The 55,866-nt window shown below is 70.4% G+C and carries 54 protein-coding genes (1 of these 54 only partly in view); 30 read left to right on the forward strand and 24 right to left on the reverse strand.

Annotated features, from left to right (window positions below; all coding sequences use genetic code 11):
* Together FIF60_RS00005 and FIF60_RS00010 are read right to left on the reverse strand one after the other, a co-directional pair.
* Positions 1–1,004, reverse strand: a 1,004-nt coding sequence (locus FIF60_RS00005) for a hypothetical protein (protein WP_204251036.1), incomplete at its 3' end; no start/stop codon positions are given.
* Positions 1,005–1,079: 75 nt separating this feature from the next.
* Positions 1,080–1,580, reverse strand: coding sequence for a Fur family transcriptional regulator (locus FIF60_RS00010; protein ID WP_144182525.1), 501 nt, complete (start codon positions 1,578–1,580; stop codon positions 1,080–1,082).
* A gap of 60 nt (positions 1,581–1,640) precedes the next feature.
* Here FIF60_RS00010 and hisI point away from each other — a divergent pair, with 60 nt between their 5' ends.
* Both hisI and FIF60_RS00020 read left to right on the forward strand, forming a co-directional pair.
* Positions 1,641–2,066 carry a phosphoribosyl-AMP cyclohydrolase gene (gene hisI, locus FIF60_RS00015; RefSeq protein ID WP_275426694.1) on the forward strand — a complete coding sequence of 142 codons (426 nt, stop codon included), beginning with the start codon at positions 1,641–1,643 and terminating at the stop codon, positions 2,064–2,066.
* Positions 2,063–3,196, forward strand: coding sequence for a CobW family GTP-binding protein (locus FIF60_RS00020; RefSeq protein WP_144182529.1), 1,134 nt, complete (start codon positions 2,063–2,065; stop codon positions 3,194–3,196). The genes hisI and FIF60_RS00020 overlap by 4 nt, the downstream gene beginning before the upstream one ends.
* Here FIF60_RS00020 and FIF60_RS00025 read toward each other — a convergent pair.
* Positions 3,193–3,450 (reverse strand): SemiSWEET family sugar transporter, encoded by a 258-nt coding sequence (locus FIF60_RS00025; RefSeq protein ID WP_144182531.1) that lies wholly within the window; start codon positions 3,448–3,450, stop codon positions 3,193–3,195. The genes FIF60_RS00020 and FIF60_RS00025 overlap by 4 nt on opposite strands.
* A gap of 51 nt (positions 3,451–3,501) precedes the next feature.
* Between FIF60_RS00025 and FIF60_RS00030 the strand changes: the two genes are divergently transcribed.
* Genes FIF60_RS00030 through lpxB form a run of 4 tightly spaced genes read left to right on the forward strand, consistent with a single transcriptional unit; the run spans position 3,502 to position 7,338 of the window.
* Entirely contained in the window at positions 3,502–4,116 is a 615-nt protein-coding gene (locus FIF60_RS00030; protein WP_144182533.1) for a GNAT family N-acetyltransferase, read from the forward strand.
* Entirely contained in the window at positions 4,113–4,997 is an 885-nt protein-coding gene (locus FIF60_RS00035) for a nitrilase-related carbon-nitrogen hydrolase (RefSeq protein WP_144182535.1), read from the forward strand. Before FIF60_RS00030 ends, FIF60_RS00035 begins: the two co-directional genes overlap by 4 nt.
* The gene (locus FIF60_RS00040; RefSeq protein ID WP_144182537.1) at positions 4,994–6,202 is read left to right on the forward strand and encodes a M20/M25/M40 family metallo-hydrolase; all 1,209 of its coding nucleotides are present in this window, start codon (positions 4,994–4,996) and stop codon (positions 6,200–6,202) included. The genes FIF60_RS00035 and FIF60_RS00040 overlap by 4 nt, the downstream gene beginning before the upstream one ends.
* Complete coding sequence (gene lpxB / locus FIF60_RS00045; RefSeq protein ID WP_144182539.1) at positions 6,199–7,338, forward strand: lipid-A-disaccharide synthase; 1,140 nt, start codon at positions 6,199–6,201, stop codon at positions 7,336–7,338. The genes FIF60_RS00040 and lpxB overlap by 4 nt, the downstream gene beginning before the upstream one ends.
* On the opposite strand, the gene FIF60_RS00050 is transcribed toward lpxB, so the two are convergent.
* From FIF60_RS00050 to FIF60_RS00060, 3 genes are all read right to left on the reverse strand, one after another.
* Positions 7,319–8,263: a hypothetical protein gene (locus FIF60_RS00050; protein WP_144182541.1), complete on the reverse strand. Its 945-nt coding sequence runs from the start codon at positions 8,261–8,263 to the stop codon at positions 7,319–7,321. The genes lpxB and FIF60_RS00050 overlap by 20 nt on opposite strands.
* A 51-nt stretch (positions 8,264–8,314) precedes the next feature.
* A complete protein-coding gene (locus FIF60_RS00055; RefSeq protein ID WP_144182543.1) occupies positions 8,315–9,400 on the reverse strand; it encodes an HlyD family secretion protein in 1,086 nt (361 codons plus the stop codon).
* A gap of 402 nt (positions 9,401–9,802) precedes the next feature.
* Positions 9,803–10,744 (reverse strand): Gfo/Idh/MocA family protein, encoded by a 942-nt coding sequence (locus tag FIF60_RS00060; RefSeq protein WP_144182545.1) that lies wholly within the window; start codon positions 10,742–10,744, stop codon positions 9,803–9,805.
* 170 nt (positions 10,745–10,914) lie between these two features.
* Between FIF60_RS00060 and FIF60_RS00065 the strand changes: the two genes are divergently transcribed.
* The 3 genes from FIF60_RS00065 to secF all read left to right on the forward strand — a co-directional run bounded on the left by FIF60_RS00065 (position 10,915) and on the right by secF (position 15,910).
* Complete coding sequence (locus FIF60_RS00065; protein ID WP_144182547.1) at positions 10,915–13,206, forward strand: fused MFS/spermidine synthase; 2,292 nt, start codon at positions 10,915–10,917, stop codon at positions 13,204–13,206.
* Between the two features lie 151 nt (positions 13,207–13,357).
* Positions 13,358–14,959: a protein translocase subunit SecD gene (secD, locus tag FIF60_RS00070; protein WP_456305136.1), complete on the forward strand. Its 1,602-nt coding sequence runs from the start codon at positions 13,358–13,360 to the stop codon at positions 14,957–14,959.
* 12 nt (positions 14,960–14,971) lie between these two features.
* Positions 14,972–15,910, forward strand: coding sequence for a protein translocase subunit SecF (gene secF / locus FIF60_RS00075; protein WP_144182551.1), 939 nt, complete (start codon positions 14,972–14,974; stop codon positions 15,908–15,910).
* 58 nt (positions 15,911–15,968) lie between these two features.
* Here the strand turns inward: secF and FIF60_RS00080 are convergent, their stop codons facing one another.
* Positions 15,969–17,588 (reverse strand): solute symporter family protein, encoded by a 1,620-nt coding sequence (locus FIF60_RS00080; RefSeq protein WP_144182553.1) that lies wholly within the window; start codon positions 17,586–17,588, stop codon positions 15,969–15,971.
* 3 nt (positions 17,589–17,591) lie between these two features.
* Entirely contained in the window at positions 17,592–17,927 is a 336-nt protein-coding gene (locus tag FIF60_RS00085) for a DUF485 domain-containing protein (protein WP_144182555.1), read from the reverse strand.
* Positions 17,928–18,134: 207 nt separating this feature from the next.
* Here FIF60_RS00085 and FIF60_RS00090 point away from each other — a divergent pair, with 207 nt between their 5' ends.
* Positions 18,135–19,583: a hypothetical protein gene (locus FIF60_RS00090; protein WP_144182557.1), complete on the forward strand. Its 1,449-nt coding sequence runs from the start codon at positions 18,135–18,137 to the stop codon at positions 19,581–19,583.
* Here the strand turns inward: FIF60_RS00090 and FIF60_RS00095 are convergent.
* Complete coding sequence (locus FIF60_RS00095; protein ID WP_144182559.1) at positions 19,580–20,020, reverse strand: PaaI family thioesterase; 441 nt, start codon at positions 20,018–20,020, stop codon at positions 19,580–19,582. The genes FIF60_RS00090 and FIF60_RS00095 overlap by 4 nt on opposite strands.
* Positions 20,017–21,351: an aspartate aminotransferase family protein gene (locus FIF60_RS00100; RefSeq protein ID WP_144182561.1), complete on the reverse strand. Its 1,335-nt coding sequence runs from the start codon at positions 21,349–21,351 to the stop codon at positions 20,017–20,019. The genes FIF60_RS00095 and FIF60_RS00100 overlap by 4 nt, the downstream gene beginning before the upstream one ends.
* Before the next feature lie 119 nt (positions 21,352–21,470).
* On the opposite strand from FIF60_RS00100, the gene FIF60_RS00105 reads away from it, so the two are divergent.
* From FIF60_RS00105 to FIF60_RS00115, 3 genes are all read left to right on the forward strand, one after another.
* Positions 21,471–22,667, forward strand: coding sequence for an EAL domain-containing protein (locus FIF60_RS00105; protein WP_158639003.1), 1,197 nt, complete (start codon positions 21,471–21,473; stop codon positions 22,665–22,667).
* 190 nt (positions 22,668–22,857) lie between these two features.
* Positions 22,858–23,751 carry a polysaccharide deacetylase family protein gene (locus tag FIF60_RS00110; RefSeq protein ID WP_144182565.1) on the forward strand — a complete coding sequence of 298 codons (894 nt, stop codon included), beginning with the start codon at positions 22,858–22,860 and terminating at the stop codon, positions 23,749–23,751.
* A gap of 20 nt (positions 23,752–23,771) precedes the next feature.
* Positions 23,772–25,286 carry a YifB family Mg chelatase-like AAA ATPase gene (locus tag FIF60_RS00115; RefSeq protein WP_144182567.1) on the forward strand — a complete coding sequence of 505 codons (1,515 nt, stop codon included), beginning with the start codon at positions 23,772–23,774 and terminating at the stop codon, positions 25,284–25,286.
* A 17-nt stretch (positions 25,287–25,303) separates the two neighbouring features.
* Here the strand turns inward: FIF60_RS00115 and FIF60_RS00120 are convergent, their stop codons facing one another.
* Positions 25,304–25,687, reverse strand: a complete 384-nt coding sequence (locus FIF60_RS00120; protein WP_144182569.1) for a YraN family protein — start codon at positions 25,685–25,687, stop codon at positions 25,304–25,306.
* A gap of 32 nt (positions 25,688–25,719) precedes the next feature.
* Between FIF60_RS00120 and opgC (FIF60_RS00125) the strand changes: the two genes are divergently transcribed.
* Both opgC (FIF60_RS00125) and opgC (FIF60_RS00130) read left to right on the forward strand, forming a co-directional pair.
* On the forward strand, positions 25,720–26,871 hold the full coding sequence (gene opgC / locus FIF60_RS00125) for an OpgC domain-containing protein (protein WP_144182571.1): 1,152 nt from the start codon (positions 25,720–25,722) through the stop codon (positions 26,869–26,871).
* Positions 26,872–26,965: 94 nt separating this feature from the next.
* Entirely contained in the window at positions 26,966–28,117 is a 1,152-nt protein-coding gene (gene opgC / locus FIF60_RS00130) for an OpgC domain-containing protein (protein ID WP_158639004.1), read from the forward strand.
* Positions 28,118–28,238: 121 nt separating this feature from the next.
* On the opposite strand, the gene chrA is transcribed toward opgC (FIF60_RS00130), so the two are convergent.
* The 3 genes from chrA to FIF60_RS00145 form a co-directional block, all read right to left on the reverse strand.
* Positions 28,239–29,582 carry a chromate efflux transporter gene (chrA, locus tag FIF60_RS00135; protein WP_144182576.1) on the reverse strand — a complete coding sequence of 448 codons (1,344 nt, stop codon included), beginning with the start codon at positions 29,580–29,582 and terminating at the stop codon, positions 28,239–28,241.
* The gene (locus FIF60_RS00140; RefSeq protein WP_144182578.1) at positions 29,579–30,409 is read right to left on the reverse strand and encodes a chromate resistance protein ChrB domain-containing protein; all 831 of its coding nucleotides are present in this window, start codon (positions 30,407–30,409) and stop codon (positions 29,579–29,581) included. Before FIF60_RS00140 ends, chrA begins: the two co-directional genes overlap by 4 nt.
* A gap of 126 nt (positions 30,410–30,535) precedes the next feature.
* Entirely contained in the window at positions 30,536–31,708 is a 1,173-nt protein-coding gene (locus tag FIF60_RS00145; protein ID WP_239451415.1) for an aminotransferase, read from the reverse strand.
* Between the two features lie 128 nt (positions 31,709–31,836).
* Here FIF60_RS00145 and glpD point away from each other — a divergent pair, with 128 nt between their 5' ends.
* The 5 genes from glpD (at position 31,837) to FIF60_RS00170 (ending at position 37,619) form a co-directional block, all read left to right on the forward strand.
* The gene (gene glpD, locus FIF60_RS00150) at positions 31,837–33,105 is read left to right on the forward strand and encodes a glycerol-3-phosphate dehydrogenase (protein ID WP_239451416.1); all 1,269 of its coding nucleotides are present in this window, start codon (positions 31,837–31,839) and stop codon (positions 33,103–33,105) included.
* On the forward strand, positions 33,102–34,595 hold the full coding sequence (gene glpK, locus FIF60_RS00155; protein WP_144182582.1) for a glycerol kinase GlpK: 1,494 nt from the start codon (positions 33,102–33,104) through the stop codon (positions 34,593–34,595). The genes glpD and glpK overlap by 4 nt, the downstream gene beginning before the upstream one ends.
* Positions 34,596–34,767: 172 nt before the next feature.
* Entirely contained in the window at positions 34,768–36,042 is a 1,275-nt protein-coding gene (locus FIF60_RS00160; RefSeq protein WP_239451417.1) for a PQQ-dependent sugar dehydrogenase, read from the forward strand.
* Positions 36,039–36,392 (forward strand): c-type cytochrome, encoded by a 354-nt coding sequence (locus FIF60_RS00165; RefSeq protein ID WP_204251037.1) that lies wholly within the window; start codon positions 36,039–36,041, stop codon positions 36,390–36,392. The genes FIF60_RS00160 and FIF60_RS00165 overlap by 4 nt, the downstream gene beginning before the upstream one ends.
* 27 nt (positions 36,393–36,419) lie before the next feature.
* Complete coding sequence (locus FIF60_RS00170) at positions 36,420–37,619, forward strand: TIGR03862 family flavoprotein (protein ID WP_275426695.1); 1,200 nt, start codon at positions 36,420–36,422, stop codon at positions 37,617–37,619.
* A 49-nt stretch (positions 37,620–37,668) separates the two neighbouring features.
* Here FIF60_RS00170 and FIF60_RS00175 read toward each other — a convergent pair whose 3' ends face one another.
* The 6 genes from FIF60_RS00175 to FIF60_RS00200 are packed head-to-tail and all read right to left on the reverse strand — an operon-like array spanning position 37,669 to position 43,392.
* Positions 37,669–38,373, reverse strand: a complete 705-nt coding sequence (locus tag FIF60_RS00175) for an ABC transporter ATP-binding protein (RefSeq protein WP_144182584.1) — start codon at positions 38,371–38,373, stop codon at positions 37,669–37,671.
* Positions 38,370–39,128 carry an ABC transporter ATP-binding protein gene (locus FIF60_RS00180; RefSeq protein WP_144182586.1) on the reverse strand — a complete coding sequence of 253 codons (759 nt, stop codon included), beginning with the start codon at positions 39,126–39,128 and terminating at the stop codon, positions 38,370–38,372. The genes FIF60_RS00175 and FIF60_RS00180 overlap by 4 nt, the downstream gene beginning before the upstream one ends.
* Entirely contained in the window at positions 39,125–40,015 is an 891-nt protein-coding gene (locus tag FIF60_RS00185) for a branched-chain amino acid ABC transporter permease (RefSeq protein WP_144182588.1), read from the reverse strand. The genes FIF60_RS00180 and FIF60_RS00185 overlap by 4 nt, the downstream gene beginning before the upstream one ends.
* Positions 40,015–40,881: a branched-chain amino acid ABC transporter permease gene (locus FIF60_RS00190; RefSeq protein ID WP_144182590.1), complete on the reverse strand. Its 867-nt coding sequence runs from the start codon at positions 40,879–40,881 to the stop codon at positions 40,015–40,017. The genes FIF60_RS00185 and FIF60_RS00190 overlap by 1 nt, the downstream gene beginning before the upstream one ends.
* Positions 40,882–40,917: 36 nt before the next feature.
* Positions 40,918–42,144, reverse strand: coding sequence for an ABC transporter substrate-binding protein (locus tag FIF60_RS00195; RefSeq protein WP_144182592.1), 1,227 nt, complete (start codon positions 42,142–42,144; stop codon positions 40,918–40,920).
* A 27-nt stretch (positions 42,145–42,171) separates the two neighbouring features.
* Positions 42,172–43,392, reverse strand: coding sequence for a metal-dependent hydrolase family protein (locus FIF60_RS00200; protein WP_144182594.1), 1,221 nt, complete (start codon positions 43,390–43,392; stop codon positions 42,172–42,174).
* A 129-nt stretch (positions 43,393–43,521) separates the two neighbouring features.
* Between FIF60_RS00200 and FIF60_RS00205 the strand changes: the two genes are divergently transcribed.
* Genes FIF60_RS00205 through FIF60_RS00235 form a run of 7 tightly spaced genes read left to right on the forward strand, consistent with a single transcriptional unit; the run spans position 43,522 to position 49,776 of the window.
* Positions 43,522–44,301: an ABC transporter ATP-binding protein gene (locus FIF60_RS00205; RefSeq protein WP_144182596.1), complete on the forward strand. Its 780-nt coding sequence runs from the start codon at positions 43,522–43,524 to the stop codon at positions 44,299–44,301.
* Entirely contained in the window at positions 44,298–45,011 is a 714-nt protein-coding gene (locus FIF60_RS00210) for an ABC transporter ATP-binding protein (protein WP_144182598.1), read from the forward strand. The genes FIF60_RS00205 and FIF60_RS00210 overlap by 4 nt, the downstream gene beginning before the upstream one ends.
* A gap of 42 nt (positions 45,012–45,053) precedes the next feature.
* Positions 45,054–46,250, forward strand: a complete 1,197-nt coding sequence (locus FIF60_RS00215) for an ABC transporter substrate-binding protein (protein WP_144182600.1) — start codon at positions 45,054–45,056, stop codon at positions 46,248–46,250.
* A 7-nt stretch (positions 46,251–46,257) separates the two neighbouring features.
* Positions 46,258–47,160 (forward strand): branched-chain amino acid ABC transporter permease, encoded by a 903-nt coding sequence (locus FIF60_RS00220; RefSeq protein ID WP_144182602.1) that lies wholly within the window; start codon positions 46,258–46,260, stop codon positions 47,158–47,160.
* Position 47,161: 1 nt separating this feature from the next.
* A complete protein-coding gene (locus FIF60_RS00225) occupies positions 47,162–48,079 on the forward strand; it encodes a branched-chain amino acid ABC transporter permease (protein WP_144182604.1) in 918 nt (305 codons plus the stop codon).
* Complete coding sequence (locus FIF60_RS00230) at positions 48,076–48,573, forward strand: GAF domain-containing protein (protein WP_144182606.1); 498 nt, start codon at positions 48,076–48,078, stop codon at positions 48,571–48,573. The genes FIF60_RS00225 and FIF60_RS00230 overlap by 4 nt, the downstream gene beginning before the upstream one ends.
* 15 nt (positions 48,574–48,588) lie before the next feature.
* The gene (locus tag FIF60_RS00235) at positions 48,589–49,776 is read left to right on the forward strand and encodes a M24 family metallopeptidase (protein WP_144182608.1); all 1,188 of its coding nucleotides are present in this window, start codon (positions 48,589–48,591) and stop codon (positions 49,774–49,776) included.
* A gap of 42 nt (positions 49,777–49,818) precedes the next feature.
* Here the strand turns inward: FIF60_RS00235 and FIF60_RS00240 are convergent, their stop codons facing one another.
* Genes FIF60_RS00240 through FIF60_RS00255 form a run of 4 tightly spaced genes read right to left on the reverse strand, consistent with a single transcriptional unit; the run spans position 49,819 to position 53,798 of the window.
* Complete coding sequence (locus FIF60_RS00240; RefSeq protein WP_144182610.1) at positions 49,819–50,298, reverse strand: DUF192 domain-containing protein; 480 nt, start codon at positions 50,296–50,298, stop codon at positions 49,819–49,821.
* A complete protein-coding gene (locus FIF60_RS00245) occupies positions 50,295–51,428 on the reverse strand; it encodes an acetoin utilization protein AcuC (protein WP_239451418.1) in 1,134 nt (377 codons plus the stop codon). Before FIF60_RS00245 ends, FIF60_RS00240 begins: the two co-directional genes overlap by 4 nt.
* A 10-nt stretch (positions 51,429–51,438) precedes the next feature.
* Positions 51,439–52,368, reverse strand: a complete 930-nt coding sequence (gene prpB, locus FIF60_RS00250; RefSeq protein ID WP_144182614.1) for a methylisocitrate lyase — start codon at positions 52,366–52,368, stop codon at positions 51,439–51,441.
* 14 nt (positions 52,369–52,382) lie between these two features.
* A complete protein-coding gene (locus tag FIF60_RS00255; RefSeq protein WP_144182616.1) occupies positions 52,383–53,798 on the reverse strand; it encodes a sodium:proton antiporter in 1,416 nt (471 codons plus the stop codon).
* A 188-nt stretch (positions 53,799–53,986) separates the two neighbouring features.
* On the opposite strand from FIF60_RS00255, the gene FIF60_RS00260 reads away from it, so the two are divergent.
* From FIF60_RS00260 to FIF60_RS00270, 3 genes are all read left to right on the forward strand, one after another.
* Positions 53,987–54,592 carry an SRPBCC family protein gene (locus FIF60_RS00260; protein WP_144182618.1) on the forward strand — a complete coding sequence of 202 codons (606 nt, stop codon included), beginning with the start codon at positions 53,987–53,989 and terminating at the stop codon, positions 54,590–54,592.
* A gap of 123 nt (positions 54,593–54,715) precedes the next feature.
* Complete coding sequence (locus FIF60_RS00265) at positions 54,716–55,624, forward strand: AAA family ATPase (RefSeq protein WP_144182620.1); 909 nt, start codon at positions 54,716–54,718, stop codon at positions 55,622–55,624.
* Positions 55,624–55,866, forward strand: partial view of a vWA domain-containing protein gene (locus FIF60_RS00270; RefSeq protein ID WP_144182623.1) — the beginning only. Its footprint extends 990 nt past the window's final position; only the first 243 of its 1,233 coding nucleotides appear in the window; the start codon lies at positions 55,624–55,626; its stop codon lies beyond the right edge, outside the window. The genes FIF60_RS00265 and FIF60_RS00270 overlap by 1 nt, the downstream gene beginning before the upstream one ends.

The following is a 55,866-nucleotide window of genomic DNA, read 5'->3' on the forward strand; positions in this document are numbered from 1 at the left end:
GTCGCTTCCTCGCGCGCAGCGGCGGCGTCCTGCTCGGCCCTGTGCAGGAGCGCGGCCCGTTCCGCCTCCGCCGCGCGTGCCTCGGCCTCGCGTGCGGCGAGTGCGGCGGCGGCCTCGTCCGTCGCGCGCCTGGCGCGGCGGATCACGAGCCACACCACCGCCGTCGCCGCGAACGCGGCCAAGCCGGAGACGGCGAGGAACTGAAGGAGCGCGCCGTGGCGGATCGCGGCGAGCTCTGCCCGCAGGACGGAGAGATCGGCGATCGTCTCCGTCCAGGCAAGCGGCGCGCCGTCGATGCCCTTCAGGGTCAGTCGCGCAGGCTCCGCCGCGGGTCCTTCGGGAGTGGGAATGTTGCGGAGATCGGCGAGGGTCGCGCCATCGGCAAGCCGGGTGAACCGCACCGCCATCGACAGCGCCTCGTCGATGCCGGCGAGGGCGGATAGCGGGTCTGCCGTGATCGCGAGATAGCCCGCGAGCCGAAGCCCGCCGATCGGGGCGAGCACGGTCAGCCGCGGCCGCCCGTCCGAGAGCCACGTGGCCTGGAGCAGGCGCAGCCGCTCCTGCCCCTCGCGCGACGCGGCCCGGGCGAGCAGGGCTGGGTCGAGCGTTTCCGCCCCGCCCGGCCAGGCGGAGGCGACAGGCTTCATCTCGGCATCGAGGACCACGAGCCCGAGCATGGCGATGCGGCCGGAGCTGACCACGCCGCGCCGCCACTCCTCGGCAAGGATCGGGCCGAGCGCCTCGGCGTCGCGGCGCGCCAGGGCCTGGCGGATCGGCTGCGGCTGGGTGATCGCCTGGGCGAGCGAGGCGACCTCGCCCGCATAGCGTTCCCAGGCATCGCCCGTGACGCGGACATCGAGCATCGATTGCGCGGAAGCGCGGCGGAAGGCGCTGAACGCCTCGTCATACGCTCCGGTCATCCGCCAGCCGACACAGGCAGCGGACACGAGCACCACCGCATTCGCCAGGGCAAGCAGGGGCAGAAGCCCCATCCGGAATCGCATTGCCTGCCATCTCCTGAACCCGCAATAGGCGGACAGGGTGCGCGCGAGGCGTTAACGATCGGTACCGGGGCGGACCTATCCTGGCAGGCCGGCGCAGCCGCGGCAGAGGCCTTCGACCTCCACCGTCGCGTGCGCGGGGCGGAAGCCTGCGCGGCGTGAGGCGGCGGCGAGGGCCGAACCCACCCCCGCATCCTCGATTTCCTCCACGCCGCCGCAGCTCCCGCAGATCAGGAACTGCGCCGCATGCGCGTGGTCATGCTCGTGGCCATGATCGGCGCAGGCATCGGAACAGCCCACGCGGCAGCCGATGAAGGCGTTGAGCCGCTCGATGCGGTGCACGAGCCGGTGTTCGGTGAGGAACTCGAGCGCTCGATAGACGGTCGGCGGCGCGGCCCCCGGGTGCGTCGTCTTCAGCCTGTCGAGCAGCGTGTAGGCGCCAAGCGGCACTGGGCTGTCGAGGATCAGACCGAGCACCTGGCGCCTCAGCGCGGTGAGCTTCGCCCCGCGCGCGGCGCAATGCTGCTCCGCCCGCTCGAGCGCGGCCTCCCCATCCCTCGCATCGGCCTCGGCTGCCATGGTGCGCGATCCTCCTCGCGTTATATTATATTGATCATCAGGAGACGCGAAGGACACGCCGTGCCCCCTTACGTTCCGCCGCCCGATGACGCCCGCGCGGCCCTGCTCGATGCGATGCGCTTCGATGCGAACGGGCTCGTCACCGCGATCGCCCAGGACGCCGCGACCGGCGAGGTGCTGATGCTCGCCTGGATGAACCGCGAGGCGGCGGCGGAGACGCTCGCCACAGGCCGCGTCTGCTACTGGAGCCGAAGCCGGGCCGCGCTCTGGCGCAAGGGCGAGACCTCCGGCCAGGCGCAGCGCCTCGTCGAGATGCGGCTCGACTGCGACGGCGATGCCGTGCTGCTTCTCGTCGAGCAGGACGGCGTTGCCTGCCACACCGGCCGCCGCTCCTGCTTCTTCACGGCGATCCGCGACGGGGCGGTGACGACGATCGCCGAGCCGCTCGCCGACCCCGCGGTGCTGTACGGCAGGCCGGGCGCATGAGCGCACTCATCCCCGTCACGGTGCTGACCGGCTTCCTCGGCAGCGGCAAGACGACGCTTCTCAACCGCCTGCTCCGCCGCCCCGAGCTCGCACGCACCGCCGTGCTCATCAACGAGTTCGGCGAGATCGGGCTCGACCACCTGATGGTCGAGAAGGTCGATGGCGATGTGGTGCTCCTCTCCTCGGGATGCCTCTGCTGTACGGTGCGCGGCGAGCTCGTCGACAGTCTGCGCCGCCTCGCCGCCCGCGCCGATGCGGGTGAGATCTCGTTCGACCGCGTGGTGATCGAGACGACGGGCCTCGCAGACCCCGCGCCCATCCTGCACACGCTGATGGCGGAGCCCGACATCGTATCGCGCTACAGGCTCGACGGCATCGTCACCACGGTCGATGCCGTGACGGGGGCAGCGACGCTCGACGCGCAGCCCGAAAGCGTGAAGCAGGCCGCAGTGGCCGACCGCCTGGTCCTGACCAAGACAGACCTCGCCGGCTCCGAGGTGCTGGCCGACCTCTCGCTCAGGCTCGCGCGGCTGAACCCCGGCGCGCGGCGCGTCACCGCGACGATGGGAGAGCTCGAGCCGGCCGCGATCCTTCACGCCGGGCTGTTCGATCCCTCGCGCAAGATCCCCGACGTCGCCGCCTGGCTGAACGCCGAGGCCTATGGGGGGCACGCGCATGGCCACCATCACGACCACCATCACCCCCACGGCCACGAGCATCGCCACGACCACCACCACCATCACGCGGAGGGGCAGGACGCGCATGACCGGAACCGCCACGATGCGCGCATCCACTCCTTCTGCCTGACCTTCGAGGAACCGCTCCACTGGCCGGGGCTCGCCACCTGGCTCGAGATGCTGATCGCCACCCGCGGGGAATCGCTCCTCCGCATCAAGGGCATCCTCGACATCGTGGGCCAGGACCGGCCGATCGCCCTGCACGGCGTGCAGCACCTTCTCCACCCGCCCGCACCGCTCCCCGAATGGCCGAAGCGAGAGGACGGGACGGAGGACCGCCGCTCGCGCATCGTCTTCATCGTCCGCGACCTGGATCGCGCGGTGATCGAGGATGGGCTGGTTGCCTTCAACACGGCCGCCGCGCAGGAGGCGGCGATCAGGGAAAGGCGCTAACGGCCTTCCTTCAGCTTGACCCAGAGGATCGCGAGGGCGAGCGCAAGCGTGACGGTGTTGGCGAGGATGAGGCCGGGCGCAGACTTCATCAGCCCGTAGGCAAGCCACATCGCAAGCCCGAGGCAGAACAGAAGCAGCATCGGCAGGGCGAAATCCCCGGCACTCCTGGTGCGCAGCGTCTTCCAGGCCTGGGGAACGAAGGCAACCGTCGTCAGCACCCCGGCGACCACGCCGATCCCCTCCGTGACGTCCACGCACCAACCCCTTCATTGCCGACAGGCGCGGCGCACTCTAAGCATGGGGCCATGGATGGCGATACGCTGAAGGTCGAAACCCTGACCGGCCCCGCGCTCCTTCCTCACCTGAAGGACCTCGCGCGGCTGCGGATCGCCGTGTTCCGCGAATACCCCTACCTGTACGAGGGCGACCCGGCCTACGAGGCCTCCTACCTCGCCCGCTACACGCGCGATGGCGGCGCGGTCGTTCTGGTGCGCGACGGGGCCGAGGTGGTCGGCGCGGCGACGTGCCTGCCGCTGGCCGCCGAGGCCGACATGATCCGCGCTCCGTTTCACGACCATGGGCTCGACTGCGAGCGGTTCTTCTATTTCGGCGAGTCCGTTCTTCTTCCCGAATATCGTGGCCGCGGCATCGGCCACGCCTTCTTCGATGCCCGAGAGAAGCACGCCGCGTCGTGGACGGGCACGACCCATGCCTGCTTCTGCGCCGTCGTCCGGCCAGAGGGCGATGCGCGGCGGCCGCAGGGCTACCGGCCGCTGGACGGGTTCTGGCGCCGCCGCGGCTACGTTCCCTATCCGCGCCTCGTCTGCCACATGGCCTGGCGGGAGATCGGCGGCGAGGCGGAGTGCCGGCACGACCTCTCCTTCTGGATCCGCTCACTCGGCGACGCGCCTCTGCCGTGACGCGCCCCCTTCGCCTTGCGGCCCTCGCCTGGCCCGTCGGCCGCGAGGACGGCTTCGCCGCGAAGCTCGACCATTGGTGCGAGACCGCGCGCCGGGAGCGCGCCGATCTTCTGCTTCTTCCCGAGTACGCCCCCTGCGAAGGCGCCTTCGCCCGCGGAGGCGGCTCCGCCATGGCCGAGCGCGACGCCGCGGCGGACGAGGCCGATCGGCTCGTCGCGGAGATGGCCGCGGCGGCCGCGCGGCACGGGCTGTGGATCGCCGGCGGCACGGTGCTGCGGCGGAACGATGCCGGGGGCATCGTCAATGCCTGCCCGCTCGTCTCCCCCGCCGGGGTCGCGGGGTTTCAGGAGAAGCGCACCCGCACGGGGTTCGAGCGCGCGTCCTGGACGCTCGTGCCAGGCGGCTGGCCAGCCGTGTTCGACACGCCCTGGGGGCGCCTGGGCATCGCCGTCTGCTACGACGTCGAGTTCCCCCCACTCGTTCGCGCGCAGGTCGAGGCCGGGGCCTGGGCCGTCCTCGTTCCCGCCTCCACCGACACGCCGAATGGGGCGACGCGCGTCACCGTCTCCGCCCGCGCCCGGGCGATCGAGAACCAGGTCTTCGTCGCCGTCGCGCCGACGGTCGGGGCGATGGCGGGATGCGAGAGCCTCGATGCGAACACCGGGCGCGCGGGCATCTACGGCCCGGCCGATCGCGGCTTCGCAGAGGACGGCATCATCGCCGAGGCGGCAACGGATGCCCCGGGCCTCGTGCTCGCGACCCTCGACCCCGCCGGCCTCGAGGCAGTGCGGCGGGAGGGCGCGGTGCTGAACCACGCGGACTGGCCCCCCGTCCCCGTTCCCCCATGCCCCGTCATTCACAGTCCGGACCGTTCCGCATGACCGACCATGACCTGATCCTCCGTACCGCCACCGCCCTGATCGCGATCCCCTCCGAGACGCCGCCGGGCGACACGCGCGCGGTGGCGGACGAGGCCGCCCGCATCCTCGGCGCGATCGACGGCGTTTCGGTGAGCCGGCATGTGAAGCGCGAGCCGGTGCACAACCTCGTCGCCGTCCTGAAGGGCGCGCGGCCCGGCCGGCGCATCGTGCTCTCGGGCCATCTCGACACCTATCCGGCGGGCGAGGCATCACGCTGGACCTCGCCGCCCTACGCCCCCTCGGTGCGCGAGGGCAGGCTCTACGGGCGCGGTGCAGCGGACATGAAGGGCGGCATCGCCGCCACCGTCGCCGTGCTCGCCGCCCTCTCCGCCAGGCGGGACTGGGCCGGAGAGGTCGTGCTCGCGCTCGCGGGCGACGAGGAGAGCATGGGCAAGGACGGTTCGGCCTTCCTTCTCGAGACGGTGCCGGAGGTGCGCGGCGAATGCTGCATCGTGACCGATGCGGGAAGCCCCGGCGTGATCCGCTTCGGCGAGAAGGGCATGGTGTGGCTGACGCTTCGCGCCACCGGCCGCCCGGCGCACGGGGCGCATGTACATCGCGGCGAGAACGCGGCCGAGGCGGTGATGGAGGCCGCGCGGCGCATCCTCGCGCTCCGTGACCGGCCCGTGACGCTTCCCGCCGAGGTCGCCGCCGCCATCGAGGCGGCGAAGCCCGTCAGCGAGCCACTCGGCGGCGCGGGCGAGGCAGCGACGCTGTCGCGCATCACCGTCAACCTCGGCCGGATCGTCGCGGGAACGAGCCCCAACCTCGTGCCGGACACGGCAGAGGCAGGCTGCGACATCCGCGTGCCTCCGGGTGTGACGACGGCGGAGGTGATCGCCGCGGCGAAGGCCGCCATCGCCGACCTTCCTTCCGTGACGATGACGGTCGATGTCGCGTGGGAACCGACCGTCACGCCGCCCGCGCACCCGGTGTTCGCTGCACTCGCCGACGCGGCTGCCCCGGTTCTCGGATCGCGGCCGGTTCTCAACATGCGGGTCGGCGCCTCCGATGCGCGGCTGTTCCGTCTCGCCGGCATCCCCACCGCCGTGTTCGGCCCGACACCGCACGGCATGGGCGGCGGAGACGAGAATGTCGAGCTCGCCGAGCTCTTCGCGGTCGCCGATGCGCTCGAGGGGGCGGTTCGCCGCCTTCTCGCCGAATGACGCTTCTCTACCTCGTCGCCGGCGAGGCATCGGGAGACAATCTCGGCGCGCGGCTGATGGAGGCGCTTGCCGCGCGCGATCCCTCCATCCGGTTCGCGGGCATCGGCGGCCCGCGGATGCAGGAGCGCGGCCTCGCCTCCCTCTTCCCGATGGAGGAGCTGTCTCTGATGGGCCTTGCCGAGGTGCTTCCCTCGCTCGCGCGGCTGATACGCCGCATGGGCGAGACGGAGGCAGACATCCTCGCGAAGCGCCCCGCGGCGCTGGTCACAATCGACGCGCCGTCCTTCACGCTTCGGCTTGCAGGGCGCGTCCGCCCGAAGGGCATACGCACCATCCACTACGTTGCCCCGCAGGTCTGGGCCTGGCGGCCGTGGCGGGTGAAGCGCATCGCGCGCGCGGTCGACCGGCTTCTGTGCCTGCTGCCCTTCGAACCTGCGTTCTTCGCCCGCGCCGGCATCGAGGCACAGTTCGTCGGACATCCGATCCTCGAAGGCGTCGAGCAGGGCGACGGTGCTGCGTTCCGGGAGCGTCACGGGATCGGCGCAGACGCGCCGGTTCTCGCAGTGATGCCCGGAAGCCGCGGCGGCGAGCTCACGCGACACCTGCCCGTGTTCGGCGAGGCGATCGGCCTGCTGCGTGGACGCGTGCCAGGTCTCGCGCCCGCCGCGCTCGTCCTGCCGCGCCACGCCGCGCGCATCGCCTCCGCCTGGCCCGACGTCACGCTCGTCGACACGGAGGCGGGCAAGCGCGATGCGCTGGCTGCCGCGACGGCCGCGCTCGTGAAATCGGGCACGTCCTCGCTCGAGGTCGCGCTCGCGGGCGTGCCGCAGGTCGTCGCCTACAAGGTGAACCCGCTCACCGCGGCGATCGTGCGGCGGCTGGTGAAGGTCGGGCACGCCTCGCTCGTGAACCTGCTCGCGAGCCGCCCTGCCATCCCGGAGCTGATCCAGGAAGCCTGCACGCCTGAGCGACTTGCCGGGGCGCTCGCACCGTTGCTGACGGACCAGATGGCGTCAACGGCCCAGCGTGCGGCCTATGCGGAACTTCGCGCCGCCCTCTCCGCGCCCGGCGGAGCTGCACCGAGCGAGGCGGCGGCGGAGGCCGTGCTAGCGGCCATCAGGCAGCCGCGCGCCTGAGCCCTGCCTCGCGTGGGCTGAACAGCCAGAGCACGACGGCGCCGTAGGCGAGACCGATCGTCACCCCGGCGATGCGGATGCCGAGGCGCTCCTCGGTATTCTCGAACAGCAGCGAGGTTCCCTCCCCGAGCAGGATCGAGAATGCGTTCAGCGACTTGAGCCACATGGTCGCCTCCGGGCCGCCGCGCGCGAAGCGCCGCGCCATCGCCCAGGCGAGCAGGAGCGTCGTCGCGAACAGCACGGGGAGGCTCGGCGCCAGGCCAAGGAGTTCCCAGGCAAGCCAAGCCGCACCGCCCCCGATCAGCGCGGCGCCGAAGCGGGCATACGCCACGGCATCCGGCCCGGCGCCGTCGGCGCGCAGCGAGAGGAGCACGCTGATCAGCAGCGCGCCTTTCGCTGGCGGATTCATCCAGGCCGCGAGGACGACCGCGACGAGCAGCGCCGCGGCGGCGATTCCCGGCGAGACAGGCGCAAGCCTTGGCGCGTGCGATCGGGGAGCCGCAGGGGGCTCGGGCAGCAGGGTCCGCGCCGCCATGACGGCACCGACGCCGATGGCAATGTTCACGCAGAGCCACCAGGCGAGATCCGTGGCGAGTTCCTCAGCGCGGACGAGCACGACCGGCAGCACCGAGAAGACGATCAGCACCAGCACGCTTGGGACGCCGCGGCGCGGGTCGCGCGCGAGCGCGAACCCGAACCGGAACACCGCGAACTGCAGCACGGCGAGGGCGAGCGGAAGCCCATGCAGCCACTGCGTCGCGAAGCCCGCCGCGATGGCGAGCGCCCAGGCCAATGGCGGCAGGACGAGCAGGGCGGCGATGCGGGCGGGCGGTGCGGAAGCGATCGCCGCCGCCGCGAGCGGTGCCATGAAAGACAGTTCGGCCGAAGCATGGCTCGCTTCCGCGCCGGCGAAAGCGATCGCCATCGCGAGTGCGATGCGTGCAGCCCGCCGATCCGGATGCTCAGCCGTCACCGCTCAGAACAGATAGTTGAAAACCGAGACGACGCGCAGCCACGCGCGCGCGACCGGCGCGACGAATTCGCCTTCACCCGTCAGCACAACGATGGAAGCGCGCGAGCCGACACGGATCGCAGGCGCGTCCTCGCGCGGCTCCATCTCGATGCGGACCGGGATGCGCTGCGTCTCACGCAGCCAGCGCCGGCGCTCGGCGACGCGCGCAAGCTCGCCATCCGCTCCGATCCCCTGCGCGACGCCGAATGCGATGCTCTCGACATGACCGCGGATGATGCGGCCGGGCGCGACGTTGAAGGTGATCTCCACGCGGTCTCCCGGCCGCACGTGGGCGAGGGCGTTCTCCGGAATGTTGGCGATGACCCAGGCACTCGCGGTGTCGACGATCGTTGCGACGCGCCGCCCAGCGGCAGCGAACTGCCCGGGAGACAGCACGGTGTTCGTCACCGCACCATCGACGGCGGCGCGAAGCTCGGTGTCCATCAGATCGAGCTGCGCCCGGTCGAGGGCGGCCATCGCGGCCTGGATCTGCGGGTTGCTCATGTCCCGCGCGCCAAGCCTTTCCTCGGCTTCGGCGAGGTTGGCCCGTGCCGTCGCGAGAGCCGCTTCGGCCGATGCGAGCTGGGCCCTCGCCGTGTCGGCCTGCGCCTCGGAGTAGACCCGCCGCCGGGCGAGCTCGAGCACGCGGGCGGTCTGTTGACGCTGGTTGACGAGCGCGGCCTCCGCCTCGGTCACCTGTGCCTGGGCAGCGGCGATCCCGCTCACACCGGCGCCGACACGCTGCGCCGCCTCCTCGAGCTGGGCCCGCGCCTGCATGACGGCGGCAGCGAAGCGGCTGGGGTCGATCCGTGCGAGGACTGTTCCGGCCGTGACCTCCTGGTTGTCGCCTATCATGGCCTCGATGATCGTTCCCGACACGTTCGGTGCGACAGCGATCACCGGGGCCTGGAGGGTTGCCTCGGAGGTGTATGGCGCAAATCTGTCGAACAGGACATGGATCGAAAGTGCCGCGACGAAGACGACCGCGATGATCGGACCCGCCCGGCTTCGCCGTATCCCCGCCCCGTTCCCACCGTTCCCGTCGTCCATCGAGCGTGCCCTTCCCGATGCCTCGCTGAAATGTGCCGGCGCCGACCGCTCTCGCGGCCGATCGCGGCGAGGCTAGAGCAGTATCCGCGGAGATTGAATCGTAAAGCGAACGGCAAGCGAACCGGCCCCGGGGCGGCCGCGCGCCGGCTGAACCCCTGGTGCGAGGGGCCGGCGTCGAGACGAACCAAATCCGCCGGCGGTGATCGAGGGGCTGAGCGAGGTGATCCGCCAGGGCCATCGGCCATCCCGATGCCAGGGCACGCATGATGCTCCTGGCTCGGCCATTCGGCTTCGGACGCGGCCGGGCTCAACGCCGTCCAGCGCGACGAGTTGGATACCGTGCGGCCGGTGGCGGCGGGCTTCGGGCTGAGGGTTCAGTAACCCGCGGCAGGGCGGCTGGTTCTACAGGAGTTCCGCACCGCGTGCCTTGGCCGTGGCCTCTCCGATCCTCTTCTCGATCTCGAGCGCGACAGCCAGGGCAGCGCGGCCTGCCGCGCCGCCGACCATCACTGCCGCCTCGCCGCGGATCGCTGCGATGAAGCCGGCAAGCTGCGCCGAAAGGGAATCCGCGTCCGTCCAGCTTTCCTCGGCGACCGAACGGTCGGACGTGGCGAAACGCCGCAGGGTGCGCGCGACGAGATCGGCCTCGAGCGTCCCGTCCGCCCCGGCAAGCCGCACCGCGCGCGTCGTTGCCGGAGCAATCCTGCTCGCCGAGAGGTTCGCGGCGCGGCCATCGGCGAAGCCAAGCCGCGCAAGCGCCACATCGGCCGTGTCGGACAGAACCGCCGCCCCTGTCGCCTCGACCGAGACCGGAGCGGCGGCCGCGAGCATCAGCACGAGATCGATGTCGTGGATCATCAGGTCGAGCACGACGGACACATCCGTTCCCCGCTCGCGATAGGGCGCGACGCGCACGCACTCCATCGCAAGCGGGCGGGAGATGTGCCGCGCGATCGCGCCGCGCGCAGCCGAGAAGCGCTCGAGATGCCCGACCTGCAGCACGCGACCGGCGCTGGCCGAACGCGCGATCAGGTCGTCTGCCTCCGCGAGCGTGACGGTGACGGGCTTCTCAACGAGAACATGCCGCCCCGCCTCGAGCGCGGCGGCGGCGATCGGGTGATGCGCGGCCGTCGGGGTCGCGACGATCACCGCCTCCGCCGCAGCGATGGCGGCTTCGGCCGAACCGAGCACAGGGGCGCCGACCTCCGCGGCGACGGAGGCGGCCCTCTCGGCATGCCGGTCATGGACGCCGACGAGGACGGCGTCAGGCGAGGCGGCGACCTTCTGCGCATGGAACCGGCCGAAATGCCCGGCCCCGATCACGGCGATCCTCACCCCTGCCATCGCATGCTCCTCGTGTCGCCCGGCGACATGTCCGCCGGGCGCGCCTTCATTCCGACACCTTGGCCCTGCATCCAAGCGCCAAAATCGGCGCGAGGCGCAAAAGCCACGGTTGACGCGGGTGCGTCGCTACGCTGCGCTGGCCTCCGTCTGGGGGATGGCAGAGGGGAAGCATGCACGGCGTTGTCGCACAGGCGCGCGCGGGAACGAGCCGCGAATGGTCCACGCTCGCGGCCCTGTCGGTCGGGTTCTTCGCTTCCGGCTTCGCAGCGCTTCTCTACCAGGTCATCTGGCAGCGCATGCTCGGCCTCTTCGCCGGCTCGGACGCCGTCACCGCCGCGCTGGTGGTGGGCGCCTTCCTCGCAGGTCTCGGGCTCGGCTCGCTCCTCGCGGGCTTCGTCGCTGACAGGCTGAACCCCCGCCGCGCCGCCTGGGCCTTCATCCTCTGCGAGATCGGCATCGCCGGCTTCGCGCTTCTGAGCCGCCCCTTCCTGTATGACGTTGTCGTCGAGCGCCTCGGCCCGGTGATGACCGAGACCTGGCAGATCTTCGCGATCTGCTTCGCCGGCCTGCTCGCGCCGACGCTGCTGATGGGGCTTTCTCTGCCGCTTCTCGCCCGCGCGGTCGTCGCCCGGCTCGAGCAGGCGGCCGGGCGGATCGGCTGGCTCTACGGCATCAACACGCTGGGTGCGGCGGCCGGCACGCTGCTCGGCGGGTTTTGGCTCGTCGGCACGCTCGGCTTCGAGGTCGCCCTTCAGGTCGGCGCGGCGCTGAACCTGCTCGCTGCCCTTCTCACCCTCGCGGTGCTGAACCAGTTGCCGCGGCAAGCGCCGCTTTCCCCCGCCGCGCTGCCGGACACGGTGCCGACCGAGCGTGGCGCGCTCGGCCTGCCGGCCTGGACAGCGCTCGTCTTCCTCTCGGGCTTCTTCATCATCGCACTCGAGATCCTCTGGGTCCGGGTCCTCGGCATCGCCGGCCAGGCCAACGCCTATTCATTCTCGCTGATCCTGGGCGTGTTCCTCGTCGCCGACGGGTTCGGCGTCGTCGCGGGCGCGCGCTGGGTCAGGCGCGTGTCGGACACGCGGGCGGCGTTCTTCCACCTCCAATCCTGGGCCGCGCTCTATGCGCTGGTGACGCTGCTGATCTTCCGCGAATTCTACGGCTATGCCTGGTTCGAGCGGCTCCTGGGGATGGAGACGTTCCGCCACGGCCCGGCCGAGCTCGCGGTGATCGCCGCCTTCGCTCTCGCCCTGATCGGCCCGCCCGCCTTCCTCCTCGGCATGAGCTTCCCGGTGGTGCAGAAGGCCGTGCAGCGAGACCTCGCCTCCGTCGGCTTCCGGGTGGGGCTCGTTCAGGTCGGCAACATCGCTGGCAACGCGGCGGGGAGCCTCGTCGGCGGCCTCGTCCTGCTGCACGTTCTCGGCACCGCCGGCACGGCCCAGGCGGTCGGGCTGCTCGCGCTCGCGATGCTCGGGTTGTGGCTGGTGCTTGCCGCGCGCGGCGGCGTGCGCGACACGGCCGGGCGCGCCCTCGCCGCGGCGCTCGCCGTCGCCGTCATCCTCTTCCCCTCCAACAGCGCCTGGTGGGGCCGCATCCATGGCGTGACGGAGGAGCATTCCGCCATCGTCGGCGAGGACCGCTCTGGCGTCGTCGTGCTCAGGCTCAAGGACGAGGCCGGGCCGATGTTCATCACAGGCCATACGCAGAGCCGCGTGCCATTCTGGCCGCACCATTTCTTCCTCGGCGCGGTCGGCCCCGCGATCCACCCGAACCCGAAGGACGTGCTGGTGATCGGCTCGGGCTCCGGCGGCACGCCGTTCGCTGCCGGCTGGAACCCCGCGTCGGAGCGCATCCGCGCGGTCGAGCTCATCGCGCCCGTCTATGAGGTGATCCGCGACTATGCGGCGAGCCGGCCGGACAGCGCGCTCGCCGCGCTGACCGCCGACCCGCGCTTCACCCTCGCCGTGGGGGACGGCAGGCGGGAGATCTTCGTCTCCGGTGCCCGCTACGACGTCGTGGAAGCGGATGCGATCCTGCCGCAGACCTCGCACAGCGGCATGCTCTACTCCGTCGAGTTCCTGTCGCTGGTGCGCGAGAGCCTGAAGCCGGGCGGCATCTTCGTGCAATGGGCGCCGACGGAGCGGGTGGCGCGGAGCTTCCTCGCCGCCTTCCCGCATGTGCTGATGCTACTGCCGATCTCCATCGTCATCGGCAGCGACCAGCCCATCCCGTTCGACCGCGAGGCCCTGCTCGCCCGCATCGCAAGCCCAGAGTTCCAGGAATGGGCCCGCAAGGCACGCGTCGATACCACTGGTTTTCCAGCACTCTTCGCGGCCGAAGCGCGCGTCTGGGGGCCCGATACGCCGCGCGGCGACGCCGAGGAGGTCAACACCGACCTCTTCCCGCGCGACGAATTCTATCTCAACAACACGCTGCGCGGCGCAGAGGTGGTCAGCGCGCGGTAGCGCCCGCGCGCTCCCCCGACCCCCGCGCGCTCTTGACCCAGGGGGCGGTTGCCCGCCTGCGGCAGCGCGGGCATTCTCCGCCCGCGATTCGGGCCGGGCCGCCAGTGGGGGCGCATGCCACGGCCCCGAGAGACGGAGCACTTGAAAGCCCATCATGATGTACTTTGCTCGCTGGAAGGTGCTCCTCACCTGGTCCGTTATCGCGCTCGCAGCCCTGCTGGCGCTGCCGTCCTTCCTGCCTCGCGCCACCCTTGCCCCCATCACGGACATCGTGCCGCTGCGGACGTTCCAGCTTGGCCTCGACCTCAGGGGCGGCAGCTACCTCCTGCTGGAGGTCGACATGCAGACGGTGGTTCGGGAGCGGCTGGAGAACATCGTCGACAGCACGCGTACGCGGCTGCGTGGTGCAGGCATAAACTACACGGGGCTGCAGGCGGGCGAGCGTAATGTCACGCTTCGCCTGACCGACCCCAGCCAGGCCCCCGAGGCGACACGCCTGCTTCGCGAGTTGTCGACCCCGATCACCACCACGATGGGCCAGAGCCAGCCCGACATCGACGTGCAGGCGACCGCCGCTGGCCAGGTGACGATTGCGCTGTCCGAGCCACTCCTGCGCGAGAAGGCGACGCAGGCCGTCGAGCAGTCGATCGAGATCGTTCGTCGACGCGTCGATGAGAGCGGCGTGGCCGAGGCGCTCATCCAGCGGCAGGGCGCGAACCGCCTGCTCGTGCAGCTTCCCGGCGTGCAGGACCCCGAGCGCATCAAGCAATTGATCGGCAAGACGGCGCGGATGACGTTCCATCTGCTCGACGAGAACGCCAACCTCGCCGCGCCCTCCCCGCCGCCCGGCGTGCAGTTCCTGCGCGGCGAAGGCCCGCAGGGGCAGGAGCAGCGCTACGCCGTGCGCCGGCGCGTCGAGGTCGACGGCGCGAACCTGACCGATGCGCGCGCCGGGCAGAACCCGCAGACAGGCGAATGGGTGGTGAATTTCAGCTTCGACAGCGTCGGCCAGCGGCGCTTCGCCGACATCACCCGCGCCAATGTCGGCCGCCCCTTCGCCATCGTCCTCGACGACCGGGTGATCACCGCCCCCGTCATCCGTGAGCCGATCACCGCAGGCAGGGGCCAGATCTCCGGCAGCTTCAACGTCCGCACGGCGAACGATCTCGCGGTGCTGCTGCGCGCCGGCGCACTGCCTGCGCCGCTGACGGTGGTCGAGGAACGCACCGTCGGACCCGATCTCGGCGCGGACGCGATCCGCGCCGGACTGCTCTCGGTCGCGGTCGGCTTCGTGCTGGTCTGCGCCTACATGGCGGCGAGCTACGGGCTGTTCGGCTGGTTCGCCAACATCGCAATCGTGGCGAACCTTGTCCTGACACTTGCCATCCTCGCGATGCTTCAGGCGACCCTGACGCTGCCCGGCATCGCCGGCCTCCTGTTGTCGATCGGAATGGCCGTCGATGCGAACATCCTGATCAACGAACGGGTTCGCGAAGAGGTACGGCTCGGGCGAACCCCGCTTTCGGCAATCCAGACCGGCTTCACCAAGGCGACCGGCACCATTCTCGACAGCAACCTGACGGTGATCATCAAGATGGCCCTGCTCTACGCCCTTGGCTCTGGACCGGTGAAGGGCTTCGCCGTCACGGTGGCATTCGGCGTGATCACCTCGATGTTCACCGCGACCGTGCTCGTGAAGATGCTTACCGCGTCGTGGTATCGCCGCCGGCGACCGGCCGCGCTGGCGGTCTGAGGAGTTCCCGCCATGCGCCTTCTCCGCCTGGTTCCCGACAATACCCGCATCCCCTTCATGAAGGGGCGGATCGTCGGCGTCGTCTTCTCGGCCCTCCTCAGCCTCGTCTCGGTGGTGCTGTTCGTAACGCCGGGGCTGAACTACGGCATCGACTTCGAGGGCGGCATCGTGATCGAAGCGCGGACGCCCGGGCCGGCAGATTTCCCGCAGCTCCGCTCGGTCGTCTCGGCTCTCGAGGTCGGGGAGGTTCGGCTTCAGCAGTTCGGCGCGCCGGAAGACGTCCTGATCCGCCTGCCCCGCCAGCCGGGGGGGGATCAGGCGCAGCAGCAGGCTGTGGAGCGTGTGCGCGGCGCTGTCACCAGCTCCGTCCCTGGAGCCGAGATCAGGCGTGTCGAGGCGGTCGGCGCAACGGTCAGCGACGAGCTGTTCCGGGACGGCATGATCGCGCTCGGCCTCTCGATGGTAGCGATGCTGCTCTACATCTGGTTCCGCTTCGAATGGCAGTTCGGCGTCGGCGCGATCGTTACCCTGACGCTCGACGTCACGAAGCTCATCGGCTTCTACGCGCTGACGCAGATGACCTTCAACCTGACCTCGGTCGCGGCGATCCTCACGATGATGGGGTTCTCGATCAACGACAAGGTCGTGGTCTATGACCGCATGCGGGAGAACCTGCGCAAGTACAAGACCATGCCGCTTCGCGAGTTGATCGACCTGTCGATCAACGAGACGCTGGCCCGCACCATCGGCACCTCTGTCGCGGTCTTCCTTGCCGCCCTGCCACTGGTGCTGTTCGGCGGCGAGGCCCTGCGCGAGTTTTCGATCGTGACGCTGGTGGGCATCGTCATCGGCACGGCGAGCTCGATCTTCATCGCAGCACCGATCCTGCTCTTCCTCGGCGAGAACAGGCTTCGCCGCGGCACGCAGGAAGAGGCGAAGGCACCGGCCTGAAAACAGAAAGGGCCGGCCGCCCCCACAGCGACCGGCCCTCTCCCCCCGAGGCTGACCGCTATTCGGCCGGCGCCGGGACGGGTGCGGCCCCCGAGCGGCTGGGCGCGGCGACGATCGCCGGCACCCTGTCCTCGTCCGCGCCGAGCACCATCCGTCGCGACAGCCCCGCGAAGCCTTCATCGGCTGCGCGGTCCGTCGTCAGCAGCGATACGACGATGCCGACGGCGAAGGCGAAGGGGATCGAGATGATCCCGGGGTTCTTCAGCGTCACCAGAACATCGGCGAGAGAGCGGCCGAGGATGTCGACCTGCACGGTCGGGCTGAACCAGATGAGCAGGAGCGCTGCCGACGTTCCCGCCACCATGCTCGCGACCGTGCCCGCGGTGGTGCAGCGCCGCCAGAACACCGACAGGAGCAGCGCCGGGAAGTTAGCGGACGCAGCGATGGCAAAGGCGAGCCCCACCATGAAGGCGACGTTCTGTCCCTTGAAGGTGATGCCGAGCACGATCGCCACGATCCCGAGCAGAACGGTCGCGATGCGGGCGACGAGAAGCTGCTCCCTCGGGTCGGCGCGGCCCTTCCGCACCACGCTCACCCAGAGGTCGTGCGACAGCGCTGCCGCACCCGAGAGGGTGAGGCCCGCGACCACGGCGAGGATGGTGGCGAAGGCGACGGCGCAGATGAAGCCGAGGAAGCCCTCGCCGCCGAGCACCTCGGCGAGGATGGGTGCCGCCATGTTGCCGCCGCGGTCGACCGCGCGGATCGCCTCGTGCCCCACGAGCACCATCGCACCGAAGCCGAGGATGAAGGTGAGCAGATAGAAGAGGCCGATCCAGCCGGTTGCGTAGAACACCGAAAGCCGCGCGGCCTTGGCATCGGGCACGGTGTAGAAGCGCATCAGGATGTGCGGCAGCCCGGCCGTGCCGAACATCAGCGCAAGCCCGAGGCTGATCGTATCCCACGGGTTCGACACGAGGCTGCCCGGAGCGAGCACCCCCTCCCCGTACTTCTCCGCGCCCGCGCGGAACAGGGCGATCGGGTTGAAGCCGAACTTGGCGAGAACGAGGATCGCCATGATCGCCGCGCCGCCGAGCAGCAGCACCGCCTTGACGATCTGCACCCACGTTGTCGCCAGCATGCCGCCGAACAGCACGTAGGCGAGCATGACGCAGCCGACGATGACGACGGCCGTCTCGTAGTCGAGGCCGAACATCAGGCGGATCAGGTTGCCCGCGCCCACCATCTGCGCGATCAGGTAGAACAGCACGACCGAGAGCGTGCCGACCGCGGCGGCGATCCGCACCGGCGTCTGCTTCAGCCGGTACGCGACCACGTCGGCGAAGGTGTACTTGCCGAGGTTGCGCAGCGGCTCGGCGATCATGAACAGCACGACCGGCCAGCCGACCAGCCAGCCGACCGAGTACATCAGCCCGTCGAACCCGTTGAACGCGACGAGCCCGGCGATGCCGAGGAACGAGGCGGCCGACATGTAGTCGCCCGCGAGCGCCAGGCCGTTCTGCCCGGCCGTGACGGAGCGGCCGGCGGCGTAGAAATCCTCCGTGCTCTTGGTGCGCCTCGCCGCCCACCAGGTGATGCCCATCGTGATCGCGATGAAGACGAAGAACAGGCCGATCGCCAGCGCGGAAGGCTGGCCGATCGAGGAGCCGATGCCGCTCATCGCTCAGCCCCCCTTGGCGATCGCGTCGGCCACACGGGCGTCATAGACCCCGTTTGCCCAGCGCACGTAGAGGAAGGTGAGAACCCAGGCCGCGACGATCACCGCCGCGCCGAGGAGGATTCCGAACGAGAGCCCCGGCACCAGGAGCGTTCCCATCGCCGGCTTGGCGAAGGCGACGAGCAGGACAAAGCCGAAATAGGCGACGACCATGCCCGCGGTCAGGATTGTCGCGACCTTCAGGCGCGCCGCCGTCAGCCGCTGGACGAGCGCCTCGGCGCCGACATTCTTTGGCCCCTGTTTCTCTGACCCAGGTTTCTCTGGCCCGTGCTTCTCTGGCATATCTTCCTCTCCTTGGTTCTCGTTCGCACCGGCACGCCGTGCGCCGGACGGGTACCGCCGCCGAGGAGGCCTCACTGACCGCCCGCGCCGAGCCATCCGTTACAGAAGTGTGTGCAGCGCAGCATTGATGCAGCGCAACAACCTGTCTCCGAATTCATGACCAGGACATCCGCGGCATCCCGGCCGGCGGAACGCGCCGATGCTGCGTTGCAGCATTCCGCAAACGGATGGACGATCCGTCATCTCGCGGACGGGGCGGCGCTCGCCTTCGGCCTCGCTGCCCTCGCCTGGCTCGCCATGGTCGTTGTCCGCATGGCCGTCTCGCCCGCCCCGCAGGAGATGCGCGAGGGCGCCCTGGTGCTGACCACGCTCGCGCTTCTCGACGGGCGGAACCCCTATGCCTCGGCAGTCTCGGCCGGCGGCAATCTCTACGGCATCCTCTACCCGCTGGTCGTCGCGCCGGCAGCGCTCCTGTTCGGGCCGGGGCTCGCGACGCATCGCGTCGTGGCCTGCGCGGGCATCGGCCTCGCCGCCTGGCTCGTCTGGCGCGGGGCGCGCAATGCCGGGGCGGAGCGACTTCCCGCGGCGCTCGCTGTAGTGCTGTCAGCGGCGGGCTGGCTCTACTGGGTGGGGCCGACGGTGCGGCCCGACGGCATCGGCCTCGCCTGCCTCATCGGAGCGCTCGTCGTCGCCGCGCCCGATCCTGCCTCATGGCGCCGCTTCGCGATCGCGCTCGCGCTGTCGCTCGCGGGGTTTGCAGCAAAGATCTACTTCGTGGGGGGCATCCTCATCGTTGCCGCCCATGTCGCGCTGTTCCGCGGCTGGTGGCGCGGCGTGGCGATGGGCGTTGCGGCGTTGGCGGCGATCGCGCTCTGGGCGGGGCTGCTCGCGCTTTTGATGCCTGGGTGGGCCATCCTCGTGCTCGGGGCCAATCTCGGCGCGACCAGCTACGATGTCGGCCATCTTCTCCGCCAGAGCTGGGACTGGGCGGTGTTCAGCCTGCCTCTGCTTGCGGGACTTGCCGTCGCGCTCGCCGGGCTGCAGCGTTCGCGCTGGGGCGGGCAGGAAGGGTTCTGGGGCTTCGCAGCGCTCTGCGGCCTCGCCGCGCTGCTCGCCTCTCTCGGCGGCCATGGCGGGGCGCACATGACCTATTTCTTCCACCTCCTGACGCCGCCGCTGGCCATCGCCGTCGCCGCCGCGACAGGCAAGCGCGAGGCGCCGACGCGCGCGATGGTCCTGGTGCTGCCCATCGCCGTGCTGCTCAACGCGCACTGGTTCGTCATCGACCCCTCCCGCTTCGCCCCCGCCGAGGCCCGCTTCGCGATCGCTGCCGAGGCGCTTGCGAAGGCGCGCAACCCGCTGGTGACGACCGAGTTCGCCGCGCTCGCCGCACTCTCAGGCCACGTTCCGCTCGAAACCGGCCACAGCGAGTACATGCTTGCCCCCGAGGAGCAGGCGCGCCTGCGCGCGCGCATCGCCGCCGACCTCGCCGCACGGCGCATCGACCTCGCGATCGTCAACCGCAACAATGGCGGGCTCGTGCATGCGCGCGACGTCGAGGCGGCGGGCTATATCCGCCTCGTGCCCCTGCCCGTCGATCTCGTCTGGGCCATGCAGCACTGGGAGGCGGATATCTGGGTGCCGCCGCAGCGCTAGCCGCGCTGGCCGTCGGGGATCGCGTAGGTGATGGTCATGTGCGCGACGGCGGCGCCGTCGCCGACGCGCGAGACCTCGGCGAGCATCACCGCGAGCCGCCGCCCCACGCGAAGCACCGAACAGTCGCAGGCGAGGTCAGCAAGCCCGGCCGGGCGGAGGAAGCTCACCGACAGGTTGGAGGTGACGGCGAGGGGCACCGCGCCGATCATCGACAGGAGCGCGATCCAGGCCGCGACGTCGCCGAGCCCCATGATCGCGGGGCCGGAGACGGACGGCCCGGGCCGGATCGTGCGCTCGTCGAGCGGCAGGGTGACGCGGCAGCGTCCCCGCCCATAGCCGGTCAGCACGAGCCGCCCGTCGCCGAAGCCCGCGTTCGGGAACTCGCGCACGAGGAAGGCGAGCATCGCCTCCCTGTCGAGCGCGGGCGCCTCGCTCACTGGCTCAGCGCGGCGTCCACCGCCTCGCCGAGGCGCGAGACGATCATCGCAAGCTCCTCCTCCGTCACCGTGAAGGGGGGCGCGAGCGTCACATGGTCGCCCAGCCTGCCGTCGATCGTCCCGCCCATGGGATAGACGAGAAGCCCGCGCGCCATGGCCTCGGCCTTGACGCGCGCGTGCAGCTTGCGGGCCGGGTCGAAGGGCCGCTTCGTCGAACGGTCCGCCACCAGCTCGATCGACCAGAAGAGGCCGCGGCCACGGATGTCGCCGACATGGGCGTGGTTGCCGAAGCGCTCGGTCAGCAGGTCCGACAGCACAGCACCCATCGGCCCGACGCGCGCGAGAAGCCCGCCCTCGCGAAGCTCCTTCTGCACAGCGAGCGCGGCCGCACAGGCGACGGGGTGCGAGAGGTAGGTGTGGCCATGCTGGAAGCTGCCTGAGCCCTCCCGGATCGTGCCGACGATCGCTGCGGTGGCGAGGATCGCGCCGATCGGCTGGAACCCCGCGCCGAGCCCCTTGGCGACGACGAGGATGTCGGGGGCAATGCCTTCGGCGGTGCAGGCGTGAAGCGTGCCGCAGCGGCCCATGCCCGACATCACCTCGTCGAGGATCAGCAGCACGCCGTGACGGTCGCAGATCTCGCGGATGCGCTTGAAGTAGCCGGGCACGGGCGGCACCGACCCAGCCGTCGCGCCGACCACCGTCTCGGCAAGGAAGGCGGCAACCGTCCCGGGCGGGTGGCGGAGGATCTCGTCCTCGAGGCTCTGCGCGGCGCGCTGCCCATATTCCTCCTCCGTCTCGCCATCATCGCGGAAGCGGTAGGCGAAGCAGGGGTCGACGTGCGAGACCTCCATCAGAAGCGGCGCGTAGAGGGCGCGGCGGGCCATGTTGCCGCCGACGGCGAGGGCGCCGAGGGTGTTGCCGTGATAGGACTGCCGCCTTGCGATGAAGCGCGTGCGGCCAGGCTCGCCCCGCTCTACGAAGTATTGCCGCGCGAGCTTCAGCGCCGCCTCCACCGCTTCCGACCCGCCGCTGACGAAATAGATGTGCGCGAGCCCCTCTGGCGCATCCTTCAGCATGGTCGCGGCCAGATCCTCGGCAGGGCGGTTCGAGAAGAAGCCCGTGTGTACGTAATCTAGACGGCCGACCTGGTCGCGCACGGCTGCCACTACCGCAGGGTGAGCATGGCCGAGGCAGGATACCGCCGCGCCGCCGCAGGCGTCAGCATAGCGATTCCCTTGTTCATCAACGATCCAGAGGCCTTCGGCGCGCGCCGCGACGGGTGGCTGGGCGAGAAGGCTCCGATGAATGATTCGCGACGTGTCTTGCATTTGTTTACAACCTTCGCGCCTGGGCCTATTTGTTGGACGACGCTAGCAGAGGTCCAATGGCGGAGAAAGCCGCGCCGGCCGCAGAACGGTCCACGACGCAGGAGGTCGTCGGACCCGGGATGCCGTCGGCGCTTGTCATCGCGCGCGGTGCCGCGGCAGGCCTCCTTGCCGCTGCGGCGACGGAAGCCGGCTGCGGCGAACTCGTTGTCGTTCCGAACGATCACGTGGCGCTCGTCCGGCTCGTGCGCGCGTCGGCGCCGCCGCGCTTCGTCCTCGCGGACGATTCGGGCCTCGGCGCCTACCTCGTGCCGCTGCTCCGAACAATGGCGGACCCCGATCTCGCCGTGCCGCTCCTGCTTCGCCTGCCACAGGGCCGGCAGCGCCGCGGCCTCGCCGTCGCCGCGCGGCTCGGCCTCGCCGCGGAAGCCGTCGCCGAAACCGCTTCGGCGACGGAGATCGCCCACCGCCTGCGCCTGATGCGCCCCGCCCCCCTGCCGACGGACCCGCTGACGCCCTCGGAGCTTGCCGCAGCCATCGAGGCGCGGGCGATCGTCAACCGCTACCAGCCCCAGGTGCGGCTCGCCGACGCGAAGCCGCTCGCTCTCGAGGCGCTGGCGAGGTGGGAGCATCCCGGCCGCGGGCTTCTCGGCGCGGGCGAGTTCGTGCCGCTCGCCGAAGCCTCCGGCCTCGCCGGCGCGCTCGCCGACCGGGTGATGCGCCAATCCGTCGCCGACCTCGCGGCGCTGCACCGCTCCGGCGCCCGGCTGCGCATGGCATTCAACCTGCCGCTCGACGTCCTCCTTCACCCCGCAACGGCGGAACGGCTCGCCGAAGCGGTGACAGAGAGCGGGCTCCCGGCCGAGGCGCTGACGATCGAGCTGACGGAGAGCCAGATCGCGCATGACCTCGGTGCGGTTCGCGCTGCCGCCCTCAGGCTCCGCGACCAGCGCTTCGGCGTCTCGATCGACGATTTCAGCCTCTCCGCCGCCCAGGCCGGGCTCGTCTCCCTCCCCTTCTCCGAGATGAAGCTCGACCGTTCCCTCGTCATCGCGGCGCGGGACGACCGGGCGGCGCGCGGTGCCCTCAGCGCCGTGGTGCGCATGGCGCATGGGCTCGGTCTCCTGATCGTCGCCGAAGGGGTCGAGACGCTCGCGACCTGGCAGCTCGCCCGCGACATCGGCGCAGACCTTGCGCAGGGCTGGATGGTCGGCCGGCCGATGCCGGCCGTCGCCGTTCCGGCCTGGCTCTCCGCCTGGGAGATGGCGGTCGCAACCGGTGCGGCCTCCGCGCCGGCGAGTCCAGCCTTCGGCGCCTGAGAACGGATCCTCCTTCGGCGCCTGAGAAGCGAATCCATCTTCGGCGCCTGAGAACCAAAGCTCCTTCGGCGCCTGAGAACAGAACCGACTTCGGCACCTGAGACGCGAACCTCGCTCGGCGCCTACCCTCGACGCTGGAACGGCCGCGCCCACCCTGCTACTCCGCATGCCCGACGCGACGGAGACCGGGATGCTGAGGAGCCACGGGCGCTACGACTACAGCGGCATCGGAGAACGGGCAGATTATGCCTGGCCCGGCGGCGCGCGGCTCGCCGTCTATCTCGGCGTCAACCTCGAGCACTTCGCCTTCGGCGAGGGCCTCGGCGCGGAGCTCGCCCCCGGCGGGCCGTCTCCGGACATCCTGAACTTCGCCTGGCGCGACTGGGGCAACCGCGTCGGCACCTGGCGGCTTCTCGAGCTCCTCGACGACCTCCGCCTGCCTGCCTCGATGCTCGTCAACAGCGCCATGTATGCGTATGCGCCGAGCCTGATGGCGGCGGTACGCGCGCGCGGCGACGAGATCGTCGGTCACGGGCGGACCAACAGCGAGCGGCAGTCGGTGCTCCCCGAGGCCGAGGAGCGCGCGCTGATCGCCGAGGCGACCGAGACGATCGCCGCGGCCGAAGGCGCGGCCCCGCGCGGCTGGCTCTCGCCCTGGATCGCCGAAAGCGCCGTGACGCCCGACCTGCTGGCAGAAGCAGGATACCGCTACACGCTCAACTGGTGCATGGACGACCAGCCCGTGTGGATGCGCACCCGGGCGGGGCGGCTTCTCTCCATCCCCTACCCGCAGGAGGCTAACGACATCCCCTCGATCGTCGCGCGGAAGGACGGGGCGGAGCAGTTCGCAGGCATCGTCACCGACACGTTCGACGAGATGCTCGGACAGGCGGCGCGCCAGCCACTGGTGATGGGCATCGCGCTGCATCCCTATATCGTCGGCCAGCCGCACAGGCTCAGGCATCTCCGCCGCGCGCTTGCCCACATCGCGGGGCATCGCGGAAAGATCTGGTTCCCCACCGCAGGGGCAATCTACGACCACATCGCCGCCCTGCCGTCCGGCCTCGTTCCCGGCTCGGCCTGAAGGACAGAGCCCCCTCCTCCGTGCTCGCCGCCATCGCAAGCTTCGCCTTCCAGGGCATCGAGACCGTGCCCGTGGAGATCCAGGTGCAGATCGCGCCGGGGCTGCCTGCGTTCGCGATCGTCGGGCTGCCCGACAAGGCGGTGGCGGAAAGCCGCGAGCGCGTTCGCGCGGCGTTGACCGCGCTCGGCCTGTCGCTTCCGCCCAAGCGCATCCTGATCAACCTCGCGCCGGCCGATCTCCAGAAGGAGGGAAGCCATTTCGATCTGCCCATCGCGCTCGCGCTGCTCGCGGCGATGGAGGTGATCCCGCGCGAGGAGGCCGCCGAGTACGCAGCCCTTGGCGAGCTCGGCCTCGACGGGCGGATCGCGCCCGTGGCCGGCGTGCTGCCGGCGGCAATCGGCGCGGCATCGCGCGGGCTCGGGCTCGTCTGCCCCGCCGCGCAGGGGGCTGAAGCGGCCTGGGCGGGAGACGTGCGGCTGCTTCCCGCCGCCTCGCTCCTGCAGCTCATCAACCACTTCAAGGGTGAGCAGGTGCTCGGGCCGCCGGCGCTGCCAGAGCTGCCCCCTTCGCCGACCGGGCCGGACCTTGCCGACGTGAAGGGACAGGAAACCGCCAAGCGCGCCCTCGAGGTCGCCGCTGCGGGCGGGCACAACCTCCTGCTCATCGGCCCGCCCGGGGCAGGGAAGTCGATGCTTGCCGCACGCCTGCCGGGGTTGCTGCCGGACCTCACGGCGGCCGAGGCGCTCGAGGTCTCGATGGTGCATTCCGTCGCGGGGATGCTCTCGGGCGGGCGGCTGTTGCGCCGGCCGCCCTATCGCGAGCCGCACCATTCCGCCTCGCAGCCCGCGTTGACGGGCGGCGGTCACCGCGCGCGGCCGGGCGAGATCAGCCTCGCGCATCGCGGCGTGCTCTTCCTCGACGAGCTTCCCGAGTTCCCGCGCCAGACGATCGAGGCGCTTCGCCAGCCGCTCGAGACGGGACGCACGACGGTTGCCCGCGCAGCAGCGCATGTCACCTACCCCGCGCGGTTCCAGCTCGTCGCCGCGATGAACCCGTGCCGCTGCGGCCATCTCGGCGACCCGCCGCGCGAGTGCGGCAAGGCGCCGCGCTGCGGCGAGGAGTACCAGGCGAAGCTGTCGGGACCGCTGCTCGACCGCATCGATCTCTTCGTCGAGATCCAGCCGATCGCGCCGGCGGAGCTCACGCGCGTCAGCCCTGGCGAAAGCACTGCGACCGTCGCAACCCGCGTCGCCGGGGCGCGCGGGCTGCAGCGCCGCCGCTACGGCGAGGACGGCCCCGCCTGCAACGCGGAGGCCGATGGCGCGGTGCTGCGCGAGACGATCGCGGCCGAGCCTGATGCGCTGGCGCTCGCCGAGCAGGCGGCCACACGGCTCAGGCTCTCGACCCGCGGCTTCGCGCGCACGTTGCGTGTGTCGCGCACGCTGGCCGATCTCGGCGGGAGCGAGACGGTCAAGCGCCTGCACGTCGCCGAGGCCCTGACCTGGCGGGCACGTTCGGTGCGCGAGGCGGCGTAATGGCGCCGGCGGGCCGTTCAGTCTCCGGGGCGGAAGGCGTCCTCGAGCCAGCGCAGCTCACCATCGGCGCCGACGAGCATCGCGTCGAAGCGGAGCCCCTCTCCGAACCAGCCGGGCTCCGCGGCCATCAGCGCCTCCGCAGCGGCGGCGAGCCGCGCGCGCTGGCGCGGCGAGACGGCGAAGGCGGCCTCGGTCGCATTCGGTCGCGCCTTCACCTCGACGATGATTGTGAGCGTGCCCTTGCGCGCGACGAGGTCGATCTCGCCGGCACCGGTGCGGATGCGCCGGCCGAGGATGGTGAAGCCGGCCCGGCCGAGCAGCGCCTCGCAGCGCGCCTCGGCCGCCGTGCCGCGCGCGTAGGAGGCCTGGCCGCGGGCCGTGCGAAGATGCCGCTCGGTCATTCCGGTCCGAGCCTATCGGAGGGGCCAGGGGCATGACCACCCAGGACCACGCGCCCGTCGCGCCCGTCGCGCTCACGCAGGCGTCGTTCCGCGCCCGATGCGACAGCCGCCCGACACGGCGCGACCACGCGATCGACATCGCCCGCGGCATCGCGCTCGTGGCGATCCTCAACACGCACTTCACGCTGATGGCGCGCGACGTCGGCTCGCTCGGCGGCCACCGCGCGCCCTTCCTGTCAGACCTCCAGTTCCCCGATTTCGCCGATTTCTTCGTCTTCCTGTCCGGCTACGTCTATGGCCTCGTCTACGGCAACAGGCTCGTGCGCGACGGGTTCGCGAGCGTCACGCGCCAGACCATCCGGCGGATGGGGCAGATCATCCGCGCCTTGGTGGTCTCCATCGCCGCTGCCGTCGCGCTCTCCTGGGCGCTGATCGACGACGCCGAGGTGCTTCGCACGCTCGACCTCTGGCCCTTCCAGGCGAACGGGCGGCTTGCGCTGCATGACCTCCTCACCTTCACGAGCGCGCCGCTCTTCATCAACATCCTCTGCCTCTACGTGCTTCTGCTCACCGCCGCGCCGCTGATGCTGTGGGGGTTCCGCCGCAACCTCGCGGCGACGTTCGGGGTGAGCGGCGTGGTGTGGCTGCTCGTGCAGGCCGGGCCGCTCGACCTCGACACCGGCTGGGCAGGAATCCGCTCGTTCAACCCGTTCGCGTGGCAGCTCCTGTTCGCAATGGGGATCTTCCTCGGCATGCAGCGCGGGTTCGACACGATCTTCGCCGCGCTCTCCCGCCGCACGGCGTTCCTGCTCACGGCGGCGTGCCTGGGGTTCTTCCTGGTGCGCATGGCCATGAAGCTGTCGCCCGAGTTCACCGCGCTTCTCGAGCCCGTATCCGGGAAGGCGCAGTTCGCGACGCTCCGGATCATCAACTTCGTCTGCCTCGCCCCGGTGTTCGTCCTGTTCGTCGGCTGGCTGGAGCGCGCCGCACCTAGCCTCTCGTCGTGGCTTGCCCGGCTCGGCGCGCTGAGCCTCGAGATGTTCGCCTGGGGCGTCGTGCTGACGATGCTCATGTCGGTGGCCTTCCTCGCCCTCGGGGGCGACCTCGCGGCCTATGTCATCGTTCTTGCGGTCGGCCTCGTTGGATACGTTCTCTCGGTCCGAATAATGGTAGTATTCAACTAGGCGAGGACACGGATTGATCGCGAAACCATGGCGTGACGCAGCCATGGATGGCATAAGCCTGGGCGCGTTCTTCCCTCCAGTCGGGGTCATGACGATGGCTGCAGGCGCCGCGCTCGGCGGTCTTCCGATCGCCTTCCGCCAACACGACTTCCTGGCCCGCTCCGCTGCCCGCCCCTCGCGGCGCGATCACGCGATCGACATCGCCCGCGGCATCGCGCTGATCTTCATCCTGTACCCGCACTTCACGCAGATCGCAGCCGCCCTCGGGTCGATCGGGCGTGCCCGCGTGCCCTACCTCTCCGACCTCCAGTTCTGCGACCCGGCGGATTTCTTCGTGTTCCTCTCCGGCTACGTCTATGGCCTCGTCTACGGCCAGCGCGCGGTGCGTGACGGCTACCGCACCGTGGTTCGCCAGACGGTCCGGCGCATGGCGCAGATCTTCCGGGCGATGGTGTTCACCGTGGCGCTCTGCGTCGGTCTCTCCTGGCTTCTGATCGACGACCCGGCCGTGCTGCGCGCGCTCGACCTGCTGAGCTTCGAGAGAAGCGGGCGCGAGGCCATCGCCGGGATCGCGCTGCTGCTCGATTCGACGCTCTTCATCAACATCCTTGCCCTCTATCTCCTCCTGCTCGCGACCGCGCCGCTCTTCCTCTGGGGCTTCCGGCGCAGCGTCGCGGCCACCGCCGCGGTGTCGCTCGGCATCTGGCTCCTGGTCCAGATCGGGCCGCTGCACGTCACGAGCACCTGGGCGGGGATGCACAGCTTCAATCCCTTCGCCTGGCAGCTCCTGTTCGCGATGGGGATCCTCCTCGGCATGCAGCGTGGCTTCGATGCGATCCTCGCCTCGATGACGCGGGCGCAGGCCATCACGCTCGCCCTCGCGTGCCTCGGCTTCTTCGCGCTGCGCACGGGCATCAGGGTCTCGCCCGCGCTCGCCGAGCTGGTGCTGCCGATCGCGCACAAGCCGGCCTTCGGGCCGCTCCGGCTCGCGAACTTCGTCTGCCTCGTGCCGGTGTTCGTTCTCGCCGTGGGCTGGCTCGAACGGCAGGTCCCCGTGCTTGCGAACCTGCTCGCCCGCTCGGGTGCGCTCAGCCTGGAGATGTTCTGCGTCGGCGTGGTGCTGACGCTTCTGATGGGTGTCGCCTTCCTCGCGCTCGGCGGAACGCTGCTGGCATACGGCATCGTTCTCACCGCCGGCATCGCGCTCTACCTCGTTGCGATCATCCCGCTCGAGGCGGTGAGCTAGAGCGCGTTCCGATCGATTGGAGTCAATCGATCGGAAGGTCGTGCTCTCAAGCCACAAATGATCAGAGCAGCCTAGCCAGACCTGATGAACCGAAGCCGGTTCCATCAGGTCTGGTGCTGCTCTAGAGAACGAGGCGCAGCGCGAGCCCCGCGAGCGCCGTGACCCCAAGCGTCCGCAGGATGCCCTGCTTCAGCGGGAAGAGCAGAAGCGCGGCAAGCAGAGCAAGCGCGAGCGCAGACGGGTCGAGGCTTCGGGGATCGGGCAGGTCGAGCGCCACCGGCCCGAGCGTCACGCGTCGGACGGTGGAGAACAGCACGCGCAGGCCGAACCAGAGGGCGAGGTTGGCGATCACCCCGACCACCGCAGCCGTGACTGCCGCAAGCGCACCCGCGAGCGCCCTCTGTCCATGCAGCCGCTCGACGAAGGGCGCGCCGAGGAAGATCCACGCGAAACAGGGCGCGAAGGTGACAAGCAGCGTCAGCGCCGCGCCGGCCGTGCCAGCGATCAACCCGCCATGCGGCAAGGCCGCGAGGAAGCCGACGAACTGCAACACGAGGATCAGGGGCCCGGGCGTGGTCTCGGCGAGCCCGAGCCCGGCGAGCATGTCGGCGGCCGAGAGCCAGCCGTAGCGATCGACCGCCTCCTGGGCGACATAGGCAAGCACGGCGTAGGCGCCGCCGAAGGTGACCAGCGCCATCTTGGAGAAGAACCAGGCGATGTCCGCCCAGACCCCGGCATCGGCGGCAACGAGCAGGCCGAGCGGCACGAGCCACGCCGCGAGCGAGGCGAGCCCCGCCCACCGCGCCGAGGCCGAGAGCCGTGCGATCCTGCCGGGATCCTCCGCGAGCATCGCATCGAGCAGGGCGGGCCGGTCGCCTTGCCGCTCGCCATGCAGACCAGCGGAGAACTGCGCAGGTGCGAGGAACCCGACGACGGCCGCGGCAAGAACGACGAAGGGAAACGGCACGTCGAACGCATAGAGGGCAAGGAAGGCCGCAGCGGCGAGCGCGTAGGCGGCGCCGCCCTTCAGCGCACGCCGCGCGACGCGCAGCAGCGCCTCGACGACGACGACGAGCACGGCGCATTTCAGGCCGAAGAACAGGGCTGCGATGACCGGCACGCCGCCGGCGACAGCGTAGATGGCCGACAGAACGAGCATGACGGCGGCACCGGGCAGGACGAAGAGCAGCCCCGCCGCGAACCCTCCCTTCACGCCGTGCAGCAACCAGCCGAGATAGATCGCGAGCTGCTGCGCCTCGGGCCCGGGAAGGAGCATGCAGAAATTGAGCGCATGCAGGAACCGGCGCTCGGACACCCAGGCGCGGTCGCCCACCACCTCGCGATGCATCAGCGCGATCTGCGCCGCGGGGCCGCCGAAGGAGAGGCAGCCGATGCGGAACCATACCGCAAGCGCCTCGCGATAGGTCGGGAAGCGCGTTGCGGCAGCAGGCATGGCGTCGCTCATGCCCGCACCATCCTCGGCGGCCAGCGGTGCTGCTCGGCCTGGCAGTCGCGCGCCCAGAGATAGAGGGCGTCGTACATCACCATCCCGTGCCGCAATGCCAGGGCGTCGCCCTCCCCGGCAAGCGCCGAAAGTCCGAGGGACAGGGCGAGCAGGCCCGTGGCCGCGGCATGCAACGCAGGCTTCTCGGTGTCCGCCCCGCGGACGATGTCGGCGAGGATGCGGAGGGCCTGGTCATCCGGCCTGTGGCGCTCGACGAAGGCGTCGAAGCTGCACCCCTCGCCGACATGCGTGTAGGGCGCGCCGGGAATGTCGAAGGCGGTGCCGCCAATCTCCTCGGCGATCCGCGCGACCTCCGGTGCCGGCGCATAGACGAAGCGCGCATCGGCGGCGATGAAGCGGCGGATGAACCAGGGGCAGGCGATGCGGTCGATCTTCGGCCGCTCGCGCGTGACGAAGACCGGCGCCGGGCCCGGCTTGCTCGAAAGTGGAAATCCGAGCGACTCCCACCCGGCGATGCCGCCTGCAAGGTAGGTCGCGGCGAGACCGCTTCGCGCCAGCGCGGAGGCGACGGCCTGCGACACGGCATGGCCTCCGACGCAGACGGCGACGACCGGGCGTTGCGGCTCGAGGGTCGCGATCCAGGATCCGATGGCGTCGGGGTCGCGGCGCAGGGCGCCTGGCAGAGACGTGGTCGACGCGGCGAAGGCGGCATCGCGCCGCACGTCGAGGATCTGCGGGCCGGGAAAGCCCGCCATGGCGGCGAGAAGCCGTTCGGCCGGCAACGGAATGGCGTCAGCCGGGCGGGAGGGGTGCTCGATGGTGTCCATGTGCGTCTCCTCGTGCCCGGCAGCAGCGCCGGGGTGGAAACGCAGGCTTGGACGTGATCGGCACGTCTGACGGCGCGCCCGCGACCGGCGCCGTTGGCGGTATATGCGCCTCCGGAACGGTTGCCGTCAACGCTCCGCTGCGGCTAGCCTTTCCGGCACGGCTGCGATCGCCGCCTCATCTGCATTGGCGAAGGCGAGCCTGAGATACCGCTCCTGCCCTGGGCCGAAGAACGGGCCGGGGAGGACGAGAAGCCCCTGCTCCGCAGCGAGGCGCTCGGCCATCGCAACGCCATCGGGCGCACGCTCGGGCAGGCGGAGATAGGCGAAGTAGCCGCCGAGCGCGTCGATGCGCCACGCAGGGGTTGCGGAGAGCGCGGTGCGGAACGCCTCCGCCCGTCCCGCCATGATGGCGCGGTTGTCGTCGCGCCAGGGCTTCAGTGCCCCGATCGCCCAGGTGAGTGCGGCCTGGGCATGGCGCGGCGCGCAGATCTGCAGCGTGTCGACCGCCTTGGCGAACTCGCCCATGAAGCCCGCCCCCGCCGCCACCGCGCCGACGCGATGCCCTGGCACGCAATAGGCCTTGGAGAACGAGTAGAGATGCACGAGATGCTCGCCCCAGGCGGGGTCGGCGAACAGCGCGTGCGGCGGCGCGGCACCGGGCAGGAAGTCGCGATAGGTCTCGTCGACGACGAGCCAGAGGCCGCGTGCACGGGCAAGCGCGGCAAAGCGCGCGATCGTCTCCGGCGGGTAGATCGCGCCCGTCGGGTTGTTCGGACTGACGAGGACGATGGCGCGGATGCCGGGGCGAAGCAGCGCCGCGGCACGGTCAGGGTCGGGTACGAACCCGTCCTCCGCGCGGCAGGGAAGCGGCACCGCCTCGACGCCGTGCATGGTGAGCGCCATGCGGTGGTTGAAGTACCACGGCGCAGGCAGCAGCACCGCCTCGCCGGGCGCGGCGATCGTCGCCATCGTCATCGCGAAGGCGAGGTTGCAGCCTGCGGTGATGGCGATGCTGTCGGCGCCGATCTCTGCGCCGTAGGCGGAGCCGATGTCGGATGCCAGCGCCTCGCGGAGCGCCGCGTCGCCGAGGATCGCCCCGTAGCCTGCCGCCTCGCGCGTCGCCGCGGCGGCCGCGAGCCGCTCGAGCAACCGAGGGTGCGGCGGATAGCCGGGAACCGCCTGGGTGAGGTCGATCGGTGGGCCTGCGCTTCCATCGTAACGCGCGGCCCAGGACCGCGCGGCCGGGATCGGCGGTGCATCTGTCGCGACGATGGTGTCGGAAGTGACGGGACGGGTCATGGCTGGGGTGGCGGCGTCGCTCGGCATGGGCGCACTCTGTCACCGAGGGCGGGCCCGGTCCATCCGGCCCCCTGGACGTATCCTGCCCCTACGCCGTAGCGTCGCGGCGCGAACGGAAAGGAGCGCGCGTGGCCAGCGAAGGCATCGTCGATCTCGCCATCATCGGCGGCAGCATCAACGGCGCAGGCATCGCGCGCGACGCGGCCGGGCGCGGCCTCTCCGTCCATCTGGTCGAGCAGGGCGATCTCGGCGGGGCCACCTCCTCCGCTTCGACAAAGCTGATCCACGGCGGCCTGCGCTACCTCGAGCATTACGCCTTCCGCCTCGTGCGCGAGGCGCTCGAGGAGCGCGAGGTGCTGTGGCGCATCGCGCCGCACATCATCTGGCCGCTGCGCTTCGTGCTACCGCACCACCAGGGCCTGCGCCCTGCCTGGATGCTTCGGCTCGGGTTCTTCCTCTACGACCGGTTCGGCGGCCGGCCGCTTCTGCCCGGCACGGAGGTGCTCGACCTCCGCGGCGACCCAGCCGGCGGGCCGCTGCAGCCGGGCTTCGCGAAGGGCTTCGAGTATTCCGATTGCTGGGTCGAGGACAGCAGGCTGGCCGTGCTCAACGCGCGCGATGCCGTCGCCAGGGGCGCGGTTATCGAGACGCGCACGCGTTGCCTCTCTGCCACGCGCGAGGACGGCGCCTGGACGCTCACGCTCGCCGCCGAGGATGGGAACGGATGCAGAACGATCCGTGCCCGCACCGTCGTCAACGCCGCCGGCCCCTGGGTCGCCGAGGTGCCCGCGGGCGTGGTGCACGCGAATGCACCTGCCGCCGTCCGGCTCGTTCAGGGAAGCCACGTCGTAGTGCCCCGCCTGTTTGCGCATGACCACTGCTACATCTTCCAGAACACCGACAGCCGCAACGTGTTCGCCATTCCCTACGAGGGCGATTTGACCCTGATCGGCACGACCGATCGCGACTGGACGGGCGCCCCGAGCTCGGTCGCCGCGAGCGGCGACGAGATCGCCTATCTCTGCCGGGCGGGGAGCGCCTATCTCAAGCGGCCCGTGACGCCGGCGGATGTGGTGTGGACATGTTCCGGCGTCCGCCGCTCTATGACAACGGCGCTTCCGCCGCACAGGAGGCGACGCGCGACTACGTGCTCGCCCTCGACGCCCCTTCGGGCCAGCCCGCCCTGCTCAGCGTGTTCGGCGGCAAGATCACTACCTACAGGCGCCTCGCCGAGCACGCGCTCGAGAACCTGCAGCCCCACCTGCCTGCGCGCCAGCGCGACGCAGCAGGCTGGACGGGGGCGCGCGCCGCTTCCGGGCGGCGGCTTCGCCGCCGACGGGTTCGACGCGCTCGTCACCTCGCTCGGCGAGTCCATGGCGGAGACCATCGCGGCATGAGCGCACCCGGCCACATCCTCGCGATCGACCAGGGAACCACCTCCTCCCGCGCCATAGTGTTCGACACGCGCGCGACCGTGAAAGGCATCGCGCAGGAGGAGTTCGGCCAAATCTACCCCGAGCCGGGCTGGGTGGAGCACGACGCGGAGGCGATCTGGCGCAGCGTTCTCGCCACCTGCCGTGCGGCCATCCGCAATGCCGCGCTCGAGGCATCCGACATCGCTGCGATCGGCATCACCAACCAGCGCGAGACGACCGTCCTGTGGGACCGCGCAACGGGACGGCCGATCCACAACGCGATCGTCTGGCAGGATCGCCGCACCGCGGCCGCCTGCGCGGCGTTGCGCGCAGAGGGTGCGGAGGAAGCCGTCTCGGCAACGACCGGCCTTCTTGTCGACCCCTACTTCTCGGCGACCAAGATCGCCTGGCTGCTCGACACGGTGCCCGGTGCGCGCAAGGCGGCCGAAGCTGGAAGGCTCGCCTTCGGGACGGTCGACAGCTTCCTGCTCTGGCGGCTGACCGGCGGCGCGGTGCATGCGACTGACGCGACGAACGCCTCGCGCAGCCTTCTCCTCGACATCCGCAGCGGGAGCTGGAGCGAGGAGATGCTGCGCCTGTTCCGCATCCCGCGCGCGATCCTTCCGCAGGTGCGCGACACGGCGGGGCTGTTCGGCACGGCGGAGGCGAGGCACCTGGGTGCGGCGATCGCCATCCGGGGCATCGCGGGCGACCAGCAGGCAGCGCTCGCGGGCCAGGCCTGCTTCGCGCCGGGCATGGTGAAATCGACCTACGGCACGGGCTGCTTCGCGCTGATCAACACTGGCGAGACGCCCGTTGTCTCCTCGCACCGGCTTCTGACGACCATCGCCGCGCAGCGGAAGGGTCGCCGAAGCTACGCGCTCGAAGGCGCGATCTTCGTCGCGGGCGCTGCCGTCCAGTGGCTACGCGATGGGTTGGGCCTGATCGCGCACGCGGCCGAGACCGGCCGCCTCGCGGAGGAAGCAGACCCCGGACAGAGCGTGACGCTTGTTCCCGCCTTCGTGGGCCTCGGCGCTCCCTACTGGGACGCAGAGGCGCGCGGGGCGATCTTCGGCCTGACGCGCGGCACGACGCGAGCGGAGCTCGCCCGCGCCGCGCTCGAGAGCGTCGCCCTCCAGACGCGCGACCTCGTCGAGGCCATGCGGGCGGACTGGGGGGCGGAGGCATCGGAGATGGTGCTGCGCGTGGATGGCGGGATGACCGCGAGCGACTGGACGATGCAGTTCCTCGCCGACATGCTCGCCTGCCCCGTCGATCGCCCGCGCGTGCAGGAAACCACCGCGCTGGGCGCTGCCTATTTCGCCGGGCTCGATGCCGGGCTGTTCGAGGGGCCGGAGGCTTTCGCCGACACCTGGGCACTCGACCGGCGCTTCCTCCCCCGCATGGACGAGGCGGAACGGGCGCGGCGCTACGACGTGTGGCGCGACGCGGTGAGACGCACGCTGACGTGATGCGACGTGCCTCGCCGCCACGCGCGATGCGTCAAGAACCGGGATGATTTCGCTTGAGACGCGAGGGCTCGCCCGCGCACACTCGTTGCGGCCGCATCCTCGGCCAGCCAATCAACAATGCGGCGGCCCCCCGCTCACCCAGCGGGACCGAACCGCGTGGGGAGAACATCCAATGCGTTCGATGCTTCTCGGCTCGGCGATGGCCCTGCTGGTCGGCACCACGGTTGCCGCGCAGCAGCCGCAGAGCGACGCGCAGGCGCTGCAGCGCATGCAGAACTTCCAGACGACGGGCCAGTCCCTCGACCTCGAGACGGTGCCGCAGACAGGGCGGCGGGCGGACCAGATCCGGCGCAACCTCGAGCGCATCAAGCTGCCGCAGGGCTTCCAGATCGAGCTCTACGCCGTCGTGCCGGACGCGCGCCACATGGCGGTGACGCGTAACAACGCCAACGTCTTCGTCGGAACGCGCAAGACGCAGATGTGGGTGGTGGTCGACCGCGACAAGGACCGGGTGGCCGACGAGGTGAAGCGCTTCGCCCCCGCCGTGCGGTTCACCCAGCCGAACCCCTGCTACAGCCCCGATGGCTTCCTCTACGTCGTCGAGCACAACCGCGTTCTCGTCTTCCCCGCCGCCGAGTTCTTCTTCGAGGGGCCGGACGTCGCGGTGGGCACGGTCGTCGAGCAGGGCAACCTGATCCCGCGCGAAGAAGAGAGCTTCAACCACGGCCATCGCGTCTGCCGCGTCGGGCCGGACAACAAGCTCTACGTCTCGCTCGGCCAGCCGTTCAACGTTGCCCCCCCGAACAAGCTCGAGCTCTACAACCGCGTCGGCATTGGCGGGATCGTCCGCATGGACCGCGACGGGCAGAACCGCGAGGTGTTCGCACGCGGCGTGCGCAACAGCGTCGGCATCACGTTCAACCCGCGCACCGGAGAGCTCTGGTTCACCGACAATCAGGTCGACGGCATGGGTGATGACCAGCCGCCGGGCGAGATAAACCGCGCGACCGCGGCGGGCCAGCATTTCGGCCATCCCTATTTCGGCGGCGGCCGCGTGCGCACCGTCGAGTACAAGGACACGGCGGACGCGCAGCTTCCCGAAGTGCGGCACCCGGAGGCCGAGATGGTCGCGCATGCTGCCGATCTCGGTCTCCATTTCTATACCGGCACGATGTTCCCCGAGCGGTATCGCGGCGGGCTGTTCAGCGCCCAGCGCGGAAGCTGGAACCGCACCACACCCGTCGGCGCACGGGTGATGTTCACCCCGATGAAGCCCGACGGCTCGGGCATGGCGGGCGAGCCGGAGGTTTTCGCTTCCGGATGGCTCGATGACGAGACGGGCGAGTACTACGGCCGCATCGTCGATGTCGCGCAGCTGCCCGATGGCAGCCTGCTCGTCAGCGACGACACGGCGGGGGCGATCTACCGCATCTCCTTCCGGCGGTGATCGCCCGGGTCCTATTGGGGCTGGCCGCGTCGGTCGCGGCCAGCCTCGTTCCCGTAGTGCCTGCCCTCGCGCAGGCGGGGGACTGGCGGGCCGGCCGTCTCCTGGCCGCCCGCTCCTGCCAGGCCTGCCACGGGATGGACGGGCTTTCGAAGCAGGCGAACGCGCCGAACATCGGCGGCCAGCCCGAGGAGTACCTGGTCGCGCAGCTTCGCGCCTATCGCGACGGCACGCGCAGGCAGGAGCAGATGAGCATCGCCGCAGAGGGGCTGACGGACGAGCAGATCCTAGCGCTCGTCGCTTACTACTCCGCCATCGAGGTCGAGGCGGTGCGGATTCCCGGCCGCGACTGACGCGCCACACCGGTGCATGATGCGCCGGTGGGACGCATCGATGTCGCGGTGATCGGGGCTGGCCCGACCGGGCTGATGGCAGCGGAGACGATCGCCTCCGCAGGCCGCAGCGTCGCCGTGTTCGAGCGCATGCCGTCCGTCGCGCGGAAGCTTCTCATCGCCGGCCGCGGCGGGCTGAACCTCACGCACAGCGAACCGCTCGCCTCGTTCCTTGACCGTTACGGAGCGGCGCGCGCCTGGCTCGCACCGGCTGTCGAGGCCTTCCCGCCATCGGCCCTCGTCGCATGGGCAGAGGGGCTTGGGCAGGAGATGTTCACGGGCTCGAGCGGGCGGGTGTTTCCGCGCGCGATGAAGGCTTCGCCGCTGCTGCGCGCGTGGCTCGCCCGCCTCGCCGGCCTCGGCGTCACCATCGCCACGCGCCATCGCTGGGTGGGGCGGGAGGCGGACGGCACGCTCCGATTCGAAGCGCCCGCCGGAGCCGTCACGCTTCGGCCGCGCGCGACGGTCCTCGCCCTGGGGGGCGCCTCCTGGCCCCGCCTCGGCTCGGAAGGCACCTGGCCGGCGCTGCTTCCCGGCGTCGCAGTCTCGCCGCTCCGGCCAGCGAATTGCGGCTTCGTCGTGGCGTGGTCTGCGCATCTGCGACAACGCCATGCGGGCGCTCCGCTCAAGCGAATCGCCCTGTCGTTCGGCGAGCATATGGTGCGCGGCGAGGCGGTGATCACCGAAGCGGGGATCGAGGGCGGCGCTGTCTACGCGCTCTCCGCGCCGCTCCGCGAGGCTGTCGCCGAGCATGGGAGTGCCACGTTCGCGATCGACCTTCGCCCTGACCTCGCCCGCGAGGCGCTCGCCACGCGTCTTGCCGCGCCGCGCCGCGGCCAGTCCCTCTCGACCTTCCTCCGCAAGTCTGCCGGCCTTTCACGTGTCGCGATCGCGCTGGTGCAGGAAGCGGTCCATTCCGGAGCGCGGGCGGATGATCTCGCCGCGCTGGTCAAGGCCGTACCGGTGTCGGTCACGGCGACGACGGGACTTGACCGCGCGATCTCGTCGGCTGGCGGCATCGTGGCGGGCGAGCTCGACGCGCACTTCATGCTTCGCCGCTGTCCCGGTGTCTTCGCCTGCGGGGAGATGCTGGACTGGGAGGCGCCGACGGGCGGGTACCTGCTTCAGGCCTGCTTCGCCACGGGCGTCGCGGCGGGGCGCGGTGCTATCGCCTGGCTCGAGCGGTGATGCGCGCCCAGTGCGCCGGCATCAGTGCGCCGGCATCAATGCGCCGCCCTCAATGCGCTTGGCCGAGATAGAGCGCGGCGGCGCGGTCATCGGCGAGCAGCGTCTGGGCCGTACCCTCGAGCGCGACGCGGCCGCCATCAAGGACGGCGCCGCGGTCGGAGATGGCCAGCGCCTGCCGCGCGCGCTGCTCGATCAGCAGGACGGCGGCGCCGAGTGCGGGCAGGCCGCGGATGCGCGCGAAGGCCTCCGCCACCAGGGCCGGGGCGAGCGCCGCCGTGGGCTCGTCGAGCACCATCAGCCGCGGCCGCGTCATCAGCGCGCGCGCGAAGGCCAGCATCTGCCTCTCGCCGCCGGACAGCGAGCCCGCCCGCGCGCGTCGGCGCTGCGCGAGCGCGGGAAACGTGTCGAACAGCTCGGCGATGCGCGCGCGCGGCGCCGCCACGCCCTCGACCACCTCGAGATTCTCGACGACGGAGAGCGATGGAAACACGTTCGCCACCTGCGGCACGTAGCCGATCCCGAGGCGCGCGCGTGCCTCCGTCGGCGCCGCGGTGATGTCCTCGCCCTCGAAGAGAATGCGCCCCGAGACGCGCGGCAGGAGCCCGACGAGAGCCTTGGCGAGCGTCGATTTCCCCGCACCATTCGTGCCTGCGACGGTGAGGATCTCGCCCCGTGCCAGGACGAGGTCGATGCCGGTGAGGATGTCGACCTCGCCGTAGCCGCCCGAGAGGTGCTCGACGGCGAGAAGCGTCACGACACGCCGCCCAGATAGGCTTCCCGCACCTCCGGCGCGGACAGCACGGCCTCGGGCGCGCCGGAGGCGATGATGCGGCCGCGATCCATCACGTGCAGCGTCGAGACGAGGCGGGTCAGCGCAGGCAGGTCATGCTCGATGATCAGGAAGCCGATGCCGCGTCCGTTCAGCGTGCGGATGTGGTCGGACAGGGCTGCCACGAGCACCGGGTTCACGCCGGCGAAGGGCTCGTCGAGAAGGATCAGTTTCGGGTTCGTCATCAGCGCGCGGCCAAGCTCGAGGAGCTTCTTCTGCCCTCCCGAGAGCCGGCCCGCGGGCGTCTCGGCCACCGGCGAGAGCCGCAGGAACCCGATCGCATCGGCAACGCGCGCACGCGCGGTCTGCTCCTCGGCGCGCACCGCTGCCGGACGGAGGAAGAGGCCGCGCAACGTCTCGCCGCTCTGCCCCGGCACGGCGGCGAGAAGGTTCTCGCGCACCGTGAGGTGGGCATACTCGCGCGGCACCTGGAAGGTGCGCACCATGCCCCGCCGCGCCCGCTCATGCGCCGCCAGGCGGGTTATGTCCTCCCCAAACAGGCTGACCGTCCCGGAATCCGGCGCGAGGAAGCCGCTGATGAGCGAGAACAGCGTCGACTTGCCGGCGCCGTTCGGCCCGATCACACCGACGAGTCCACCTTCGTCGACGGAGAAGCTCACGCTATCGACGGCGCGGAAGCCGCCGAACGACCTGGTGAGGGAGGAGAGCGTGAGCGTCATCGGCGCGTGTAGTCGCCCATCAGCCCCTGCGGGCGGAACATGGTGAAGAGCACGAGCGCGAGCCCCACTGCGCCGATGCGCACCGAGGCCATGTCGACCGCGGAGATGAACGGCACGACGTCACGCAGGAAGCGGCTGCCCTCGAGGAACAGCATGAGAAGCGCCGCGCCGACGACCGCGCCGGAGATGCGTCCCACCCCGCCCATGATGATCGCCATCCACACATAGAAGGTCACGAGCGGGATGAACTGGTCGGGCACCACGTAGCCGATGTAGTGCGCGTAGAAGGCGCCTGCGATTCCGGCGAGCGCCGCGCCGAGGACGAGCACGCGGATCTTGAAGCGCGCGGGGTCCTTGCCGAGCGCGCGCACCGCTTCCTCGTTGTCGCGGATCGCCTCGATCATCCTCCCGAACGGGCTCTTCACCAGGCGGAAGAACAGCCAGATCGCCGCCGCGTTCACCGCAAGGAGCACGCCCACGATCGCGAGCGCCGAAGGCATGCCGACGCCGAGGCCTTCGAACAGGCGGGGGATTCCGGGAATGCCCTGCACCCCGTTGGTCAGCCAGCGCTCGGAGGTGACGACGAGGCGCACCGTCTCGGAGAAGCCGAGGGTGACGATGGCGAAATAGTCGTCGCGCAGCCGAAGCGAGACGAGCCCGATCGGCCAGGCCGCGAGGCCGGCAAGAACCGCGGCGGCGACGAAGCCGACTGCGATCGGCATTCCCCCCTTCGTGGAGAGGATCGCCGCGGCATAGGCGCCGATGCAGAAGAACCCGACATGGCCGAAATTGATCAGCCCCGTCAGCCCGTAATGCAGCGTGAGACCGAGCGCGAGCAGCACGTAGATCAGCGCGATGGCGGCGATGGCAGCGAGATAGGCCTCCATCAGCGCACCCCCTCGACGCGCCCGAACAGCCCGCGTGGGCGCACGAGCAGGACGAACAGCATCACCACGAAGGCGAGCGCGATCTTGTAGGTGAAGCCGACGACGGGGGTGGCCATCTCCTGCGCGATGCCGATGATCAGCCCCGCCACCACCGCACCCACGGGGCTGCCGATGCCGCCGAGGATGGCGGCGGCGAAGCCTGGCAGAAGCATGTCCCAGCCGATCTCAGGCGCGACCACGGTGCGCATGCCCAGAATCACCCCGGCAATTCCTGCCACCGCGCCGGCGAGCAGCCACAGCGCCACCATCACGCGGACAGGCGATATGCCGCAGACGCGGGCAAGCGCAGGGTCATCCGCCACCGCGCGCATGCGGCGTCCGATCGGGGTGAGGTAGAGGGTCGCGAACACTACTGCCAGCGCGAAGGCGGCCGTGGCGGCGAGCCTCAGATCATTGGGGTGGATGCGCACCCCCTCGAAGCGCCAGGGCCGCACCAGCGGCGCCTGGAACACCTGCTGCGTATGGCCGAAGGCGAGCGCGAGCCCCGCGCGAAGGATGAAGCCGATGCCGATGGAGGCGACGAGCAGAGCGACGGTCGAGCGACCCGAAAGCCTTCGGAAGACCAGCGCGTAGGCAGCGAGCCCCGTCACTGCGCCGCCGAGCGCGCCGAGCGCGCCGCCGAGCAGGAGCGAGCCCGTCGCCGCGTGGCCCGCGAGCGCGCCATACGCGCCGAGTGTCATCGTGTCGCCGGTCGCGGCATTGGGAAAGCGCGCGATGCCGAAGACGAGCGTGATCGCGAGCGCGACGAGCCCGATGACGAGGCCGGAGACGACCCCGGCGATCAGGAGTTCGACCCAGAACACCATGGGAAACGGGGCGGCGCGCTCGCCGCCCCTCGCCCCTCAGATCGACACGATGTAGCGCCGCTCGAGTTGGCCCTTGGCGATGAAGTAGGCGCCGAAATCGGGCGTCACGTCGCCGTGCTGGTCGAAGTCGAGAACCGACGAGGCGCCCTGGTAGTTGATCTTTCGCCCGGCCGCGAGCGCGGCCTTGCCTGCGGCGAAGGTGAATACCTCCTCGCCGGGCGGGTTGGCTACCTCGCGCATCTTCGCGTTGATCGCCGCGACATCGGCGTTCGGGCCCGCAGCCTCCATCGCGAGGCCGAGACAGATCATCATGTCCCACGTCATCGCGGCGTAGACGTTGCTCAGCCCCGGCTGGTTCGTCGCCCGCCGGTGCACGGCATCGTAATGCGCGAAGGAGGCGGCATTCTCGTTCGAGACGCTGTCGACCGAGATGATCCCCTCCGTCACCTCCGCCCCGAGGGCCTGGATCAGCTGCGGGTTCGCCGCCCAGCCTGGGATGATCCAGCGCGTGGTCTCGCCCGTCTGGAACCATTCGCGAAGGATGATCGTGGTGTCGGCGAGGTAGGAGCCGGTGACGATCACGTCCGGACGCGCGGCGAGGACGCGCTGCAGCTCGGCCCGGTAGGAGGGCTGGTTCGGCTCGTAGACGACCTCGGCGACAACGCGGTTGCCCTTCGCCTCCCAGGCCTTCTTGAAGCCCTCGGTGTTGCCGATGCCGGAGGCGTTGTTGAACGCCATGGTCGCTGCGCGCTTGAATCCCTCGCGGGTCGCGATCTCGGCGAAGGCCCTGCCGAAGCGGTCATTCGTCGCCTGGAAGCGGTAGGACAGGCCCTTCGCGTTCGCCGGCGGAACCGACAGGGCCGGGGCACCGGAGGTGTTCAGCAGCAGGATGCCCGCATCGTTCGTCAGCGGAACGACGGCGAGCGACACGCCGGACGACCAGGTACCGACGATGGCGCGGACGTTGTTCACCTCGATCAGCTTCTTCGCCGCGAGCACGGCCGCCTGGGGCGAGGTCTGCGTGTCCTCGGAGAACACCTCGATCCGGCGCCCGCCTGCGCCGCCCGCGGCGTTGATCTCCTCCGCGGCGGCAATGATCATCTTCTGCATGCCGCTGCCATAGGGGCTGCCGACGCCCGTGACCGGGTTCAGCGCGCCGACGCGGAACGTGGCAGCCTGGGCATTGGCGGCGACAGGCATGGCGGTCAGCGCGAGGCCGGCCGCGCCCGCGCCGAGAACCGTGCGTCGATCCATCTTCGTCATCTCTCGTCCCCTTCTTCCCGTCCCTAGTCAGAGCGTGTTCTTGACGAACCGCCCGCCGAGCATGATCGCGGGCATGTGCGCGCCCTGGCGCGTCAGCAGCGCGAGGTCGGCGAGCGGATTGCCGTCCACCACCACGAGGTCCGCATGGGCGCCAGGCGCGATGCAGCCGATCCTGCCCTCCATGCGCAGCAGCTTCGCCGCACCGAAGGTGGCCGAGGCGATCACCTCCTGCGCCGGCAGAACGCGGCCGCGGATCACGAACTCCTCGGACTGGTGGCGGTGCATCTCGGCCAGGAGGTCGGTGCCGAAGGCCATCGGCAGCCCGGCCTCCTTGATGATCTCGAGGCTCTTCATTCCCGCGCCGCGAACGGTCTCGATCTTGGCGACGCTGTCGGGGGGGAAGCCCATCGACGCGCCCTCGTTGGCGAGCGCCTCGTAGGTCACGAGCGTCGGCACCGCGAAGCAGCCCGCGGCGGCGGCGGCCCGCGCCGTTGCCGGCGTGATCAGGTTGCAGTGCTCGAGGCTGTGCACGCCGCATTCGACGGCCCGCGCGATCGCCTCGTCGGTGTAGAGATGCGCGGCGACATAGGTGCCGGCGTTGCGCGCCTCCTCGACCACGGCGGTGATCTCCTCGCGCGAGAAGCCGAGGAAGTGGATCGGGTCGGTCGGCGAGGCGACGCCGCCATTGGCCATGATCTTGATGAAGTCGGCGCCGTTTTTGATCTCCTCGCGGGCGGCGCGGCGGAGCTCGGGCACGCCGTCGCAGATCCGGCCCATCGCGCCGAGCCGCCAGTGCGGCTGCGGTCTGTCCTCGAACCGGCCGCGGAAATCCGTGTGCCCGCCGGTCTGGCTCAGCGCCTTGCCGGAGATGTTGAGGCGGGGGGCGTCGAACAGCCCCTCGTCGCGCGCCATGCGCAACGGGTGCGTCGCCCCGCCGACATCGCGCACGGTGGTAAAGCCGCGCATCAGCATCGCGTGCATGATCTTGGCCGAGCGGTGCGCGACCAGCGCGTCGGGCAGCGATGCGTTGATGCCGAGATTGGCGTTGCAGGCGACGACATGAACATGCGCGTCGATCAGCCCGGGCATCAGCGTCCGCCCGCCGAGATCGAGCACGTCGCCGCCGGACAGCGAGGCGACGTTCGCCCCGACCTCGCGGATCGTGCCGCCCTCGATCAGGATGGATACGGGGTCGGACGGCGCGGGGGCGGAGCCGTCGACGATGCGGGCATTCTTGAGCAGGATCACGCGCTGTCCTCGTATTTCACATTCGGTCCGAGCCTTCCTTAGCAGCCCCGCCTGCCGCGTCAAACGTCTCCCGATTGCGCAGCGATGGCGCCCGCCCTACCGTTGCGCCATGCGACGGTTCCGCCCCTGATGCCGCTTCTCGAGGTTCACGATCTGTCGCGCGCCTATTACGGCGTCCGCGCCATCGATGGGCTCGATCTCGACGTCGCCTCCGGCACCATAACCGGGCTGATCGGCCCGAACGGTGCCGGCAAGACCACGGCCTTCAACGTGATCTCCGGCCTCGTTCCGCCCGATCGCGGCACGGTGCGCTTCGACGGCACCGACATTACCGGCTGGCGGCCCGATGCGATCACCCGCGCGGGACTCGTGCGCACCTTCCAGATCGCGCGCGGATTCCCGCGCCTCTCCGTGCTCGAGAACCTGATGCTCTATGGTGCGCACCAGCCCGGCGAGAGCCTGCCCGTGGCGCTGTTCGGTGCCTGGGGGAAGCGGGAGGAGGAGCTGCGCGAGCGGGCCATCGCCACGGCGCGGCGGCTGAACCTGCTCCGCGTCGCGAACAATCCGGCCTCCGACCTCTCGGGCGGGCAGAAGAAGCTTCTGGAGATCGGCCGCGCGCTGATGACCGACCCGAGGATGATCATGCTCGACGAACCGATCGCGGGGGTGAACCCGACCTTATCGGCCCAGATCGGCGAGCACCTTCTGTCGTTGCGCGACGAGGGGATCACCTTCCTGATCATCGAGCACCACATGGACGCGATCGCCAGGCTCTGCGACCCGGTGATCGTGATGGCGGAAGGGCGCAAGCTCACCGAAGGGGCCTTCACCGCCATCGCGGCTGACCATTCCGTGCAGGAGGCCTATATGGGCCGCCGCGCCGGGCATCTCGCCCAGCCTTCGGCATGAGCGGCTGGCTTCTCGAGGCGCGCGGCGTCGTCGCGGGCTACGCCGCGGCCGACATGATCCTGAAGGGCGTCGACCTCACCGTCGCGCCGCATGAGGTGGTGGCGATCATCGGGCCGAACGGAGCCGGCAAGTCCACGCTCCTGAAGGCCATCGCCGGCATCCTCAAGCCGTCCTCCGGCACGATCGCGCTCGACGGCGAGGCGATCGCGGGGCGGCCGGCGCGGGAGATCTGCGCGGCCGGCCTTGCCTTCGTGCCGCAGGAGGCGAACGTGTTTCCCACCATGTCGGTGCGCGAGAACCTCGAGATGGGCGGGTTCGTGCAGCCGAAGGAAACCCGCCAGCGCATCGAGGCGATCTTCGCCCGCTTCCCCATCCTCGCCGAGAAGCGACGCCAGGCCGCGCGCACCCTCTCCGGCGGGCAGAGGCAGATCCTGGCGATGGCGATGGCCCTGATGGTCGCGCCCAAGCTCCTGCTGCTCGACGAGCCCTCCGCAGGGCTCTCACCGATCGCCGCCGAGAAGCTGTTCGACACGATCCGCTCGATCCACGCCGAAGGCACGGCCATCGCCATGGTCGAGCAGAACGCGCTCGAGGCGCTGTCGATCGCGACGCGAGGCGTGATCCTGGTCGACGGCAGGAACGCCCGGGAGGGGGAGGCAGCGGCGCTCGCGGCCGACCCCGACGTGCGGCGCATCTTCCTCGGCGGCTGAAACCGCGTCATGCTGATGCCAATTCGCAACGGGAGACGACCGATGCCGAACCGCCTCACGCGCCGCGCGCTTGCCGCGGGCCTCGCCCTTTCGCCCCTTCTCGCCCCCGCCGTCGTGCGCGCCCAGGCCGAGCCGATCCGCCTCGGCACGCTGACGCCGCTGACCGGCGCCGGCGGCCCCTATGGGCCTGCCATGCGCAAGGCGCTCGAAGGCGTCGTCGAGGCCGTCAATTCGGCGGGGGGCGTTGCCGGCCGGCGCATCCAGCTCTACGGCGAGGACAGCCAGACGAACCCTGACGCAGCCGTGCGCGCCGCGCGCAAGCTGATCGACGTCGACCGCGTCTCGGCCATCATGGGCACCTGGGCGAGCGCGGTGACCACCGCCGTCGCCCCCCTCTGCTGGGAAAGCCGGACGATGCTGTTCACCGTCTCCGGCGCCGACAGCATCACCCAGCTTCCACACCGCGGCTACATCATCCGCACCCAGCCGAACTCGACGCTGCAGATCTCCAAGCTCGCCGAGTTCCTCGGCGCGCAGGGGGCGAAGCGCATCTTCATCCTCGCCGCGCAGACGCCGTTCGCACTCACGAACCGCCAGGTGCTCGAGCGCGAGATGCCGAAATACGGCGGCCAGCTCCTCGACCAGGTGATCTACGACAAGGACAAGACGGTGTTCCGCTCCGAGGTCGACCAGGCGCTGCGGGCGCGGCCGGACTTCATCTTCCTCAACGGCTACACGCCTGACGTGACGATCCTGCTGCGCGAGCTCTACCGCGCGGGCTGGACGGGCGGGAAGGTCGCGCCGGCCTATGCGATCAACCAGCGCCTACTCGACAGCCTGCCTGCGGAGGTGACCAACGGCGCCTTCACCTGGGCCCCCTCCCCCGACCTGGAGAGCCCCGCCTTCAAGCGGCTGCAGACGCTGCTCGGCACCCAGGACCCCGACCCCTATTCCTGCCAGACGAATGACCACGCCTCGCTCGCCGCGCTCGCCATCGCCAAGGCAGGTGCGTGGACCGGCGATGCGATCCGCGAGAACGTGCGCAAGATCTCGCAGGGCGACGGCGAGCGCGTCACGGAGGTGACGGAAGGCCTCAAGCTTCTCGCCGCCGGGCGCGAGATCAACTACGCGGGCGCCTCGGGGGCGTGCGACTTCACCGACACGGGCGACATCCTCACCTGCCCGTTCCGCTACGAGCAGGCGGAGGGTGCGAAGCTCAAGACCGTGCGCGTCTCCTGACCGCGCGGTGCTCGCCCATCTGATCGAGGAGCTGCCGCAGCTCATCGTCAACGGCCTGGTGGTGGGCACGATCCTGGCGCTGCCCGCCATCGGCTTCACCGCCATCTACGCTGTGTTGCGCTTCCCGAATTTCACGGTGGCGAGCCATGCCACGATGGGCGCCTATGCGGGGTTCGTCGCCAATGTCTGGTTCGGCCTTCCGGTCCTGCCGAGCCTTGCGGTCGCCTTCATCGTTCCGGCCATCTCCGGGCTCGTCTGCGACGAGTATGTGCTGAAGCCGCTTCGCCGCACCTCGGCCGCGACAGGGCCGATGGCGGCGGCGATCGCTGCCGTGGCGCTGACCATCGCGCTCGAGAACGTCATCCGCTTCGTCTTCGGCAACGACCTGCGCGGCTATGACCTGCCCGTCTATCGCGACTGGCGGTTCGACCTCGGCTTCGCCTTCCTGCGCGTCGGGCCGCAGCAGGTGGAGAATGCCGCGATCAGCGTCGTCGTCATGGCGGCGCTCTTCACCTTCCTCGCCTTCACGCGCACGGGGAAGATGATGCGAGCGGTGGCGGACAACCCGATGCTCGCCTCGATCAAGGGCATCAACGCAGAGACGGTGGCGCGCCTCGCCTCGCTCATCGGCATGGGGCTCGTCGGGGTGGGCGGCATGCTGCTCGGCCTCGATACGTCGATCGATCCGCTGACGGGCTTCCGCGCGGTGCTGACCGTGTTTGCCGCAGCTGTCGTCGGCGGGTTGGGAAGCATCCCGGGCGCAGTCGTCGGGGCGATGGTCGTCGGCATCGGTGAGGAGTTGTCGCTTCTCGTGCTCGATGCCTCCTACCGCACGGCGGTGGGGTTCGTGGCGATCCTTGTCGTGCTCACCTTCCGCCCACGCGGCATCCTCGGCGAAAGGGCCTACTGACGTGGAAAACTACCTCGTCGCCATGGCCGTGTTCGCCGGGCTCTACGGGCTGATGGCGCTCGGGCTGAACGTGATCTGGGGCATGACCGGCATGATCAATCTCGGTCTCGTCGGCTTCATGGCGGTCGGCGCCTACACCTCGGCGCTGCTGACTGTTCGGCACGCCACCTGGCCGATTTGGGCAGGCGTGCTTGCCGCGACGCTCGTCTCCGGCCTCGCCGGCGCGTTCGTCGCGCGCATCACCGCCCGGCTGAAGGGAGATTATCTCGCCATCGTCACGCTCGGCTTCTCCGAGGTGGTGCGGATCATCGCCTCGAACGAGATCCGCTTCACCAACGGAACGGACGGGATCAGCGCCATCCCCGGTCCGTTTCGCGGCCACGTCGCGCCGGCGACGTTCAACCTTCTCTATCTCGGCCTCGTCGCCCTCGCGCTGCTCGTGGTGTTCCTGCTCTGCCAGAGGCTCCGCCACTCGCCCTATGGCCGCGTCCTGCGCGCGATCCGCGACGACGACCAAGTGACGGCGGTAGCCGGCAAGCCGGTGATGCGGTTCAAGACCGAGGCCTTCGCGATCGGCGCCGCGATCACCGGCTTCGCGGGCGCGCTCTACGGCCACTACAACGCCTATATCGCGCCGGAAGGCTTCGTGCCTCTGATCACCATCTACATCGTGCTTGCGCTCACCGCAGGGGGCACGGGCTCGAATGTCGGCGCGGTGGTCGGCGCGGCCCTGGTCGTCGCCTTCATGGAAGGCACGCGCTTCGTGGTCGCCGAGATCCCGGGGCTGGCCGCCGTTCAGGTCGCCGCCGTGCGCGAGTTCATGATCGCGGCGCTGCTGATCCTCGTGCTGCGCTACCGGCCGAAGGGCCTGTTCCCCGAGCACCATCCGCGCCACCCCATCCCGGATACGACGCCATGAGCCGCGACACCCCCGCCCCTCATCTCTCCGCCATCGCCGAGGCGGTGCGCGCCCCCGGCCAGCCGGAGGCGAGCTTCGCCGCGATCGAGAAGGCCTGCGCGGCGACGATCGGCCACATCCTGTTCACCGTGCTGCTCCGCCACGAGGTGACCGGCGAGGCAGAGCGGTTCTGGACGAGCCATCCGAAGGAATACCCCGTCGGCGGACGCAAGCCGCTGAACCCGACCTTCTGGACCGAGCATGTGCTGAGGCAGCAGCGCCCCTATCTCGGCAACGACTACGAGGCCGTGAAGGCGGTGTTCTTCGACCACGAGCTGATCCGGTCTCTCGGCTGCGAGAGCGTGCTGAACGTGCCCGTCGTCTGGAACGGGCGCAGCCTCGGTACGATCAACCTCCTGCACGAGGCAGGCTGGTACCGGGAGGCTGACATACCGCTTGCGCAGACCATCGCCGCGCTCGCCGTGCCAGCCTACCTGATGCTCGTGAACCGCTGACCGAGGGACAAACGCATGGGATTCCTGAGCCGCACCGTCTTCACCTATCGCCGCGGCCTGATGGACGCGCTGATGGACCGCATGGCCTGGGACGCCATCGCCTTCGTCACGCCGGACTTCTTCCAGTTCGGCACGAACTTCCACACGGACGTGCAGACGTGGGAGCGGCCGATCGTCCTCGTCGTCCCGCGCAATGGCGAGCCCTTCGCGGTGATGCACGAGCTCTCGACCAACCACATCCGCTTCGCGCGCGAGGCGCAGCGCATGTGGGTCGATGACATCACGATGTACGCCGAGCATCCGCGCGTGGGCTCGCGCCTCGCGCTCTATCCGCAGTGGCCGGAGCTGGTGGCGGAGCTGCTGAAGGCGAAGGGCTTGCATCGCGCGCGCATCGCCGCCGATGCCGGCGGCGGGCCGCTCGCCCGCGCAGTCGCCCTGCTGCCCGAAGCCAAGCTCATTCCCGCGACCGCCGAGTGCCGCACGCTCCGCTTCGTGAAGTGCGAGGAGGAGCTCGCCGTGATGCGCGAGGCCGCCGCGCTGTCGGACTGGGTGCAGGACCGCTACCGCGAGAACATCCGCGAGGGAAGGCTCGTCCAGGAGCTCGACATGGCGATGGCGGCGCTGATGGCGGAGGAAGGCGGCCGCCGCTTCCCCGGTCAGAACCTCGAGATCCGCTGCTGGACGCTGTCGGGCCCCGCCTCCTGCGCCCCACACGGCGACGGGCAGCCCGCGGGCGCGCGCATCCAGAAGGGACACGGTCTCGTCAACATCGTCATCCCCCGCCTCAACGGGCTCGTGGTCGAGAACGAGCGCACCTGGTTCTGCGGCAAGCCCTCCGAGATCCAGGTGAAGGCGTACGAGGCGGCGACCGCGGCGAACGAGGCGGCGATCGAGGCGCTGGTCGAGGGCAACCCCGTCTCGGCCTTCGATGCGGCAGCGCAAGGGGTGATCGAGGCTGCCGGGTTCGGTGCGAACATCCTGCACCGCACGGGCCACGGCATGGGCACGCTCGGCCACGAGTTCCCCGACGACACGGCCTTCCTGCACCGCCCGCTCGTCGCGCGCGAGGTGTATTCCTGCGAGCCGGGGATCTATCTCTGGGGCGTCGGCGGCTTCCGCCAGGACGACACCGTCGTCGTCGGCAAGACGCCGGAAGTGCTGACGAAATCCCCGAAGGACATCAAGAGCCAGACGGTGGGCTGATCTGGAAGCGCAGCCGCCCGGAGTTCTGCGCGGCCGCGCGCCTCAGAGCTGCTTCCCGAAGATCGGATGCAGAACCGTGTCGCCGACGCGTATGCCGAGGCGCTCTGCCGTTCCGGCGGCAAGCTCGAGCGTCGCGCGCACCGGGCCGTTGGAGGCGATGGTGGCGAGCGAGAACGGCACCGTACGCTCGGCGATGCGATGGATGCGCCCGTCCTCGGCGATGAACAGCATGTCGAGCGAGGCGATGGTGTTGCGCATCCACATCGTCGACTCGCGCGGGCTTCCCCAGTCGAACAGCATGCCGCCATCGGGCGGCACGGAAGGGCGGAACATCAGCCCCACCGTCTGCTGCTCGGGCGTGATCGCCATCTCCACCATGAACGCGTGGCGCGTGCCCTCGCGCGTGACGATGACGAGCCGCGCCTTCGGCAGTTCGGGCTGAGCGCGCTCCTGTGCCCGGGCCGGCACGGCCAGGCTCCCGAGAAAGCCGACAAGGATGCGGCGGGAGATGCTCTGCGTCATGCGAATGCCGATAGCATGGCCGGGCGGAACAGCGCCATCGCCCGGGTAACCACCGCCCGCACCTCCCCGCGCACCGGCCCTTCGCGTGGCGCATCGCGGATCGTGGTGAACCAGTGCTCGGGTGGGTTTCGCCCGGACGCGCGGTTCAGCGTCAGCGCCCGCAGCACGGCTTCGGCGTCGCGCGGCAAACGGTCGGGCATCTCCCAGCCGTTCAGCGTCGCCCACGCCCCTGCCCAGCAACGCGCGACCGACCAGGGGTTGTAGCCGCCGCCTCCGAGCAGCACGAAGCGCGGCGCGGCTTTGGACAGCGCGGCGACCACCGCCCAGTGCGCGTTGTTGGACAGTGCGAGCGCGGCGAGCGGGTCCTCCTCGAGCGCATCCGCCCCGCCCTGGAGCATGATCGCCGCCGGCCGCAGCGCAGCGACGACGGGAAGCATCGCCTCCTCGAGGATGAACCGCATCTCGCTGTCGTTGAGGCCGCGCGGCACGGGAATGTTCATCGCCCCGCCGCCATGGACGTCCTCCACCGCGCCGGTTCCCGGCCAACGTCCCGCCTCGTGCACCGAAAGGGTGAACACCGATGGGTCGTCGGCGAAGGCCGCCTCCACGCCATCGCCGTGATGGGCGTCGATGTCGACATAGAGGAGCGGGCCGAGCCCCGCGTCGCGCCAGGCGAGAAGGCCAAGCGCGGGATCGTTGACGTAGCAGAACCCCGAGGCGCGTGCGGGCATGCCGTGATGGGTGCCGCCGCCGGGGTTGTAGACGACGCCGCCCGCCTCCGCCGTCAGCCGCGCGGCGAGCATCGTCCCGCCCGCGGCGGTGGCGGGGCGGCGGAACACCTCCCGATAGACCGGGTTGCCGTTCGCGCCGATGCCGAAGCGGGCGCGCGTCGCCTCGTCCACCGCCTGGTCTGCCTCCGCGCGTTGGAGTGCGGCGACGTAGGCGGGGTCGTGGAAGCGCGCGAGCTCACCAGGCGTCGCGCGCGGGCTCTCGAGCACCTGCGCCTCGGGAAGCCAGCCGAGGGCGGCGCAGAGATCGAGGGTTGCCGGAACGCGCGGGATGGCAAGCGGATGCTTCGGCCCGTAGGTCGAGCCGCGATAGATCCCGCTCGCGATCAGCCGCGGCGTCACGGGCTGGGCACTACTCCGCCGCCTTGTGGCGGACATCGGGCGGCACGACGGTCGCGACAATGGAGCTGTCAAGCGCCTCGTAGTTGGCGAGCCCGATCGTCTCGTAGAGCTCCGCCCGCGTCTGCATGTGCTCGAGATGGTTCATCGTGCCCCCGTCGCGCCGGATCGCTGCGTAGAGCGCGGCCTGCGCCTTGGCGGCGACGCGGAGCGACGACACGGGCCAGATCACCATGCGGTAGCCCATCGCGGCGAATTCGGCGGCAGTGAAATACGGCGTCCGGCCGAACTCGGTCATGTTCGCGAGAAGCGGCACGCCCGGCAGCTCGCGGGCGAAGCGTTCGAACATCTCCTTGGTCGTCAGTGCCTCGGGGAAGATCGCGTCCGCCCCTGCCTCGCGATAGAGCTTCGCCCGCGACACCGCAGCCTCGAAGCCTTCGACGCCTGCGGCATCGGTGCGCGCGATGACGAAGAGGTGCCGCGCCGCGCGCTTCGCCGCCGCAACCTTCGCCGCCATCTCCTCCGGGGCAACGAGCTTCTTGTCGTTCAGGTGGCCGCACTTCTTCGGCAGGTCCTGGTCCTCGAGATGCACCGCCGCGGCGCCCGCATCCTCAAAGGCCCGCACCATGTGCATGGCGTTCAGCACCCCGCCATAGCCCGTGTCGCCATCGACGAGGATGGGAAGCCCCGTCGCGCGCGCGACGGTGCGGACGAAGAAGCACGCCTCGTCGACCGTGATGATGCCGAGATCGGGCAGGCCCATCGAGGCCGTCATCGCCGCTCCCGAGAGGTAGAGGGCCTCGAAGCCTGCCTTCTTCGCGAGGAGCCCCGCCATGCCGTTATGCGCGCCGGGGATCTCGAGGATCTGCGGCCGCTCGAGCAGGGCGCGGAAACGCTCCCCTGCGTGGACGGTCGGAAGGTCGGCCTGGTCGAGATAGGGCATGGGGGCCTCCGTGCTCAGCCGCGGAAGAATATAACGGTCATCAGGGCGAAGAGCGGCAGCAGGATGACCGCCGCCCACCCCACATAGCCGAAGAAGGAGGGCATCTTCACCCCCTGCTCCTCGGCGATGGCCCGCACCATGAAGTTCGGCGCGTTGCCGATGTAGGAGTTGGCGCCCATGAACACCGCGCCGGCGGAGATCGCCGCGAGCACCGCAGCCCCCTCGCCCATCAGCACCTGCGCATCGCCTCCGGCGAGATTGAAGAAGATCAGGTAGGTCGGCGCGTTGTCGAGGAAGGAGGAGAGCAGCCCCGTCATCCAGAAATACATCGCCGGGATGGCGGTTCCGTCGGGGCGGGTGACGAGGTCGACCAGCGGCGCGGCCGCCCCTTCCCGCCCGGCCTTGAGGATGGCGATCGCGGGGATGATGGTGACGAAGATCGCGGCGAATACCTTCGCCACCTCGATCATCGCGCCCCAGGTGAAGCCGTTGGCGTTGCGCACCAGCGCAGGCGTCACCCAGATCGAGTAGAGGGCGATCGCGATCATCAGGAAGTCGCCGATCACCACCTCGATGGCGAGCTCCTGCTTGAGGAAGGTCACCGCGCCGGGGTGCCAGGTTCCCTCCATCAGGACCACGAGCACGACCAGCATGAGAAGCGGGATGTTCACGCCGCCCTGGATGCGCAGCGGCTCGACCTGCCCCTTCTCGTCGCGGATCTCGTCCGGCTCGCGGCGGAAATAGCGGCTGTCCATCTGGTGGTAGACCAGGAGCAGCACGGCGGAGGCGAGAAGCAGCGGCGCGAAGAGATGTTCCGTCGGCCAGAAGAACGACACGCCCTTGAGGAAGCCCAGGAACAGCGGCGGGTCGCCCAGCGGGGTGAGGCAACCGCCGATGTTCGACACGAGGAAGATGAAGAAGACCATCGTGTGCACGCGGTGCTTCCGCCCGGCATTGGCGCGCAGGATGGGCCGCACGAGAAGCATGCTCGCCCCAGTTGTGCCGGTCAGGCTCGCGATCGCCGTGCCGAGGGCGAGGATCGCCGTGTTGGTGCCCGGCGTGCCGCGCAGCGTGCCTGCGATGTGCACCCCTCCCGCCGTCGTGAACAGCGCGAACAGAAGCAGCAGGAAGGGGACGTATTCGAGCAGCGCGGTGTGGATGAGGAGGTCTGCCACGGGGCCGACGCCGAGCACGGAGGCGGCGGGCACGATGAAGGCAAGCGCCCAGCCGAGCATCACGAGCCCATAGAAGCGGTGCCAGAAATGCGCGTTGACCAGCGGCACCACCGCGATCGACAGCAGCACCCCCACGAAGGGCAGCGTCCACCAGGGCGAGAGGGTCCTGGCATCGACCTCGGCCGCTTCCGCGGGCGCGGCAAGCAGCACGCCGGCGCAGAGCGCGGCGAGGAAAAGCCAGGGCTTGAGGCTCATGCGTGAACCGCCGGGAAGGAACAGCAGAGGGGCGGGGACGCTATACTCCCGCCGTTACGGCCCCGCAAATCCCCCCTGCGCAGACGTGCCTCCCGGGCTTTGCGGCGCTGGCCCCAGACTGTAAGGTCGCCCGACACGGCGAGCCCCGGGGCCGTTTCGCGCCCCCACCACGCGATGGACACGACACGATGGAAATGACTGGCGAGCGGCGCATTCCCGCGCCGCGGCAGGCTGTCTGGGAAGCCCTGAACGACCCCGAGGTCCTGAAGGCCTCCATTCCGGGCTGCGAGCATATCGAGAAACTGAGCGACACCGAGATGACCGCCCGCGTGGCCCTGCGGATCGGGCCGATGAACGCCCGCTTCGCAGGCAAGGTGCAGCTGTCCGACCTCGACCCCCCGAACGGCTACAGGATCTCCGGCGAGGGCCAGGGCGGCGTGGCCGGCTTCGCCAAGGGCGGCGCGACCGTGAAGCTCGTCGATGACGGGCCCGGCACACTGATGACCTATGACGTGAAGGCCCAGGTCGGCGGCAAGATGGCCCAACTCGGCGCGCGGCTGATCGACAGCACCGCCCGCTCAATGGCCGACCAGTTCTTCGACCGCTTCGCCGCGCGGGTCGCGACCGACGCGGGCGTCGCCCCGGAGGCGATCCCGGTCCCCGTCCCCGCCGCGCGCCCGGCGGCACCCTCGCTGTTCAGCTTCCCGCCGCCTGCGGAGATCGCCGGCCTGCCGACGGTATTCTGGGGCGGCCTTGCGATCTGGATCGTCATCGTCCTGCTCATGGTCCTGTGAACGGGCTCCCGCTACCCGCCTGGGTGGCGGGGCTCGTCCTGCTCACCCTCCTCTTCCTGTGGCTCGGGCGCGCCCTCGGGTGACGGCAGGCCCCGCCCCGCCTAGACTGTCGAGATGGATGCCATGACACCCGAGACCGGCCTGCCCGCGAGCGTCGATGCCACCATGGCGATGCTCGCGCGGGGCGACTACGTGGCCGACCGTGCGCTCGCCACTGCCGTGCACCTGGCGCTGACGATGCATCGCCCGCTCTTCCTCGAGGGCGAGGCAGGCGTGGGCAAGACGGAGATCGCAAAGGTTCTCTCCGCAACGCTTGGGCGCCGGCTCGTGCGGCTGCAATGCTACGACGGGCTCGACCTCGCAGCGGCGGTGTACGACTGGAACTATCCCCGCCAGCTACTCGAGATCCGCCTCGCCGAGGCCTCCGGCCAGCGCGACAAGGATACGCTTGCGCGCGGCATCTTCGATCGTCGCTTCCTGATCGAGCGGCCGCTTCTCCAGGCCATCTCGCCGGAGGGCGGCCCGGCCGTGCTCCTGATCGACGAGCTCGACCGCGCCGACGAGCCGTTCGAGGCCTTCCTGCTCGAGCTCCTGGCCGACTACCAGGTGACGATCCCCGAGCTCGGCACGATCCGCGCCGAAACGCCGCCGGTGGTGATCCTCACCTCCAACCGCACGCGCGAGATCCACGACGCGCTGCGCCGCCGCTGCCTGTACCATTGGGTCGATTTCCCCGATGCGGAGCGCGAGCGCGCGATCCTCCGCCTCAAGGCACCGCAGGCGCCGGAGAAGCTCTCGCACCAGGTCGTCGCCTTCGTGCAGCGGCTTCGGCAGATGGACCTCTTCAAGATGCCGGGGGTGGCGGAGACGATCGACTGGTGCGGCGCGCTCGCCCATCTCGACGCGACCGAGCTCGATCCTGCCCGCGTCGACGAGACGCTCGGCGTGCTGCTGAAATACCAGGACGACATCGCGCGCATCCGCGGCGCCGAGGCCGCTGCGCTGGTGTCGGAGGCGAAGGCCGCACCCTGATGCTCCCGCCCGCCGAGCCTTCTCTGCCGCGCGTCGAGGGAAGCGGCCGGCTCGCGGCGAACCTGATGCATTTCGGCCGCATGCTTCGCCGCGCCGGGCTCCCCGTCGGCCCCGGGCAGATCATCGAGGCGCAGGAAGCGCTGACGCATATCGATCTCAGCGCGAAGGCTGATGTGCGCGCGGCGCTGCGTGCAATCATGGCAACGCGGCGCGAGCAGCATGAGGTGTTCGACGCCGCCTTC

Origin of the sequence: Elioraea rosea (genome assembly GCF_007644105.1) — a bacterium.
Taxonomy (GTDB): domain Bacteria; phylum Pseudomonadota; class Alphaproteobacteria; order Acetobacterales; family Acetobacteraceae; genus Elioraea_A; species Elioraea_A rosea.

What these genes read in the sequence shown, in the direction of transcription:
- FIF60_RS00060 (WP_144182545.1), bottom strand. Translation starts at nt 10,744, where the DNA reads ATGGCAGGGGTGAGGATCGCCGTGATCGGGGCCGGGCATTTCGGCCGG.
- FIF60_RS00065 (WP_144182547.1), top strand. Translation starts at nt 10,915, where the DNA reads ATGCACGGCGTTGTCGCACAGGCGCGCGCGGGAACGAGCCGCGAATGG.
- FIF60_RS00255 (WP_144182616.1), bottom strand. Translation starts at nt 53,798, where the DNA reads ATGAGCCTCAAGCCCTGGCTTTTCCTCGCCGCGCTCTGCGCCGGCGTG.
- FIF60_RS00195 (WP_144182592.1), bottom strand. Translation starts at nt 42,144, where the DNA reads ATGACGAAGATGGATCGACGCACGGTTCTCGGCGCGGGCGCGGCCGGC.
- FIF60_RS00055 (WP_144182543.1), bottom strand. Translation starts at nt 9,400, where the DNA reads ATGGACGACGGGAACGGTGGGAACGGGGCGGGGATACGGCGAAGCCGG.
- lpxB (WP_144182539.1), top strand. Translation starts at nt 6,199, where the DNA reads ATGACGCTTCTCTACCTCGTCGCCGGCGAGGCATCGGGAGACAATCTC.
- opgC (WP_158639004.1), top strand. Translation starts at nt 26,966, where the DNA reads ATGGCTGCAGGCGCCGCGCTCGGCGGTCTTCCGATCGCCTTCCGCCAA.
- prpB (WP_144182614.1), bottom strand. Translation starts at nt 52,368, where the DNA reads ATGCCCTATCTCGACCAGGCCGACCTTCCGACCGTCCACGCAGGGGAG.
- FIF60_RS00260 (WP_144182618.1), top strand. Translation starts at nt 53,987, where the DNA reads ATGGAAATGACTGGCGAGCGGCGCATTCCCGCGCCGCGGCAGGCTGTC.
- FIF60_RS00265 (WP_144182620.1), top strand. Translation starts at nt 54,716, where the DNA reads ATGACACCCGAGACCGGCCTGCCCGCGAGCGTCGATGCCACCATGGCG.
- glpK (WP_144182582.1), top strand. Translation starts at nt 33,102, where the DNA reads ATGAGCGCACCCGGCCACATCCTCGCGATCGACCAGGGAACCACCTCC.
- FIF60_RS00040 (WP_144182537.1), top strand. Translation starts at nt 4,994, where the DNA reads ATGACCGACCATGACCTGATCCTCCGTACCGCCACCGCCCTGATCGCG.
- FIF60_RS00210 (WP_144182598.1), top strand. Translation starts at nt 44,298, where the DNA reads ATGAGCGGCTGGCTTCTCGAGGCGCGCGGCGTCGTCGCGGGCTACGCC.
- FIF60_RS00030 (WP_144182533.1), top strand. Translation starts at nt 3,502, where the DNA reads ATGGATGGCGATACGCTGAAGGTCGAAACCCTGACCGGCCCCGCGCTC.
- FIF60_RS00205 (WP_144182596.1), top strand. Translation starts at nt 43,522, where the DNA reads ATGCCGCTTCTCGAGGTTCACGATCTGTCGCGCGCCTATTACGGCGTC.
- FIF60_RS00105 (WP_158639003.1), top strand. Translation starts at nt 21,471, where the DNA reads ATGCCGTCGGCGCTTGTCATCGCGCGCGGTGCCGCGGCAGGCCTCCTT.
- secF (WP_144182551.1), top strand. Translation starts at nt 14,972, where the DNA reads ATGCGCCTTCTCCGCCTGGTTCCCGACAATACCCGCATCCCCTTCATG.
- FIF60_RS00120 (WP_144182569.1), bottom strand. Translation starts at nt 25,687, where the DNA reads ATGACCGAGCGGCATCTTCGCACGGCCCGCGGCCAGGCCTCCTACGCG.
- chrA (WP_144182576.1), bottom strand. Translation starts at nt 29,582, where the DNA reads ATGAGCGACGCCATGCCTGCTGCCGCAACGCGCTTCCCGACCTATCGC.
- FIF60_RS00235 (WP_144182608.1), top strand. Translation starts at nt 48,589, where the DNA reads ATGGGATTCCTGAGCCGCACCGTCTTCACCTATCGCCGCGGCCTGATG.
- FIF60_RS00080 (WP_144182553.1), bottom strand. Translation starts at nt 17,588, where the DNA reads ATGAGCGGCATCGGCTCCTCGATCGGCCAGCCTTCCGCGCTGGCGATC.
- FIF60_RS00100 (WP_144182561.1), bottom strand. Translation starts at nt 21,351, where the DNA reads ATGCAAGACACGTCGCGAATCATTCATCGGAGCCTTCTCGCCCAGCCA.
- opgC (WP_144182571.1), top strand. Translation starts at nt 25,720, where the DNA reads ATGACCACCCAGGACCACGCGCCCGTCGCGCCCGTCGCGCTCACGCAG.
- FIF60_RS00050 (WP_144182541.1), bottom strand. Translation starts at nt 8,263, where the DNA reads ATGGCGATCGCTTTCGCCGGCGCGGAAGCGAGCCATGCTTCGGCCGAA.
- FIF60_RS00145 (WP_239451415.1), bottom strand. Translation starts at nt 31,708, where the DNA reads ATGACCCGTCCCGTCACTTCCGACACCATCGTCGCGACAGATGCACCG.
- FIF60_RS00230 (WP_144182606.1), top strand. Translation starts at nt 48,076, where the DNA reads ATGAGCCGCGACACCCCCGCCCCTCATCTCTCCGCCATCGCCGAGGCG.
- FIF60_RS00010 (WP_144182525.1), bottom strand. Translation starts at nt 1,580, where the DNA reads ATGGCAGCCGAGGCCGATGCGAGGGATGGGGAGGCCGCGCTCGAGCGG.
- FIF60_RS00160 (WP_239451417.1), top strand. Translation starts at nt 34,768, where the DNA reads ATGCGTTCGATGCTTCTCGGCTCGGCGATGGCCCTGCTGGTCGGCACC.
- FIF60_RS00215 (WP_144182600.1), top strand. Translation starts at nt 45,054, where the DNA reads ATGCCGAACCGCCTCACGCGCCGCGCGCTTGCCGCGGGCCTCGCCCTT.
- FIF60_RS00240 (WP_144182610.1), bottom strand. Translation starts at nt 50,298, where the DNA reads ATGACGCAGAGCATCTCCCGCCGCATCCTTGTCGGCTTTCTCGGGAGC.
- FIF60_RS00110 (WP_144182565.1), top strand. Translation starts at nt 22,858, where the DNA reads ATGCTGAGGAGCCACGGGCGCTACGACTACAGCGGCATCGGAGAACGG.
- FIF60_RS00085 (WP_144182555.1), bottom strand. Translation starts at nt 17,927, where the DNA reads ATGCCAGAGAAGCACGGGCCAGAGAAACCTGGGTCAGAGAAACAGGGG.
- FIF60_RS00020 (WP_144182529.1), top strand. Translation starts at nt 2,063, where the DNA reads ATGAGCGCACTCATCCCCGTCACGGTGCTGACCGGCTTCCTCGGCAGC.
- FIF60_RS00180 (WP_144182586.1), bottom strand. Translation starts at nt 39,128, where the DNA reads ATGACGCTCACGCTCTCCTCCCTCACCAGGTCGTTCGGCGGCTTCCGC.
- FIF60_RS00140 (WP_144182578.1), bottom strand. Translation starts at nt 30,409, where the DNA reads ATGGACACCATCGAGCACCCCTCCCGCCCGGCTGACGCCATTCCGTTG.
- FIF60_RS00185 (WP_144182588.1), bottom strand. Translation starts at nt 40,015, where the DNA reads ATGGAGGCCTATCTCGCTGCCATCGCCGCCATCGCGCTGATCTACGTG.
- FIF60_RS00190 (WP_144182590.1), bottom strand. Translation starts at nt 40,881, where the DNA reads ATGGTGTTCTGGGTCGAACTCCTGATCGCCGGGGTCGTCTCCGGCCTC.